We start from the raw sequence: 57,671 nt of genomic DNA, 5'->3' as shown, positions 1-57,671 counted from the left end.
CGTACGACACGATGCCCTGAAACGCACGCGTGTCGAGTATTTCGCCGTCCAGCGCCTGGCCGTACCAGTCCTTGGTGCCGCCGCCGCGAATCCGCAGCGGCCGGCCGTCGGCACTGGCCGCCCGGATGCGCTCGGCCCATCCGGCGACGATGTCGTCCTCTTCCATGTTCTGTTGCTGCCTCGTTGTTGTCCGGTCGATTGTACCGGGGTGGCGCGAATGCACATCGCGACTATCCCTAAGCTCGGTATAACGAAGGCATGCAGCCGCCGCTGCGCGCACGGCCGGCGCGGGCAGGGCGGTACGTCGCGGCCCGCGCACCGCGCGGCGCTCTCAGGAAAACACCGGGCCGCCCTCAAAGCTTTCGGCCCCGAAGGAAGTCCCCTCGGGCGCCCGGCGCGAAGCGACGGGTTCGGGGGCGCTCAGAAGCGCGGCAGGTCCGGATGCGGCAGCAGTCCGCCGCGCACGTGCTGCCGGCCATATTCGGCGCAGCGCGCGCGAGTCGGGATCCCCTTGTCGGGATTGAGCAGCCCGGCCGGATCGAAGGCGCGCTTGACCGCGAAGAACGCGTCGCGCTCCTGCGGCGAGAACTGTACGCACATCGAATTGAGCTTTTCGATGCCGACGCCGTGCTCGCCCGTCACGCTGCCGCCGAATTCCACGCAGCATTCGAGGATTTCGGCGCCGAACTGCTCGGCGCGGTGCAGCTCGTCCGGGTCGTTCGCGTTGTAGAGGATCAGCGGATGCATGTTGCCGTCGCCCGCGTGGAACACGTTGATGCAGCGCAGCCCGTAGCGCGTTTCGAGCTGTTCGATGCGCGCGAGCAGCGGGCCGATCGCGCGACGCGGCACGGTGCCGTCCATGCAGTAATAGTCGGCGGAAATGCGCCCGGCGGCTGGGAACGCGTTCTTGCGGCCCGACCAGTAGCGCAGCCGCTCGCTTTCGTTGCGCGACACCTGGATGCGCGTCGCGCCGTGCTCGCGCAGCACGGCCGTCATGCGGACGATCTCTTCGGCGACTTCTTCCGGCGTGCCGTCCGATTCGCATAGCAGGATCGCCTTCGCGTCGAGGTCGTAGCCCGCGTGCGTGAACGCCTCGACCGCCTGGGTGGCCGGCTTGTCCATCATTTCGAGCCCGGCCGGGATGATGCCCGACGCGATGATCGCGGCGACCGCCTCGCCGCCCTTGACGACGTCGTCGAAGCTCGCCATCACGAGTTGCGCGGTCTGCGGCTTCGGGATCAGCTTCACCGTCACTTCGGTGACGATCGCGAACATCCCTTCGCTGCCGATCATCACCGCGAGCAGGTCGAGGCCCGGCATGTCGAGCCCGAGCGAGCCGAATTCGACGATCTCGCCGTCGATCGTGACCGCGCGCACGCGCATCACGTTGTGCACGGTCAGCCCGTATTTCAGGCAGTGCACGCCGCCGGAATTTTCCGCGACGTTGCCGCCGATCGTGCAGGCGATCTGCGACGACGGATCGGGCGCGTAGTACAGCCCGTAAGGTGCGGAGGCTTCCGAAATCGCGAGGTTGCGCACGCCGGGCTGCACGGTCGCCGTGCGTGCGTACGGGTCGACTTCGACGATGCGCGTGAAGCGCGCAAGCGACAGCACGACGCCGTTCGCGATCGGTAGCGCGCCGCCCGACAGGCTCGTGCCCGCGCCGCGCGGCACGATCGGCACTTCCATTCGGCGGCAGATCTGCACGATCCGCTGCACCTGCGATTCGGTTTCCGGCAGCGCGACCGCGAGCGGTAGCCGGCGGTAGGCGGACAGGCCGTCGCATTCGTACGGCGCGGTGTCTTCGTCGCGATACAGCAGGCAATGCGTCGGCAGCACGGCCATCAGCGCCTGCACGACTTCGCGCTGGCGCTGCGCGCGCGTCGCGCTCGACAGTTCGACGGAAGCGTTCATGGGGTCTCCTGCGGGAAGCGCAGCGTCACGCTGCGCTGCCATCTCAACACGTGAAGATCTTGCCGGGATTCATCAGATTGCGCGGATCGAGCGCGAGCTTGATCGCGCGCATGACGTCGATCGCGTTGTCGCCGTGCTCCTTCGGCAGGAAGCGCATCTTGTGCAGCCCGACGCCGTGTTCGCCCGTACAGGTGCCGCCCAGACGCAGCGCGCGCTCGACGATCCGGTCGTTGATGCGTTCGGCTTCGTCGATTTCCTCGGGTTTGTCGGGATCGATCAGGATCGCGACGTGGAAATTGCCGTCGCCGACGTGGCCGACGATCGGGCAGGGCAGCGACGATGCGCGCAGGTCGGCTTCGGTCTCCTCGACGCACGCGGCGAGCTGCGAAATCGGCACGCACACGTCGGTCGTCACCGCGCGGCAGCCGGGTTTGAGCTGCAGCATCGCGAAATACGCGTTGTGACGCGCGGCCCAGAGCCGCGTGCGATCTTCGGGGCGGGTCGCCCATTCGAAGCCCTGGCCGTTGTTCTGGCCCGCGAGCGCCTGTACGAGCTCGGCCTGTTCCTTCACGCCGGCTTCGGTGCCGTGGAATTCGAAGAACAGCGTCGGCGCTTCGGTGAGCGTGAGGTTCGAGTGGCGGTTGATCGAGCGCACGGCGAGCGAGTCGACGAATTCGACGCGCGCGATCGGCACCCCGATCTGGATCGTCTCGATCACGGTGCGCACCGCGTCGCCCATCGTCGGGAACGTGCAGATCGCGGCCGATACGGCTTCGGGCAGCGGATGCAGGCGCAGCGTGATCTCGGCGATCACGCCGAGCGTGCCCTCGGAGCCGACGAACAGGCGCGTGAGGTCGTAGCCGGCCGACGACTTGCGCGCGCGCGAACCCGTCTTCACGACGCGGCCGTCGGCGAGCACGGCGGTCAGCCCGAGCACGTTCTCGCGCATCGTCCCGTAGCGCACGGCGTTGGTGCCCGATGCTCGGGTCGCGGTCATCCCGCCGATGCTGGCGTCGGCGCCCGGATCGATCGGAAAGAACAGGCCGGTGTCGCGCAGCGCCTCGTTGAGCGCCTTGCGCGTGATGCCCGGTTCGACCGTCACGGTCAGGTCTTCGGCGTTGATCGACAGCACGCGGTTCATCTCCGACAGGTCGAGCGACACGCCGCCGCGCACGGCGAGCAGGTGGCCTTCGAGCGACGAGCCGGCGCCGTACGGGATCAGCGGCACGCCGTAGAGCGCGCACAGCGACACGACCTGCTGGATTTCATCGGCGCTGTGCGCGAACACGACGGCGTCGGGCAGTTGCGGATCGAACGGCGATTCGTCGCGGCCGTGATGGGCGCGCACGGCGTCGGCGGTCGACACGCGCTCGCCGAAGGCGGCGCGCAGCGCATCGAGCATCGCGGGCGGGAGGGGGCGGCGCGTGGCGGCCGGCGTGGCGGGATGATTCACGTATGTCTCCTTGGCGGGGCGCGGTTGGCGCTGTTGCGCCGGCCACGCGCCCATGCTTCGCGATCGACCGGACCCGGCACGTCGCGCCTGCCCGATCCCGCACATCGATCGCTTGTATGACGGATGCCGCAGCGACGCGGCGTCGGCTCATTCTACGCTGCAACGTCCGCTGCGGCCCCCGCCGCGGGCTGCGATAATCGCGTTCCAACGCAACCGGGCCGCATCGCGGCCGCGCACGAGAGGACATTCGCATGGGCAACCGCTTGAGCAAGATCGCCACGCGCACGGGCGACGATGGCACCACCGGCCTCGGCGACGGGCGCCGCATCGGCAAGGACAACGCGCGGATCGCCGCGATCGGCGACGTCGACGAACTGAACTCGAACCTCGGCGTGCTGCTCGCCGAGCCGCTGCCGGACGACGTGCGCACGGCGCTCGTCACGATCCAGCACGACCTGTTCGATCTGGGCGGCGAGCTGTGCATTCCCGGCCATACGGTGCTGGACGACACGCACCTCGCACGCCTCGACCGGTGGCTGGCCGACTACAACGCGACGCTGCCGCCGCTGAAGGAATTCATCCTGCCGGCCGGCTCGCGCGCGGCGTCGCTCGCGCACGTGTGCCGGACGGTGTGCCGCCGCGCGGAGCGCTCGATCGTCGCGCTCGGTCGCACCGACACGCTCAATGATGCGCCGCGGCGTTACGTGAACCGGCTGTCGGATCTGCTGTTCGTGCTGGCGCGCGTGCTGAACCGCGCGGGTGGCGGCTCGGACGTGCTGTGGGAGCGCGGACGCGTGCGCTGACGCGCGGTGTCGCTTTTCCGCACTGCGACAATTTGCCCGAGGAGCGTCGATCGTTAAACATGTATCGTATGTGCATGTTTAACGGAGAACGAACATGACCCATATCACCGCTGACCAGATGGCCCGTGTGAAGGCCACCGCCCCCGTCCTCGCCGAGCACGGTGCGACGATCACGAAGCATTTCTACCAGCGCATGTTCGCGCGTCATCCGGAACTGAAGAACCTGTTCAACCAGACGCACCAGAAGACCGGCAGCCAGCCCGAAACGCTCGCGAAGGCCGTCTACGCCTATGCAGCGAACATCGACAACCTCGGCGTGCTGGGCGGCGCGGTGTCGCGCATCTCGCACAAGCACGCGAGCCTCAACATCCGCCCGGAGCATTACCCGATCGTCGGCGAGAACCTGCTCGCGTCGATCGTCGAGGTGCTCGGCGACGCGGTCGACGCGGAAACGCTCGAAGCATGGCGCGTCGCATACGGCCAGCTCGCGCAGATCATGATCGGCGCCGAAGCCGACCTGTACGCGAACGCGGCATGGAGCGGCTTTCGTCCGTTCAAGGTCGCGCGCAAGGCGCGTGAAAGCGACGAGATCACGTCGTTCTACCTGACGCCCGCCGACGGCGGCGACGCGCCGAAGTTCGAACCTGGTCAGTACGTCTCGGTGAAGCGCTTCGTCGGCGACCTGGGTGTCGACCAGCCGCGCCAGTACAGCCTGTCCGACGCGCCGCACGGCGAGTGGCTGCGCATCTCGGTGAAGCGCGAATCGGGCAACGCCGAAGCGGTGCCGGCCGGCAAGGTGTCGACGCTGATGCATGACGGCGTCGAAGAGGGCGCGATCGTCGAAGTGACGGCGCCGATGGGCGACTTCTCGCTGAAGCGCGATGCCGATACGCCGGTGGTATTGATCTCGGGCGGCGTGGGCATCACGCCGATGATGTCGATGGCGTCGACGCTGGTTGTGGAAGGCAGCAAGCGTGAAGTGAGGTTCGTCCACGCATGCCGTTCGGGCGCGGTGCATGCGTTCCGCGACTGGCTGAACGACACGGCGCGCGAGCATGCGAACGTCAAGCGCACGGTGCTGTACGAACTGGTCGGCCCGAACGACCGCGTCGGCATCGACCACGATCTGGAAGGGCGCCTGACGCCGGAACGCGTGCAGGAATACGCGCTGGTGCCGGACGCCGACTACTACATCTGCGGCCCGATCGCGTTCATGAAGGCGCAACGTGACGCGCTGGCCGCGCTCGGCGTTGCGCCGGAGCGCATCAATACCGAGATCTTCGGCTCGGGCGCGCTCGAGTGATGGCCTGACGATTGTTTTCCGGCCTGCGAGCAAAGCCCGGCGCGAACCGGGCTTTGCTTGATGCCGGGGGCAGGGCATCAGGCGCGCAGCATCAGCGTGGCGTGATAGCGCCACACTTTGGGATCGGCGCTGACGAGCGGCATGCCTTCATGGAGTGCCTGCGCGACCATCACGCGGTCGAACGGATCGGCATGATCCGGAAAATCGGGTAGTGCGGCGACACCTTCGACGTGATCGCTGCTGATCGGCAATTCCGCAAAACCTGCGAGGCGGAATGCCGAACGCGCATCGCGTGGATGGACGGGCAGATTGCCGTTGCGGTATTTGATCGCGATTTCCCAGATGGACGCAGCGCTGACGTACAGCGTGTTTTCGGGATGTTCGATCAATGCTGCCGCAGTCGCCGAAAGTTGAGGCGCACCCTCAGCCGCCCATAGCGCGATGTGCGTATCGAGCAGCAGCTTCACGGTGCGAGCCCCTGTTCCGAGCTGGCATCGAAGTCGGTGGCAATCGATTCATCGCCGGTATTGAATGCCTCGACGGTGGTCGGGATATTCAGCCCTGCAAGCAACTGACGGGCTGCACCGATGCGCTTGGGTGCGGCATAAGGAACGATCCGGGCAACCGGATGACCATTGCGGGCGATCACGACTTCGGATTCTCGCCCCAATTCAAGCGCTTCGACGAGGCTCGAGAGCCGTGACTTGGCGTCGTGCATGTTGACGATCGGCATGATCGACTCTTGGTTAGCTAAATGATGTTAGCTAGTCTAGCAGGCCGAAACGACGACCGCAGGCTGGCCGCATGGCCAATCCGCCGCGAGGCGGCCAACCTGTTTGCGTCCGTCAGTTCCCGCTGCCGCGCGCGACGCGGCGCGCCTTCACCGATTCCGCGAGGCCTTCGAGCACCTTCACGCTGTCGTCCCACGCGATGCACGCGTCGGTGATGCTCTGGCCGTAGGTCAGCGGGCAGCCTTCCTTCAGGTCCTGACGCCCCTCGACCAGGTGCGACTCGATCATCACGCCGACGATGCGCGCGTCGCCGGCCGCGACCTGGCGGCCGATGTCCGCGCACACGGGGATCTGGTTCTCGTGCTTCTTCGAGCTGTTCGCGTGGCTCGCGTCGATCATCAGGCGCGCGGCGAGGCCGGCCTTGCCGATGTCCGCGCATGCGGCGTTCACGCTTTCCGCGTCGTAGTTCGGCGCCTTGCCGCCGCGCAGGATCACGTGGCAGTCCTCGTTGCCGGCCGTCGACACGATCGCCGAGTGACCGCCCTTGGTTACCGACAGGAAATGGTGCGGCTGCGATGCGGCCTTGATCGCGTCGACCGCGATCTTCACGTTGCCGTCGGTGCCGTTCTTGAAGCCGACCGGGCACGACAGCCCCGATGCCAGTTCGCGGTGCACCTGCGACTCGGTCGTGCGCGCGCCGATCGCACCCCACGAGATCAGGTCGGCGATGTACTGCGGGCTGATCATGTCGAGGTATTCGGTCGCGGCCGGCAGCCCCATCTCGTTGATCTGCAGCAGCAGTTCGCGCGCGGTGCGCAGCCCTTCGTTGATCTTGAAGCTGTTGTCCAGGTGCGGATCGTTGATGAGCCCCTTCCAGCCGACCGTCGTGCGCGGCTTCTCGAAGTACACGCGCATCACGATTTCCAGCTCGCCCTTGAAGCGTTCGCGCTCCTTCACGAGCCGCCCCGCGTACTCGATCGCCGCCTTCGTATCGTGGATCGAGCAGGGCCCGATCACGACGATCAGCCGGTCGTCCATCCCGTGCAGGATGCGGTGCATCGACTGGCGCGAGTTGTAGATCAGCTCGGACGCGGCTTCGGAGCACGCGAATTCGCGGATCAGGTGGGCGGGCGGCGTCAGTTCCTTGAGTTCGCGAATGCGGACGTCGTCGGTATTGTGCGGGGGCATGCTGTTTCTCCTAATTTTCCGGGGCGCCGTTCGGTCAATGTGCGTGCGGCAGATTCATCAATTCAGGCAATTCAGTGGTTTCGGTCGGGGCCGTGGAATCCGCTGCGGCGGCGACCGGCTGGCGAAGGGCGAAAAAAAACCGCCGGGTTCGCCGGCGGTTTTTTCGGGAATTTCGGTTGCGCTTTACGCGCCATCAACCCTCTCGATCCGCCAGCGGTCTGAGATGCCAAAAAAAGTAAAAATAAAACTTGGCGGACATGACGGAGATTCGGTTCGTCAAAAAAGTTGATTCAGAATTTATACCCTGTCGCCGCGCGGCTGGCAACTAGGTTTGCTCGAAAATGCGGACAATCCGCGCGTTTTATTCAAAATGCGCGGATTGTCTGCGTCGCGATGCGGTTATGCCGTACCGCCGACCGTCATCTTGTCGATCCGCAGGGTCGGCTGGCCGACGCCGACGGGCACGCTCTGGCCTTCCTTGCCGCACACGCCGACGCCCGAGTCGAGCGACATGTCGTTGCCGATCATGCTCACGTACTTCAGCGATTCCGGGCCGCTGCCGATCAGCGTCGCGCCCTTCACCGGGTAGGTGATCTTGCCGTTTTCGATCATGTACGCCTCGGAGGCCGAGAACACGAACTTGCCGTTCGTGATGTCGACCTGGCCGCCGCCGAAGTTCACCGCGTACAGGCCGTTCTTCACCGACCCGATGATTTCCTGCGGATCCTTGTCGCCGTTCAGCATGTACGTGTTAGTCATGCGCGGCATCGGCAGCGCCGCGTACGACTCGCGCCGCGCGTTGCCAGTGACGGGCATCTTCATCAGGCGCGCGTTCAGCGTGTCCTGGATGTAGCCCTTCAGGATGCCGTCCTCGATCAGCGTCGTGCACTGCGTCGGGTTGCCTTCGTCGTCGATGTTCAGCGAGCCGCGGCGGTTCGGCAGCGTGCCGTCGTCGACCACCGTCACGCCCTTCGCTGCGACCTGCTCGCCGATCCGGCCGGCGAACGCCGACGAACCCTTGCGGTTGAAGTCGCCCTCGAGACCGTGGCCGATCGCCTCGTGCAGCAGCACGCCCGGCCAGCCCGGCCCGAGCACCACAGTCATCGCACCGGCCGGCGCGGGGCGGGCGTCGAGGTTGACGAGCGCTGCGTGCACGGCGTCGTCGACGTAGCGCGACAGCACTTCGTCGGTGAAATAGCCGTAGTCGAAGCGGCCGCCGCCGCCGCCGGAGCCGATTTCGCGGCGGCCGTTCTGTTCTGCGATCACCGTGACCGACACGCGCACGAGCGGGCGGATGTCGGCGGCCAGCGCGCCGTCGCTGCGCGCGACCAGCACGACGTCGTATTCGCCGGCGAGGCCCGCCATCACCTGCGTGACGCGCGGGTCGCGGCCGCGCGCCATCTTCTCGATGCGCTCGAGCAGCTTGACCTTGGCCGTCGCGTCGAGCGACGCGAGCGGATCGGACGGCAGGTACAGGTCGCGGCCCGAGATGCCCTTGAGCGACGTTGCCGCCTTGATCTTCTGGCGGCCGCCGCCGGCCGCCGCGATCGCCTTGGTGGCCGCGGCCGCCTGGGCGATGGCTTCCGGCGACAGGTCGTCCGAGTAAGCGAACGCGGTGCGGTCGCCTGCGACCGCGCGCACGCCGACGCCCTGGTCGATGCTGAAGCTGCCCGACTTCACGATGCCTTCCTCGAGGCTCCACGCTTCGCTGCGGGTCGCCTGGAAGTACAGGTCCGCGTAGTCGACGCGATGCGTGAAGATGTCGGCGATCGTGCGCGTGAGCAGGCTCTCGTCGAGGCCGTACGGCGTGAGGAGGATGTCCTTCGCCAGCGCAAGGTTGCGGATGCCGGGTTCGATGATGTTCATGCGGGTATCGAGGGTTCTCAAAAAGTTGTCGGGTGCGTTCTGGGCAGATGGGTTTGGCCGGGCGTCGTTTCAAGCGCCGCGGCGCTCCGGCGGTTCAGGCCAGCACGCGATGCCGCCACGCGGGCAGGCTCTGGCGCACGTCGGCGATGCGCTGCGGATCGATGACGCCGGTCACGACGCTCGCGCCCTCGTCGCGAACCGCGACGATCTCGCCCCACGGGTCGATCAGCATGCTGTGGCCCCAGGTGCGCCGGCCGTTCTCGTGCTTGCCGCCCTGTGCGGCAGCCAGCACGTAGCATTGATTCTCGACGGCCCGCGCGCGCAGCAGCATTTCCCAGTGCGCGCGGCCCGTCGTATACGTAAACGCCGACGGCACGACGATCAGCGCGCAGTCGCCCATCCTGCGGTACAGCTCCGGAAAGCGCAGATCGTAACAGACCGACAGGCCGACCCGCCCGAACGGCGCGTCGAACGCGACGACCGTATTGCCCGCGCGGATCGTGCGCGCTTCGTCGAACGATTCGTCGCCTTTCTCGAAGTTGAACAGGTGGATCTTGTCGTAGCGGGCCGCTTCGTGGCCGCTCGGGTCGAACACGAGCGTGGTGTTCAGCACGCGATCGGGCTCCGGCGCCTTCAGCGGCAATGTGCCGCCGATCACCCAGATGCCGTGTTGCTGCGCGGCCTCTGCGAGAAAGCGCTGGATCGGACCGTCGCGGTAGGCTTCGGCGAGCGCGAGCTTGTCGGTGTCGCGGTGGCCCATGAAGCAGAAATACTCGGGCAGCAGCACGAGCTGCGCACCTTCGCCGGCGGCTTCCGCGATCAGGCGGCGTGCCTCTGCGAGATTGCTCGCGACGTCCGGCGTGCTCACCATCTGCAGCGCGGCGACCCGCAAGGGCGTGGCGGAACGGGTGTGATCGGTCATCGCAGGATCGATTGCGTAATAAATGGGGTGCGGCCCGGCACCGTGCGCGGATCAGTGGCTCGCCGCATTGGCCGGCCCGTGGTTCATCTTACCCTGATCGCCCTGCACCCGCTCGATGTGCGGATGCGCCCACGAGCCGGTGATCGAGTAGTCGAGCGCGAACGCGTGCGACAGCGTTTCCGACAGCGCGTAGTTCGCGGCCAGCACGCCGACTCCGAGCAGCGGGTTGATGATCGCGGCCGCGATCGCCGCCGTGCCGGCGCCGATCTTCGGCGCGACATGCGCGTGCAGGTCCTGCGTCTCGGTGCCGAGGTCGACCGCGCCGCGCACCGTCACGTTCGCCGGCGCCGTCGTCATCGAGAAGTCGTCGGTGCGCGCGATGCCGTTCGAAATCCGGCTTGTGCCCGTAATCTTGTCGAACGGCAGCCCCTTGCCGACCACGTCGCGGAAATTCAGCGTCAGGAACCGTGCGAGGCTTTGCAGGCTCAGCACGCCGAGCAGTTTCGCTGCGCCCGGATCGACCTTCAGGATCTGGCCGTGCTCGAGGTCGAGCGCGACCTGGCCGCCGAACGACGGGAAGTCGACCGCGGTCGGGCCGCCGCGCCAGCCGACCTTGCCCGTTATCGTGCCGTGGCCGTCCGCCAGCGTGCGGGGCAGGCCGACGCGGTCGAGCAGCGCGCCTGCATTGCCGATGTCGAGCTTGAAGTCGAACACGCTGCGTCGCGGCGCGTCGGCTTCGTCGACGCCGCGGGCGAGTGCGCGGCGCGACGTGCGCCAGTTGCCGGTTGCCGTCAGCTTCGCGGCGGGGTTCGCCAGTTCGAGCTTGTCGAGCTGCCACACCGGCGCGCCGTCCTCGTCGATGTTGCGTGCGTTGACGACGAGCCGGCCGATGTCGTGATCGCGCGCGACGACCTGGTCGACGATCAGGTCGACCGACGGCATCGGTCGGTCGGTCGGCGTCGGCAGGTTCATCGCGCGGCCGACGAGGTCGTGCTGCGCGCTTTGCGGAATCACGAGCTTCGCGAGCCGCGCGTTCAGCACGCCCGCGCCGTTGTGGCCGCCGCCCGGCGCCCACGACAGATAGCCCGATACCTGGTTCGACGCGACGTTCGCCTGCCACAGCTCGTCGACGTGCGACGCGCCGACGATCACGTTCTCCCAGTTGCGCTTGAGCAGCTTCAGCGTGCCGAAGTGGAGCGCGAAGCGCTTGGGCGTGAAGCTCGCGAAGTCGACGCGCGGGGTGTCCTGCGGCTGCGGCGTGCGCGTCGAAGCCGGCTGCAGCGTGCGGGCCAGCGCGATCCACGCGTCGGCATCGAGCTCGTTGACGTCGACGGCCGCGCTCACGCCATCCTGCGGCATGTCGGGCATCCGGTGGATGCCCATCGCGCCGCGCACCGCGCGCAACGGCTCGCCGGGCGTCGCGTCGAGCAGGTAGCTCGCGGACACCGGGCCGAACGTCAGGTCGGCGTGTTCGAGGCGCTTGCCGTCCGTCCGGGCCGCCGGCTGCAGCGTGAAGTGGAACGGCATCGGCGTGCCGGCCGGTTTCTCGAACGGCGCCGGGAAGTTCAGTGCGACGCCCGTCAGGTCGGAATGGGCGGTGACTTCGGGCAGCCGGCCCGGCGCGCCGCGCACGGCGAGCCGGTACGGCGCATCGCCGACCACATGCTCGAGCAGCGCCGCGGCCGTGCCGCGCAGGTTCAGGCCGCGCGCGGCGTCGAGCGCGAGCTTGCCGTCGACGTCCACTGCATACGGGCCATGCGACCGGAAGTTGCCGCTCGCCCGCACCGGCCCGCCGAGGAAGCGCCCCGACAGGTCGTGCAGCGATGCGCCGGCCTCGGTGAAGCGCACGCTGCCGCGCAGCGCGGACAGCGGCGGCACGCCGTCGGTCGACAGCGTGTTGCCGCCGAACGCGAGCGCGCCTTCGACGTGCGTATGCGGATGCGGTACGTGCTGCGGAATCGTGATCTTCAGCGCGAGCGACGCCGGGCCCTGCGCATCGATCCGCTGGCCGATGTGCCCGCTCATCGTGCCGAGCGAGCTGTTGTCCGCGTAGTCGATCAGGTCGGCGAGCGGGCCTTGCGCGTGGCCGTCGATCACGAGCGGTGACTTCGGCGGATTGCCGAGATCGTCGATGCGGCCCATGACTTTCGTCAGCATGACGCGCTTGTAGTGCGCACGCGCGATGTCGAAGTGCAGCTTGTTCTGCGCGAGCTCGAACACGCCGTCGATTCCGTCGAGCGCCGGCCAGACGCTCGGCGTACCGTTCGCGAGCTTGCGCGGCGGGTAGGGCGTCGGCTCGAAGCGCCCGCCGGTGAACGGCGCGACGATGTGGAACACGCCTGCATCCGGCTCGTGTTCGAACGGGAATTTGTCGAGCGGGCCGCGGGCGACGATCGACGCGCCCTTGGTCACCTGGCCGTCCTGCAACGCATGGCCGAGATAGTCGCGCAGGTGATCGGACATCCCGGTCGGCAGATAGCGCGGAATGCGCGCGACCGACGCGCGTGCGAAATCCGCGCGCAGGTCGAGCGAGCCGCGCCCGTGCCCGGGATTCGTGTACGTGCCCGACACCGTGATCTCGGCATCGGGGTTCGAGACGAGCAGGTCGGGCAGCGTCACGTCGACGCGCGCGTGCTTGTCGCCCGGTGCCGGCGTGACGACCCATTTCGCGTTGCCGCGCAGCCGGTCGAAAGTCAGGCGCGGCTCGTCGAATTCGCCGGGCACCGTAACAGCCGCATTGACCGTGTCGAAGTGCGCGGTGCCGCCCGTCTCGTTCGCATCGATGCGGCCCCACAGGTTCTCGACGCCCGGCCAGCCGGCGCGCGGGTGGCCGCGCGGGGACAGCCCCGGCGGCGGTTCCTGCGCGGCGACGCTGATGCCCTGCAGGTCGCCGAGAAAGCGGTAGCGCACGATCGGCGCCGCGCCGGTGCGCCGCTCCTCGTCGGCGAGGTCGGCCCGCGCCGGCTTCGCGCGTTCCACCTCGATTTGATAGTTCGACACCATCCCGCGCGGGTCGAGCTTGATCAGCTCGTTGCGCAGGCGCGCCGGCAGCGGCAGCCCGCGAATGAACTCGCTGAGGATGCCGAGATCGACGCGGTCGCCCACGACGCTCAGCAACTGCCCCTGGTCGGCGGTCGGCACGCGATAGCGGGCGGTCAGCGTCGACAGCGCGAGCGAGCGGGCGAGCGGTGTGCCGTCCGGAAGCGGCGGCTGGCCGAGCTCCGCGTTGAAGCGCGTCAGGTGCAGCGTGTAGTCGCGGCCGGCGTCGAGTGCCATGTCCCAGCCGAAACCGACCGTCGGCACGTCGAGGCGCGGCTGGGTCGGCCGCACCTGCAGCACGACGTCGGCGCCTTGCAGGTCGCCGCCTGCCGAGCGCAGGTGGCCGTCCTGAAAGGTCGCCCAGATCGCGTTGTCGATGCGGCCCGCATGGGCCGTCAGCGGCAGGTCGAGATAGCGGCCGAGCGTTTGCAGGTCGACGGGGCCCGTCGACAGATACGCGTCGCCCGTCCAGTTCGACGGCTTGCCGATCGGCGCGAGCCGCATGTGCTTGAAGCGCGCGCGGAAATCGAGCGGGCCGAGCAGCAGCGTGCCGTTCGCGGGCGCCTGCAGCGCGGCCTTGTGGACGAGGCCGTCGTTGAGCACCGCGAGCCGGATGCCCGATAGCGCGAGCTCCGGCGCGTCGTGCTGCGCGTCGCGCCAGCGCAGGGTGCCGTTGCGCAGCACGATCGCTTCCTGTTTCAGCAGCCACGTGCCGAAGGTGTCGTTGCCGCCGTGGGTGGTCGCGACGCCGACGCCCGCGACGCTCAGCGAGCCGTCGGCCGCGCGTGCGATCACCAGATCGGGGTGGTCGACGATCAGGCTCGACAGCGCGGGCGACAGCCGCAACAGCGACATCCACGACAGTGCGGCGGTCGCATGCGGGACCGACAACGCGATCTGGCCATCACGGCCACGGATGGTGAGGTTGGCGACCTCGACGCCCGGCTGCATGCCGGACCAGTGCGGAGACAGTTTGCCGATCGAAAGCTGCGCGTGAAGCTTGTCGGACACCGCGCGCTCGATGCGCGGGCGGAATTCGTCGATGCGCGGCAGCAGCACGTAGCGCAGCCCGAGGAACGCGCCGGACGCGACGAAGTAAGCGCCGACCCCGACCGCCAGCGTCACCCTGAACACGCGACGCAGGACCGGATGATCGTGCTTCGGAGGTCCCGCTTCGGGCGCAGCTACGGCGGATTCCTGACGGTCGGACATGCGGCGGACGGGCGGCGATATGGTAGTTTTGCAGACTGACGTTGAAATGTATCACACGGGTTCGTGCCGGCGGCCGTTGCGGCAGCTCGGCACGGGCTTTCCGGCGCGCGGTTTCGCGGCGGCGCACGTGCGTCGCGCGACACCGCGCCGAGTCCATGGGGCCTGTCGGCAGCGGGGCGCGCACGCGTTTCCCGGCGCGGCGGGCCTTACCGCCAGGCCCGCTTCTCGATGACCGACGCTTCCGCCCTGATCAGCCCGTCCTATTCCCGCTACATCGCCCGCGCGGTGGCTGCGCGTCCCGCGCTGTCCGACCAGATCGCCGCATGGGCCGCCGCGCCGCTCGGCCGCGCGCAACTCGACGCGCGCCTGACCGAGCTGCTCGTGCCGCCGGCCGGCTTGGCCGCGCCGAGCGACGAGCAACTCAAGCGCGCGCTGCGGCAGTTGCGCGCCGAGGTGTTCGGCGCGGTCGCGGAGCGCGACCTGCGTGGCGTCGCTGACGTCGCCGAGGTGACGTCAGCGATGACCGATCTCGCCGAAGCGGCCGTGCAGCGCTCGCTCGCGCTGCTGTCGGACGAACTCGAGGCAATGTACGGCGAGCCGCGCGGCGCCGACGGCCAGCGCGTGGTGCTCGGCGTGGTCGGGATGGGCAAGCTCGGCGGGCGCGAGCTGAACGTGTCGTCGGACATCGACCTGATCTTCGTCTACGAGGACGACGGCGAGACGACCGGCGGCACGCGCGCGCCGTTGTCCACGCAGGAATACTTCACGCGGCTCGGCCGGCGCCTGATCGGCGTACTGTCCGAGGTCACGGCCGACGGCTACGTGTTTCGCGTCGACATGCGGCTGCGCCCGAACGGCGATTCGGGGCCGCTCGTCTGCAGCCTCGGCATGCTCGAGGAATATTTCTACGTGCAGGGGCGCGAATGGGAGCGCTACGCGTGGATCAAGGGGCGGCTCGTGTCGGAAGGCCGCAGCGATGCCGCGCAGCGGCTCGCGTCGCAGCTCGAGGCGATCGTCAAGCCGTTCGTGTACCGCCGCTACCTCGATTTCGGCGTGATCGGCGCGATCCGTTCGCTGCATCTGCAGATTCGCCAGGAAGCCGCGCGCCGTGCGTCGATGCGGCCGGACAAGGCCGACGACGTCAAGCTCGGGCGCGGCGGGATCCGCGAGATCGAATTCAGCGCGCAGGTGTTCCAACTGATCCGCGGCGGTCAGGATGCGGAGTTCCGCGTGCGGCCGACGCTCGCCGTGCTGCGCCATGCGCAGGCGCGCGGGCTGATCGGCGAGGACGTGTGCGAGCGCCTGACCGACGCGTACAACTTCCTGCGCACGCTCGAGCACCGGCTGCAATACCGCGATGACGCGCAGACGCATGCGATGCCGGTCGACCCGGACGAGCGCGCGGCGCTGGCCGCGTCGCTCGGCTTTGGCGACTACGCGGCGCTGATGACGGTGCTGGATGGCCATCGCACGTTCGTCGAGGCGCAGTTCGATCAGATATTCGCCGACAAGGTGAACGGCGGTGGCCCGTGCGCGGCGGGCGAAGACACGGCGGCCGCGTGGATCTGGAGCAGCGCGCTCGCCGACGACGGCGAGGACGACACGCTGCTCGCCCGCCTCGGCGGGCTGGGCTTCGCCGATCCGGCCACGGTGCTCGCGCGGTTGCGCGCGATCTGGCAGTCGTCGCGCTACGCCGGCCTGCCGGAAAAGAGCCGGCAGCGCTTCGACAGCGTCGCGCAGCGCGCGCTCGAAGCCGCGCCGCGGATCGACGCCGCGCGCCGCGACGACACCGTCGTCCGGTTGTTCGACCTGCTCGAGACGGTCAGCCGGCGCGGCGTCTATCTGGCGCTGCTGACCGAATATCCGGCCGCGCTCGACCGCGTGCTGTCCGTGCTCGGTGCGACGCGCTGGGGTGGTGGCTACCTGATCCGCCACCCGCAGCTGCTCGACGAACTGCTCGACGACGAAGCGATCGCGAGCCCGTTCGACTGGCCCGCGTTCAAGGATGCGTTGCGTGCGCGCCTCGCGGCAGCCGACGGCCCCGAGCAGCAGATGGACCTGCTGCGGCACGCGCAGCACGCGGAGGTGTTCCGCATCCTGCTGATCGACCTGGCGGGGCAGTTGTCGGTCGAGCATGTCAGCGACCGCCTGTCCGAGCTGGCCGATGCGGTGCTCGACGTGACGATCGAAGTGGTCTGGTCGCAGCTCGCGAAGCGCCATCGCGACGTGCCGAAATTCGCGGTGATCGCGTACGGCAAGCTCGGCGGCAAGGAGCTCGGCTACGCGTCGGATCTCGACCTGATCTTCCTGTACGACGACCCCGACGAGCGCTCGGCGGACGTCTACACGACGTTCACGCGCCGGCTGATCACGTGGCTCACGACGGCGACCGGCGCGGGCGCGCTGTTCGACATCGACCTGCGGCTGCGGCCGAACGGCGAGGCCGGGCTGCTCGTCACCGATCTCGACGCGTTCCGCCGCTACCAGTTGCGCGAGGGCGACGCGGCGAACACCGCGTGGGTGTGGGAGCACCAGGCGCTGACGCGTGCGCGCTACAGCGCGGGCGACGCGCAGATCGGCACGGACTTCGAGGCGATCCGCCACCAGGTGCTGACGACGCCGCGCGACGGGGGCGTGCTCGCGAAGGAAATCGTCGACATGCGCGGCAAGGTGTTTGCCGGTCACCCGAACCAGACCGAGCTGTTCGATTTGAAGCACGATCGCGGCGGGATGGTCGACATCGAGTTCATCGTCCAGTACTGGGTGCTGCTGCATGCGTCGAGCGATGCCGAGCTGATCCGCAACACCGGCAACATCGCGCTGCTGCGCGAGGTCGCGCGCTTCGGGCTGATGGGCGAGGACGAGGCCGAGCGCGTCGGCGCGGCGTACCGCAAGTACCGGAAGCTGCAGCACAAGCTGCGACTCGACGGGATGGAGAAGGCGCGGGTCGATCCGGCCGTGGTGGCCGCCGAGCGGGCGGCCGTGACGGCGCTGTGGGCGCGCGTGTTCGGGGCCGTTGAAACGAATGTTTGAGTCGGGTGTTTGAGGCGGTCGTTCGAATCGGCGGGGCAGGGCGGACGCGATCGCGTGCCGCTTTCCGCAAAAAAAGACCGGCGCATGCGCCGGTCTTTTTGCATTCAGCCGACGGGTGCCGGTGTCAGGCCGCCAGCATTTCCTTCGCGTGCTTGCGCGTCGTCGCGGTGATTTCGAGGCCGCCGAGCATCCGCGCGACTTCCTCGACGCGGCTGGCCTTGTCGAGCGGGATGACCGACGACACGGTGCCGCCGCGGTCGTCGGCACCCTTCGCGACCTGGAAGTGATGGTCGCCGCGCGCGGCGACCTGCGGCAGGTGCGTCACGCACAGCACCTGGCGGTCGCGCCCGAGCTGGTGCAGCAGGCGCCCGACCACTTCGGCGACGCCGCCGCCGATCCCCGTGTCGACTTCGTCGAAAATCAGCGTCGGCGTCGGGCTGGCCGCGCTGGCGATCACCGCGAGCGCGAGGCTGATCCGTGCGAGTTCGCCGCCGGACGCGACTTTCGCGAGCGGCCGCAGCGGCACGCCGGGGTGCCCGGCGACGCGGAATTCGACCTGCTCGAGCCCGTGCGGGCCGCCGTCGGCGAGCGGGACGAGCGCGACTTCGAAGCTGCCGCCCGCCATCGACAGTTCCTGCATGCCGGCCGTGACGGCCGTGCCGAGCGCCTTGGCTGCGTGCGTGCGTGCCTTCGACAGGCGTTTCGCGTCGTCGAGATAGGCTTCCCGCGCCTTTGCCTGCGCGGCTTCGAGCGCGCCGAGGTCGGCGGCTGCGTCGAGCGCGGCGAGCTGCGCGCGGCGTGCCGCGTGTTCCTCGTGCAGCGTGTCGGGCGGCAACCGGAACTTGCGGGCGGTCGAGTGCAGCGCATCGAGGCGGGCCTCGACCTGTGCGAGCCGGGCCGGGTCGAGATCGAGACGCTGCGCGTAGTGGGACAGCGAATAGACGGCTTCCTGCAACTGGATCTCGGCCGGTTCGAGCGACGCGAGCGCATCGCCGAGCCCCGTATCGTAGTCGGCGAGGCTGCGCAGCTTCGACACGATCGCGCCGAGCTGCGGCAGCATCGCGTCGTCGGCCTCGGACAGCGCATTGAGTGCGCCCTGCACGCCGGCGATCAGGTTCGCCGAATGCGACAGGCGCTTGTGCTCGCTGCCGACTTCGTCCCATTCGCCGGGTTGCGGCGCGAGCTTGTCGAGTTCGGCGAGCTGCCACGCGAGCTTTTCGCGTTCGAGCTGCAGTTCGCGTTCGTGCGCCTTCGCGGCGTCGATCGCCTGTGTCGCGTCGCGCCATACGCGCCACGCGCGGGCGACGTTCGCGGCATCGGCGACGAGCCCCGCATGGGTGTCGAACAGTTCGCGCTGCGCATCGGGACGCATCAGCAACTGGTGCGCATGCTGGCCGTGGATGTCGACCAGCATCTCGCCGAGTTCGCGCAACTGCGCGAGTGTCGCGCTGGTGCCGTTGATGAACGCGCGCGAGCGGCCGTTCGCGTCAATCACGCGGCGCAGCATCACGGTGTCCTCGGCGTCGAACGCGTGTTCGTCGAGCCAGCGCGCGACACGGTCGTGCGGCGTGAATTCGGCGGTGATGTCGGCGCGGCCGCAGCCGGCGCGCACGACGCTTGCGTCGGCGCGTTCGCCGAGTGCGAGCGCAAGGGCGTCGATCAGGATCGATTTGCCGGCGCCGGTTTCGCCGGAAAAGACGGTGAAGCCGCTGTCGAATTCGAGATCGAGCGCGGCGACGATGACGAAGTCGCGAATCGAGAGGTGGCGGAGCATGGTGTCGGGCGTGGGTGCGTCAGGACGCCTTGTCGTCTTCGTTCGATGCGTGTTCGTTCCAGTGCAGCTTCTTGCGCAGCGTCGCGTAATAGCTGTAGCCGATCGGGTGCAGGAACGGCACCGTGTGCTTCGAGCGGCGCACCTCGATCGTGTCGTTCAGTTCGAGCGCGGTAAACGACTGCATGTCGAAGTTCACGTTGACGTCGCGGCCGCCGACGATCTGGATCGCTATTTTCGAGTCGTCGGGCAGCACGATCGGCCGGTTCGACAGCGCGTGCGGCGCGATCGGCACGAGCACGATGCCCTGGAGTTGCGGATGCAGGATCGGGCCGGCCGACGACAGCGCGTAGGCGGTCGAGCCGGTCGGCGTCGCGACGATCAGGCCGTCCGAGCGCTGGTTGTACATGTACCGGCCGTCGACTGACGCGCGCAGCTCGACCATCCCGGAGAAGCCGCTGCGGTTCACGACGACGTCGTTGAACGCGATCGCATGGTAGATCGGTTCGCCGTCGCGCATGATCCGTGCCTCGAGCAGCGAGCGCTCCTCGCGCTCGAACTTGCCCGACAGGATCACCGGGACGAGTGCCTGCATGTCGGCAGCCGCGATGTCCGTGATGAAGCCGAGCCGCCCGTGGTTGATCCCGATCAACGGCGTCTTGTATGGCGCGAGCTGGCGGCCGATGCCGAGCATCGTGCCGTCGCCGCCCAGCACGACCGCCACGTCGGCGCGCGCCCCGATTTCGGCCGGGGTGAGCGCCGGATAGCCGGAGATGCCGATTTCGCGCGCGGTTTCGCCTTCGAAGACGACCTCGAAGCCCAGCTTCGCGATGCAGCCAGCCAGCGTGGCGAGCGGCTCGGCGATGCCGGGCGTGTTGCTCCGGCCGACGAGCGCGACAGTGTTGAACTGATTACCGGTTTTCATGCCGGCATTACACCATAGCTCGTTGACGAAAAGAACCGGCTGTGCGCCGGCGGGGCCGGATCGGGCCAGCCCGCTCGACGCAGGCCGCGGCCACTCGCCGTGGTCGCGCGGTTGCGCTAAAATTTTCCACCATGCTAGATCCTCGCGCACGAACCCTCCTCAAAACCCTGATCGAACGGTATATCGCCGACGGTCAGCCGGTCGGCTCGCGCACGTTGTCCCGTTACTCCGGGCTCGAGCTGAGCCCGGCGACGATCCGCAACGTGATGTCCGACCTGGAGGAGCTCGGACTCGTGTCGAGCCCGCACACGTCGGCCGGCCGCGTGCCGACGCCACGCGGCTATCGGCTGTTCGTCGACACCATGCTGACGGTCGAGGCGCCGATCGACGCCGAGGCCGTTGCCCGGCAGGTGCAGAACACGCTGCAGGCCGGCGAACCGCAACAGCGGGTGGTGGCGGCCGCGGCGAGCGTGCTGTCGAACCTGTCGCAGTTCGCGGGTGTCGTGCTGACGCCGCGCCGCAGCCACGTGTTCAAGCAGATCGAGTTCATGCGCCTGTCGGACAAGCGCATCCTGCTGATCATCGTCACCCCCGAGGGCGACGTGCAGAACCGGATGCTCGCGACGCCGCGCGATTATTCGCCGTCGCAGCTCACCGAGGCGTCGAATTACATCAACGCGCACTTTGCCGGCCTGTCGTTCGACGAGGTGCGCCGCCGCCTGCGCGACGAGATCGACCAGTTGCGCGGCGACATGACCACGCTGATGCATGCGGCCGTGACGGCCAGCACCGAGGTGCCCGATACCGAGGACACCGTGCTCATTTCCGGCGAGCGCAACCTGCTCGAAGTGGCAGACCTGTCGTCCGACATGGCACGGCTGCGCAAGCTGTTTGACGTTTTCGACCAAAAGACGGGCTTCCTGCAACTGCTCGACGTGTCGAGCCACGCCCAGGGCGTGCAGATTTTCATCGGCGGCGAATCGACGCTCGTGCCGATCGAGGAAATGAGCGTCGTCACCGCGCCTTACGAGGTGAATGGCCAGATCGTCGGCACGCTCGGCGTGATCGGGCCGACCCGCATGGCCTACAACCGCGTCATCCCGATCGTCGACATCACCGCGCGCCTGCTGTCGCTCACGCTGAGCCAGCAATAACCGGCGCCGATACCGTCCCGCAATCGTGCCGCAGCGCCGTGCGCGCTGCCATTCGGCCGAACGGCCAGCCGACCGGAGCGGGGCGGCCCGCTATAATTGAGGGCCGTCCGACTGCGTGCCCCGAGCACATTCCTGCCCATGCGTTTCGATCTTGAGCCGCCTTCGAGCACCGCGGCCGCCCATCGCATCGGCGTGCTGCTGATCAACCTTGGCACGCCCGACGCCCCGACACCGCGCGCGGTGCGGCGCTACCTGGCCGAATTCCTGTCGGACCCGCGTGTCGTCGAAATCCCGCAGGCCGTCTGGCAGGTGCTGCTGCGCACGCTGATCCTGCCGCTGCGCGGGCGCGCGTCCGCGAAGAAATACGCGGCCGTCTGGATGCCGGAAGGCTCGCCGCTGCGCGTGTATACCGAGCGCCAGACCGAAGGCGTGCGGCACCTGCTCGCATCGAACGGCTATCAGGTGAAGGTCGACTACGCGATGCGCTACGGCAGCCCGAACATTGCGCACGCGCTCGCACAGTTCAAGCGGGCGGGCGTCGAGCGCGTGCTGCTGATGCCGATGTATCCGCAATACTCCGCGTCCACCACTGCGACGGCGTTCGATGCCGCGTTCGCGGCGCTCGCGCGGATGCGCAACCAGCCGGAAGTGCGCACGGTGCGGCATTACGCCGACCATCCGGCCTATATCCACGCGCTTGCCGAGCAGGTGCGCCAGTATTGGGCGCAGCATGGCCGGCCCGACTTTGCGGCCGGCGACAAGCTCGTGCTGAGCTTTCACGGCGTGCCGAAGCGCACGCTCGACCTCGGCGACCCGTATCACGACCAGTGTCAGCAGACGGGCGCGCTGCTGATGGCCGCGCTCGGACTGTCGACGCTCGAATGCCGCGTCACCTTCCAGTCGCGCTTCGGCAAGGCCGAGTGGCTGCAGCCGTACACGGCGCCGACGCTGCGCGAGCTTGGCGAGGCCGGCGTGCGGCGGGTCGATGTGTTCTGTCCCGGTTTCACGGCCGATTGCCTGGAGACGATCGAGGAGATCGGAATGGAAGTGCGCGACGAGTTCATCGCGGGCGGCGGCCAGGCGTTTCACCGGATTCCGTGCCTGAACGGTGCGCCCGCATGGATCGGCGCGATCGGCGAAATCGTCGCCGAGAATCTGCAGGGCTGGCCCGTGAAGGCGGCGCAACCCGAGGCGGTGAACTGAAATGATGGCTCGGCCGCGGCTTGCACGGCGTTCGCTACGCCGCGCGCGGGCGGCCCGGCGGAGGGTGACATGAATTACAGGATTTCGACGGAACCCGGCGCGAAGCTGCGCATCGACAAATGGCTATGGTCGGCCCGCTTCTTCAAGACCCGTTCGCTCGCGTCCGACGCGGTCGACAAGGGACACGTGAAGATCGGCGGGGCGTCCGTGAAGCCGGCGAAGGAAGTGCGGGTGGGCGACGAGGTCGAGATTGCGATCGACGGCATCGTCTGGCACATTGCCGTGCTCGGCATCTGCGACGTGCGCGGGCCCGCCAGCGTCGCGCAGACGCTTTACGAGGAAACGGAAGCGGGGCGCGCGGCGCGGCTCGCCGAACTCGAGCGGCGCCGCACGTATCGGGAGCCGGCGGCGGAGCTGCACGGCCGCCCGACCAAGCGCGACCGGCGCATCATCGACAGATTTTCTGGTGAGCGCTGAACATGTGATCGAAGGTCGCCAGCGCACTTCCGTACTCGGTCGTGCGGTCGGTGACGGCTCCGGACAGGCAAATGGTGGTGGTGCCGGCAATCAGTACCAGCGCGACCACCGATATGGCAAAGGTCAGTTTCACGGTACTCGCCTCGAGAAGACAGTGACTGTGGCGCCAGATGGATGTCAGGCGGCGGTCAGCTAGGGTAAACACGCTTTTTCCGACGCGTGAGTGCAGTGTAGTGCAGCCCCCTGTACCCAGCTAGTACTTGCCAGGTAAGGGTTGTTACAGGCCGTTTCGTCCGATTTGGCGGCAAATGCGTGCAATCTGGCGACTTGTCGCGTGGTTGTTTCGCGGCGATGGCGAATGCCCGCGAATAACCTTCTTGAAATCGCAGTTTTCGCCCCTATCTGCACCAGCAATGTGCGGTGCCGTCGGCATACGAGCCGGCGGTTGCCGATTTGGCTTCAACCTCTAATCGACTTTCAGCGACATGGAAAACACGCAAGAGAACCCGGCTACCCAATCGGCCGAAGACATCGGCAGCGAGAAGCAGGCGGCGCAAGGCGCTGCACCCGCCGCCGAAGCCGCCGACGCGGCGCTCGCGGAGGCTCAAGCCAAGGTCGCCGAGCTGCAGGAGAGCTTCCTCCGGGCGAAGGCCGAGACCGAGAACGTCCGCCGCCGCGCGCAGGACGACGTCTCGAAAGCGCACAAGTTTGCGATCGAGAACTTCGCCGAGCACCTGCTGCCCGTGCTGGACAGCCTCGAGGCAGCGGTCAACGACACGTCCGGCGACATCGCGAAGGTGCGCGAAGGCGTTGAACTGACGTTGCGTCAGCTGACGAGCGCGCTCGAGAAGGGCCGTGTCGTCGCGATCAACCCGGTCGGCGAGAAGTTCGATCCGCACCAGCACCAGGCCATTTCGATGGTGCCGGCCGAGCAGGAGCCGAACACCGTCGTCGCCGTGCTGCAAAAGGGCTACACGATCGCGGACCGCGTGCTGCGCCCGGCGCTCGTCACGGTCGCACAGCCGAAGTAAGGCCGCCGCGATGGTTCCCGCCGGCGTCGATCCGGCCGCGTTCGAAACGTTCGACATACAGGCGCTGGCTGCCGGCACGTTCGACGCGGCAATCGCCGGTGCGGGCGACGCGCTCGCCGTGGTGTTCTTCTGGGGCGTCGACTGCTTCAACTGCGAGATCGCGAAGAAGGCGATGCTCGCGCAGTCCGACGCGATCCGCGCGCTGGGCCTGAAGTGGTTCCATTGCAACGTGTACGAACACCCTGAGCTGGGGCGCCGCTTCGGCCTGCACGGCGTGCCGACGTGGCTCTTCTTCCACCGCGGCAAGCGGCTCGGGCGCGCGACCGGCTGGCATGGCCTCGCGCAGTTCCAGGCGGCGGTGTCGGCGGCGCGCGCGAAGGTTGCCGCGGCGGCTGGCGAGTCGCTCGATCCGGCTGCCGGCGGAGATCGAAAAAATTTAATACCTGCTCGCTTGCCGGGTCTTGAAAACGGATCGGCCGGACGCATTTCGGGAACAGAGTTGAATTCTGGCGCGCGAAACTGCCCAGAAAAGTGGCGTTTCGCGCAGCAAACAAGCATTTCTGGAGATTAGGAAAAATGGGAAAGATCATCGGTATTGACCTCGGCACCACGAACTCGTGCGTCGCCATCATGGAAGGCAACCAGGTCAAGGTCATCGAGAACTCGGAAGGCGCGCGCACGACGCCGTCGATCATCGCCTACATGGACGATAACGAAGTGCTCGTCGGCGCGCCGGCCAAGCGTCAGTCCGTGACCAACCCGAAGAACACGCTGTTCGCGGTGAAGCGCCTGATCGGCCGCCGCTTCGAAGAGAAGGAAGTCCAGAAGGACATCGGCCTGATGCCGTACGCGATCATCAAGGCCGACAACGGCGACGCATGGGTCGAAGCGCACGGCGAGAAGCTCGCGCCGCCGCAGGTGTCGGCGGAAGTGCTGCGCAAGATGAAGAAGACGGCCGAAGATTACCTCGGCGAGCCGGTCACGGAAGCCGTGATCACGGTGCCGGCGTACTTCAACGACAGCCAGCGTCAGGCGACCAAGGACGCCGGCCGCATCGCGGGCCTCGAAGTCAAGCGGATCATCAACGAGCCGACCGCAGCCGCGCTCGCGTTCGGCCTCGACAAGGTCGAGAAGGGCGACCGCAAGATCGCCGTGTATGACCTCGGCGGCGGCACGTTCGACGTGTCGATCATCGAGATCGCGGACGTCGACGGCGAAATGCAGTTCGAAGTGCTGTCGACCAACGGCGACACGTTCCTCGGCGGCGAGGATTTCGACCAGCGCATCATCGATTACATCATCGGCGAGTTCAAGAAGGAGCAGGGCGTCGACCTGTCGAAGGACGTGCTCGCGCTGCAGCGCCTGAAGGAAGCGGCCGAAAAGGCGAAGATCGAGCTGTCGTCGAGCCAGCAGACCGAAATCAACCTGCCGTATATCACGGCAGATGCGTCGGGCCCGAAGCACTTGAACCTGAAGATCACCCGCGCGAAGCTGGAAGCGCTGGTCGAGGACCTCGTCGAGCGCACGATCGAACCGTGCCGGATCGCGATCAAGGACGCCGGCGTCAAGGTGTCGGACATCGACGACGTGATCCTGGTCGGCGGCCAGACCCGCATGCCGAAGGTCCTGGAGAAGGTGAAGGAGTTCTTCGGCAAGGATCCGCGCCGTGACGTGAACCCGGACGAAGCCGTCGCAGTCGGCGCGGCGATCCAGGGCCAGGTTCTGTCGGGCGACCGCAAGGACGTGCTGCTGCTCGACGTGACCCCGCTGTCGCTCGGCATCGAGACGCTCGGCGGCGTGATGACGAAGATGATCAACAAGAACACGACGATCCCGACGAAGCACGCACAGGTGTATTCGACGGCGGACGACAACCAGTCGGCCGTGACGATCAAGGTGTTCCAGGGCGAGCGCGAAATGGCGGCGGGCAACAAGCTGCTGGGCGAGTTCAACCTCGAAGGCATCCCGCCGTCGCCGCGCGGCGTGCCGCAGATCGAAGTGACCTTCGACATCGACGCGAACGGCATCCTGCACGTCGGCGCGAAGGACAAGGCGACCGGCAAGGAAAACAAGATCACGATCAAGGCGAACTCGGGCCTGTCCGACGCTGAAATCGATCAGATGATCAAGGACGCGGAAGCGAACGCAGCGGAAGACCACAAGCTGCGCGAGCTGGCCGATTCGCGCAACCAGGGCGACGCGCTGGTCCACAGCACGAAGAAGGCGCTCACCGAGTACGGTGACAAGCTGGACGCGGGCGAGAAGGAAAAGATCGAAGCGGCGCTGAAGTCGCTCGAGGACGTCCTGAAGGACACGTCGGCCGACAAGGCGGCGATCGATGCGAAGGTCGAGGAACTCGGTCAGGCTTCGCAGAAGCTCGGCGAAAAGATGTACGCCGACATGCAGGCCCAGCAGGCAGGTGCAGCCGGCGCGGCGGGTGCAGCGGAAGGCGCGGCCCACGCGGGCGGTGCGCAGCAGGCTGCCGACGACGTCGTCGACGCCGAGTTCAAGGAAGTAAAGAAGGACTAAGCCGGGTTGCGATGGCACCGCACGCCGCGCGCGAGACGCGCGCGGCGCGGCTGAACAGCGGTCTGTCTTTCCTTCCGGATGGCCGGATCGACTCCACGCCTGGCGGGCTTCGCGGCCCTCCGGGCACATTTGTTTTTTGGCGGGTGCTGCGCGAGCCGTCCGCGGACGGCGCAGCGCCAGACGAGTCGAGAGACTTTACTGCGGGCGAAAGGAGCCGCCGCGTGCGTGACGCGTGACGGCACAGTGAATCGATATGGCGAAACGGGATTACTACGAGGTTCTGGGCGTCGCAAAGAATGCGAGCGACGACGAAATCAAGAAGGCATATCGCAAGCTTGCGATGAAGTACCACCCTGACCGCAATCCTGACAGCAAGGATGCGGAGGAGCATTTCAAGGAGGCGAAGGAAGCCTATGAAATGCTGTCGGACGGCCAGAAGCGGGCGGCGTACGATCAGTACGGCCACGCTGGCGTCGATCCGAACATGGGCGGTGCGGGCGGGCAGGGCTTCGGCGGCTTCGCGGATGCGTTCGGCGACATCTTCGGCGACATCTTCGGCCAGGCCGCGGGCGGCGCCGCGCGCGGCGGCCGTGGCGGTCCGCAGGTGTATCGCGGCGCCGACCTGCGCTACAGCATGGAGATTACGCTCGAGCAGGCCGCACACGGCTACGACACGCAGATCCGCGTGCCGAGCTGGGTATCGTGCGAAGTCTGTCACGGGTCGGGTGCGAAGCCGGGCACGAAGCCCGAAACCTGCCCGACCTGTCACGGCCAGGGCACGGTGCGCATGTCGCAGGGCTTCTTCAGCATCCAGCAGACCTGTCCGAAGTGCCACGGCACCGGCACCTACATCCCGGAGCCTTGCGCGCATTGCCACGGCTCGGGCAAGGTGAAGGAAACCAAGACGCTCGAAGTGAAGATCCCCGCTGGCATCGACGACGGGATGCGGATCCGTTCGGCGGGCAACGGCGAGCCGGGCATCAACGGCGGGCCGCCGGGCGACCTGTACGTCGAGATCCACATCAAGCCGCATTCGGTATTCGAGCGCGACGGCGACGATCTGCACTGCCAGATGCCGATCCCGTTTACGACCGCCGCACTCGGCGGCGAGATCGAGGTGCCGACGCTGGCCGGCCGTGCGTCGTTCCCGGTGCCGGAAGGCACGCAGTCGGGCAAGACGTTCCGTCTGCGCGGCAAGGGTATCAAGGGTCTGCGTTCGAGCATCGCGGGCGATCTGTACGTGCATGTGCAGGTCGAGACGCCCGTGAAGCTGACCGACCAGCAGCGCGATCTGCTCAAGCAGTTCGAGAAGTCGCTGGCCGAGGGCGGTGCGCGTCACAGCCCGCAGAGCAAGAGCTGGTTCGACCGCGTGAAGAGCTTCTTCGAGTAATGGCATGACTGAAGGCAACGAGAGCGCGTCGTTCGCGCTCTTGGACGATTGCGACTCGACCGCGTCCGCGCGGTCGAGTCGTTTGTATTCGGGTTTCGTGCGCGAACGCGTGTGCACGGATCCCGCGCGGCTCGACGAACTCGATGCGGCGGTCGCGCAGGACTTGCGCGATGGGCTGCATGCGGTCGTTGTCGGCGATTACGAATTCGGACGCAATCTGGAACGAGCGCAGCCGGGCGATGCCCCGCTGCGCTTTTTGCTGTATGCGCGCTGCGAGCGCCTGTCGCGCGACGAAGTCGACGCGTGGCTCGCGCGGCAGGACGGCGGCGGCGCGCCGTCGATCTCGGGCGTCGCGCATGTTGCGAAAAGCGTGTCGCGCGACGCGTTCGACGCGGCGATCGCGGCTGTGCACGACGCGTTGCGCGCGGGCGACTCATACCAGATCAACTACACGTACCGGCTGAATTTCGACATGTTCGGCCCGCCGCCTGCGCTGTATCGGCGGCTGCGCGCGCGCCAGCCGGTGCGTTACGGCGCGCTGATCGCGCTGCCCGACGGCGCGTGGGTCGTGTCGTGTTCGCCGGAGCTGTTCGTCGAGAAGCGCGGTGACGTGCTGCGCGCCCGGCCGATGAAGGGCACCGCGCCGCGCTCGGCCGACCCGCGCGAGGATGCGGCGGCCGCTGCGTTCCTCGCGAGCGATCCGAAGAACCGCGCGGAAAACGTGATGATCGTCGACCTGCTACGCAACGACGTGTCGCGGATTGCGCGCACGGGCACGGTCAAGGTGCCGGCGCTGTTCTCGGTCGAGCCGTATGCATCGGTGTGGCAGATGACGTCGACGGTCGAGGCCGGCTGGCGCGACGGGACGACGTTCGCGCAGATGCTGCGTGCGCTGTTCCCGTGCGGATCGATCACCGGTGCGCCGAAGCACAAGACGATGGAACTGATCGATGCGATCGAGTCGACACCGCGCGGGCTCTATACGGGCGCGATCGGCTGGCTCGACGCGTCGCACGGCGGCGCGGCCGGCTGCGGCGATTTCTGCCTGTCGGTGGCGATCCGGACGTTGACGCTCGATCCGGCCGGCTACGACACGGGCCGCGCGGCCACTGTCAACGTAGGCCGGCGACGCGGCAGGATGGGCGTCGGCGCGGGCATCGTGCTCGACAGCGTCGCGGCCGACGAATATGCGGAGTGCGAATTGAAGGCGCGCTTCCTGACCGATGCCGATCCCGGCTTCCAGTTGTTCGAAACGACCGCCGCGACGCGCGCGGACGGCATCCGCCATCTCGAACGTCATCTCGCGCGGCTGCAACGCAGCGCGGACGCGTTCGGCTTTCGCGTCGACACCGATGCGCTGCGCCGCGAGATCGACGCACGCTGCGCGGCGCTCGACGGCGACGGCCCGTACCGGATGAAGCTCGCGCTCGCGAAGGACGGCGCGGTCGAGATCATCGCCGTGCCGCTGAAGCCGCTGCCCGCAGGGCCGGTCGGCGTGATGCTCGCGTCGGCTCACGGCTTCGCGCCGACCCGCACCGACGACGCGCTGCTGCTGCACAAGACGACGCGCCGTGCCGAATACGATCGCGCGTGGCAGGCGGCCGAAGCGCTCGGCGGGTTCGACATGCTGTTCGTCAACGAGCGCGGCGAGGTGACGGAAGGCGGGCGCTCGAACCTGTTCGTGAAGCTCGATGGCGTGTGGGTGACGCCGCCGTTGTCGTGCGGTGTGTTGCCGGGCGTGATGCGTGGTGTGCTGCTCGACGATCCGGCAGTAGGCGCACAAGAGCGTGTGCTGACGCTCGACGATGTGCTGAACGCGGATGAGTTGATGATCTGCAATGCGTTGCGCGGGCCGATGGCAGCGCGGCTGATTCACGGCTGCGCACCAACCTGAACGTGGATTACTTCCGCGGCGTACATTGCCAGCTTTGTACGATGGCGTGTCCACGTCTGTAGCGCGCGACGCAAGTCTGTGCCTGTTTGCCCAGTGGCCGTGCGATCACGACGCTCGTATTGCCGTAGTCACACGAGACCCAGTAGTCTTCACGGTTTTCGGCGAGCGACCAGGTATAAATGTCGCTTTTGGATTCGGAGCGCGAGCGGTTCGGCAGCAACGACATCATCCGGTCCGGCGGCCCTGACCAGAAGGTCACGCTGGCAAGCGGATAGGTGCTTTGCGTATCGAAGTTTTTCCAGCCATCGGGCGGTTGACCGTCGAGCTGCTGGGTAACGGCGAGGCGTGCGGGGCAGTCTGCTGTCGCAGCGGACGCGGGTAATGTGACGAGCGAACTGTATGCGAGTGCGGCGATGGCGAGCAGTCGATACGGTGTTTGGCGGGTGAACATCGTCATTTCACGACTGAAAATGCATCGGCGTTATTGCTTGGATCGATGTAACGGCCATTCTTGTCCTTGCCTTTGAACGGGATGCATCTTCTCTGAATTGCCTTGAGTGAGCGCCATTGTTCGACAACATGGATGCCGCGCACATCCCGGCCCAGATAGAACGCCGCATGATTGCCATGCGATCGGCTTGGGTAGCGATCGTTCTCGAAAGTCGCAATGACGGTTCCGACACGGATACTCCGATCGTCGCTTGCTTTTTTTCCCGGGCGCCAGATGGCGGTGGGGCCGACGGAAGTATAAATTTTGACCAGCGCGACGCATTCTCCGTCACCTGCCAGCTTTTGCCCAACGAGTTCAGCCGCCTTTTCATAGACATGAGCCATCTGCGACCACTCCTTCGATTGACGAAGGCTTGATGGTCGCAGCGACGAGGGCGAGCACAAATAGGACGAGTTAGAAAGTATGCGTTGTCCGGCAATGCGGTACGAGAAACGGCGTACCGCATTGCCGGCCGCGTCAGCGAGTGTGCTGCAGCGATCGACGGCAGCGCGCCACGGCGCTGCCGGTCAGCTCAGAACGAGTGTTCCGGGGCTGGGAACGAGCCGTCCTTCACCGCGTGCACGTAAGCTTCGACGGCTGCCTGGATGTTCGGCTGGCCCTGCATGAAATCCTTCACGAAACGCGGACGCTTGCCGGGGAAAATGCCGAGCATGTCGTGCAGCACCAGCACCTGGCCCGAGCAGTCGGCGCCCGCGCCGATGCCGATTGTCGGCACGCGCAGCATGTGCGTGACCTCGGAACCGATGAGGGTCGGCACGGCCTCTAGCAGGACGACCTGCGCGCCGGCTTCCTCGACCGCGCGCGCGTCGCGCAGCAACTGCGCGGCGCTGGCCTCGGTCTTGCCCTGCACCTTGAAGCCGCCGAAAGCGTGCACCGACTGCGGCGTGAGGCCCACGTGCGCACACACGGGCACCGCGCGTTCGACGAGGAAGCGGATCGTTTCGGCGAGCCATTCGCCGCCTTCGAGCTTGATCATCTGCGCACCGGCGCGCATCAGCTTCACGGCGCTTGCAAATGCCTCGGCCGGCGTGCCGTACGTGCCGAACGGCAGGTCGGCCATGATCAGCGCGCGCGGCTGTGCACGCGCGACGCACGCGGTGTGGTAGGCGATGTCGTCGAGCGACACGGGCAGCGTGGTCGTATGACCCTGCAGCACATTGCCGAGCGAGTCGCCGATCAGCAGCACGTCGACGCCGGAGCGATCGAGCAGCGACGCGAAGCTCGCGTCGTAGCAGGTGAGCATCGCGATCTTCTCGCCGGCCTCGCGCATTGCCTGCAGCTTGGGCACCGTCACGGCAGGCCGGCTCGACTCCTGGAGATAGGTCATGGGAAATCCGGTTCGATAGGTGAAAAACGACAGGCGAGGACGCGTCAGCGCGTCGTCTCGCCCTTGACGAAGAATTCCTTGCGGCCGCGCATCGTGTCGATGCGCTCGATCAGCAGGGCGAGGTCTTCGGGGGAATCCAGCGGGTTCAGGTGTTCGGCCGCGACCGTCAGCACCGGCGTGCGGTCGTAGTGATAGAAGAATTCGTTGTACGCGTCGACGAGCGAGCGCAGGTACGCATCGCTGATCTGCAGTTCCATCGGCAGCCCGCGCTTCTGGATACGCGAGAACAGCACCTCGGGGCTTGCCTGCAAGTAGACGACGAGATCGGGCGCGCTTGCCTGCGGCACGTCGACGTGCGTCGCGATCGATCGGTACAACTGCCATTCGTCTTCCGGCAGGTTCAGACGCGCGAAGATGTCGTTCTTCTGCGGCATGAAGTCGGCGATGACGGGGCGGCCGGTTTCGAGCGCACCGATCAGCTCGCGCGCCTGCTGCGCGCGCTGCAGCGCGAACGACAGTTGCACGGGCAGCGCGTAGCGCGCGGTGTCGCGATAGAAGCGCTCGAGAAACGGGTTGTCCTGCGGGCGTTCGAGCAGCGTCTGCATCGACCAGCGCTCGGCGAGCAGGCGCGCGAGCGTCGTCTTGCCGACGCCGATCGGGCCTTCGATCACGAGGTAGCGATGCGGGGCGCGCAGGTCGGGCGCGGTGACGGTCAGCGGAGTCGGGTTCATCGGCAGGGGTTCTTGTCGGCGTCCGCGCCGGCGGCAAGGGCCTTCTGCATCAGGCATTGACAGGTCTGCACCTTCTCGACGCGCTGGTCCGCGACGGCGGCGAGATACGCGTCGGCGCGGCCACGCGCGGGGATGTCGAGCGCCGGCTCGATCTCGACGAGCGGCACGAGTGCAAATGCGCGATCGGTGAGGCGCGGGTGCGGGACGATCAGGTCGGGTTCGTCGATCGAATCGGCGCCGAACAGCAGGATGTCGAGGTCCAGCGTGCGCGGCGCGTTGCGATACGGGCGCTCGCGCCCGAAGTGATGCTCGATCTTCTGGCAGAGCGCGAGCAGCTCCCGAGCCGACAGCGTCGTGTCGAGCTTGACGACGCAGTTGTAGTAATCGTCGCCGCCCGCTTCGAAGGGCGCCGTGCGATACAGGCTCGATTTGCCGAGGATCGAGATGGTGCGCTGCTGCGCAAGGCACACCACCGCGTCCTTCAGGGTCTGGCGCGCATCGCCGAGATTCGCCCCCAGTCCGATATATGCAACCGTCATGGCATCACTTCCTACGTCGTTCGCCGGCGAGCGCGTCAGTCGTCGGAACCGCCTGCGGTGTCCGGCGCCTGCTCGGCTGCGCCTTCGTCCTGCTGGCGGTTTCGCGCGCCGCCGCGGCGGCGCCGCTTGCGGGGCGATTTTTCCTTCGAGCCGCCCTGCGTGAGGAGTGCCTCGCGCGCGGCTGCGTCGCCTTCGATGAAATCCGTCCACCACTGTCCGACTTCGGTTTCGAGCTCGCCGGATTCGCAGCGTAACAGGAGGAAATCATACCCCGCTCTAAACCTTTGGTGTTCCAGCAGCCGCATCGCGCTGCGGCCCGAGCGTTTTTCGAGGCGCAACTGCAGGCCCCAGATCTCGCGCATGTCGGCCGAGTAGCGCTTGTGGATCGCGAGTTTCTCGGTCTGCATGTCGAGCACGTCGTCCATCGCGCGATGGAGCGCCGGCACGGGGATTTCGCCTTCGGCCGTGTATTGCTCGAAGCGCTGGCGCATGTCGTGCCACAGCAGCGTCGCGAACAGGAAGCCCGGCGACACTGGCTTGCCGGCACGCACGCGCGCGTCGGTGTTGTTCAGCGCGAGCGTGATGAATTTCTCGCCCTGCGGCTGTTCGAGTACGACGTCGAGGAGCGGCAGCAGCCCGTGGTGCAGCCCTTCCTTGCGCAGTCGCTGCAGGCACGCGAGCGCGTGGCCCGACAGCAGCAGCTTCAGCATTTCGTCGAACAGGCGCGCGGCCGGCACGTTGTTGATCAGGTCGGCGAGCGCGTTGATCGGCTCGCGCGTGTGCGGCTCGATCTCGAAGCCGAGCTTCGCAGCGAAACGCACGACGCGCAGCATGCGCACCGGATCCTCGCGAAAGCGCGTGGCCGGATCGCCGATCATCCGCAGCAGACGGGCGCGCATGTCGGCCATCCCGTCGTGATAGTCGAGCACCGTCTGCGTCGACGGGTCGTAGTACATCGCGTTGATCGTGAAGTCGCGGCGTGCGGCGTCTTCGTGCTGTTCACCCCATACGTTGTCGCGCAGCACGCGGCCGCTCGCGTCCACCGCATGCGTGCGGCGGTCGAGCTCGTCGCGCTTGAGCCGCTTCGGCGGCTCGCTCGCGGCCGCCTCGGGCGGCGCGTCGACCAGCGCGCGGAATGTCGACACCTCGATCAGTTCCTGGCCGAACTGCACGTGGACGATCTGGAAGCGGCGGCCGATCAGGCGCGCGCGGCGGAACAGGCGCTGCACCTCGGTCGGCGTCGCGTCGGTCGCGACGTCGAAATCCTTCGGTGCGATGCCGAGCAGCAGGTCGCGGACGGCGCCACCGACGATGAATGCGCGAAAGCCCGCCTGTTGCAGCGTGTCGGTCACGCGCACGGCGTTCTTCGAGATCAGCGACGGGTCGATGCCATGCACGCTGGCCGGCACGACGGTCGGTTCGTGATTGCTGCGCGGCTTCTTCGCGGCGCTGCCGCGATGACCCTTCGCGGGGCGTGCAGCAGGAGCCGTTTCGTCGGCGGGGGCCACGGCGGGCGACGTTTGTTCGGTGCCGTCCTGGCCGAGCAGCTTGCGGATGAATTTTTTGATCACGACGTTCAGAAGAGATCGAGGATGCGCCAGCCGCGGTCGCTTGCATGCGCGCGCAGCGTGTCGTCGGGGTTGGTCGCGATCGGGTCGGTGACTTTCTCGAGCAACGGGATGTCGTTGTGCGAGTCGCTGTAGAAGTAGCTGTGTTCGAAGTCGCCCCAGTGCTTGCCGAGCGACGCGAGCCACGCTTCGGTGCGCACGATCTTGCCTTCGCGGTAGCTCGGCGTGCCCGTGGGCCGGCCAGTGTACGGCGAATCGGGATGTCCGTCGGTCGTTTCTACCTCGCATGCGATCAGCGTGTCGACGCCGAATGCGGCGGCGATCGGACGCGTGATGAATTCGTTGGTCGCGGTCACGACGCAGCAGAGGTCGCCAGCGTCGATGTGCTTGCGCACGAGCTCGAGCGCGGCGGGCGTCATTGCGGGCCGGATCACTTCATGCATGTACTGCTCGTGCCATTCGGCGAGCTGCGCGCGCGAATACTTCGCGAGCGGCGTGAGCATCGCGCACAGGTACGCATGGATGTCGAGCTGGCCGGCCTTGTAGTCGGCGAAGAACTGATCGTTCTGACGCGAGAAGCTTTCCGCGTCGACGATGCCGAGCTTCACCATGAAGCGGCCCCATTCGTGGTCGCTATCGGTCGGGATCAGCGTGTGATCGAGGTCAAAGAGTGCCAGATTAGTCATGGAAGCGCATTTTACTCGAAGCGGTTCGGGCCTGTGCCCGGCGGTGCGATGTCGTCGCCGGGACGGGCCAGCATCCGGCGCAGCAGCGGCAGCGTGACGGCGCGTTTCTGCTCGAGCGAGAAGCGGTCGAGCGCGTCGAGCAGCGCCATCAGGCTCGGCATGTCGCGGCGGAAATGGGTGAGCAGATAGGCGGCGATGTCGTCGGTGAGCGCGATGCCGCGCTCCTTCGCCGCGAGCTTGAGCACGGCGATCTTGCCGGCGTCCGACGGCGGCGACAGGTGGAACACGAGCCCCCAGCCCAGGCGCGTGCGCAGGTCCTCGCGCACGTCGAGCGCGAGCGGCGCCGCGGGGCCTGCCGCGACGAACGCGCTCGACGGGTGTGCGCGGACCTCGTTGAACAGGTTGAACAGCGCGACCTGCTGCGCGTCGCTCATCCGGTCGCAGTCGTCGATCGCGTAGATGCCGATGCGCGGGTCGAACGTGAACGCGCCGAGCGGGCTTTGCGGCGTCAGATAGCGCGCGTAGCCGTACGACGCGTCGCTCACGAGCGCCTGCAACAGGTGGGTGCGGCCGCTGCCGGGCTCGCCCCAGATGTAGAACGATCGATCCGGCACGGGCCCCGCCGCGAGCGCGAGGTCGAGCTTCTGAAGCCGCGAGACGAGCTCGTCGTTCTCCTCATTCATGATGAAGTTGTCGAACGTGGCGGGCGGCGGCGTGCCGAGATCGAGCGTCAGTTGACGGGACACAACAGTCACAATGCGGGTCGGTTGAAAAAACGCGTGCCGTACGCCGGGCACGCGCGCGGGGATGCCGTTCCGGGGTTTGCACGCGCGGCCGCACGCACGGCGGCACGCGGGTTTCGGCGCGGCTCGCGTAGCGTTGAAAACGGGGACGTGTCGACCAAGATGCAATCCCTGACGATTCGGTGCTGGGAATTCCGGCCAACGGGCCGGCTTCGGGTAAAATCGCATTTTACCGACCTTCTCGCATTCCCCCATGAATCCTCCGAAATCCGCTCCCGACGCTCAGGGTCTGTCCTACCGTGACGCAGGCGTCGACATCGACGCAGGCGACGCGCTCATCGACAAGATCAAGCCTTTTGCGAAGAAAACCCTGCGCGACGGCGTGCTCGGCGGCATCGGCGGGTTCGGCGCGCTGTTCGAAGTGCCGAAGAAGTACAAGGAGCCCGTGCTCGTGTCGGGCACCGACGGCGTCGGCACCAAGCTCAAGCTCGCCTTTCATCTGAACAAACACGACACCGTCGGCCAGGATCTCGTCGCGATGAGCGTGAACGACATCCTCGTGCAGGGCGCCGAGCCGCTGTTCTTCCTCGACTACTTCGCGTGCGGCAAGCTCGACGTCGACACGGCCGCAACGGTCGTCAAGGGCATCGCGCACGGCTGCGAACTGTCGGGCTGCGCGCTGATCGGCGGTGAAACGGCCGAAATGCCGGGCATGTACCCGGACGGCGAATACGACCTGGCCGGTTTCGCGGTCGGCGCGGTCGAGAAGAGCAAGATCATCGACGGCAGCGCGATCGCCGAAGGCGACGTGGTGCTCGGCCTCGCATCGAGCGGCATCCACTCGAACGGCTTCTCGCTCGTGCGCAAGATCATCGAGCGCGCGAACCCGGATCTGTCCGCCGATTTCCACGGCCGCTCGCTGGCCGACACGCTGATGGCGCCCACGCGCATCTACGTGAAGCCGCTGCTCGCGCTGATGCAGAAGCTGCCGGTCAAGGGCATGGCGCACATCACCGGTGGCGGCCTCGTCGAGAACATTCCGCGCGTGCTGCGCGAAGGCCTCACCGCCGAGCTGGACCAGAACGCATGGCCGCTGCCGCCGCTGTTCAAGTGGCTGCAGGAGCACGGCGGCGTCGCCGACGCGGAAATGCACCGCGTGTTCAACTGCGGGATCGGGATGGCCGTGATCGTCGCGGCGGCCGATGCCGACGCAGCGATCGCCGACCTGACGGCCGCCGGCGAACAGGTGTGGAAGATCGGCACCGTGCGTGCGAGCCGCGAAGGCGAGGCGCAGACGGTCGTGGTCTGACGCGCCGCACGCAACGATAGCGCCGCAACGCAAGCCGCCCGGAGTCGATCCGGGCGGTTTTTTTTCGGGCGTCGCTTGCGGGGTAGCGATCCGCGCGTGTGTCAGGTTGTTGCGCGGCCGTCCAGCACGCGTTCGAGCGCATCCAGCGCGTGTGCCGTCGCGTCCGGCGCGACGCAGTCGACCACGACCCGCTCGGGCATCGCACGCAGCCACGTGATCTGCCGTTTGCACAGCTGGCGTGTCGCGAAAATGCCCTTGTCGCGCATGGTTCGATAGTCGGTGTCGCCATCGAGGAATTCCCACGCCTGCCGGTAGCCGACGCAGCGCATCGACGGCAGGCCCAGATGGAGATCCTCGCGGCGGCGCAGCCGTTCGACTTCGTCGATGAAGCCCGCTTCGAGCATCGCGTCGAAGCGTTGTGCGATGCGTGCGTGCAGCACGGCGCGGTCCGACGGTTCGAGCGCGACCGGCACGAAGCGGTAAGCCGCGGCCGCATCGTCCACGGGGCGGGGCGCGGCGAGCAGCGCCGACATCGGCTGCCCGCTCAGCATGAACACTTCGAGTGCGCGCTGGATCCGCTGTGAATCGTTCGGTGCGAGGCGCGCGGCCGTCGCGGGGTCGACCTGCGCGAGCCGCGCATGAAGCGCCGGCCAGCCATCGCGCGCGGCCTCGGCATCGAGTTCCGCGCGCACCGCTGCATCGGCGGTCGGCAGGTCGTTGAGTCCCTGCGTCAGCGCCTTGTAGTACAGCATCGTGCCGCCCGCGAGCAGCGGCGTGCGGCCGCGCGCGGCGATCTCGCCGAGCAGGCGCAGCGTGTCCGCTCGGAAGCTGGCCGCCGAATACGCGTCGGCCGGGTCGATGATGTCGATCAGATGGTGCGGCACGCTCGCGCGCTCGTCGCGCGTCGGTTTCGCGGTGCCGATATCCATGTCGCGGTAGACGAGCGCCGAATCGACGCTGACGATCTCGATCGGGCGACGCGCGGCGAGCGCCAGCGCCGCGGCCGTCTTGCCCGATGCGGTGGGGCCGAGCAGGCAGGCGATCGTCGTCGGTTGGGTCCGTGGCGAAGCGTTCATTGCCCGCGCATGAAGAGGCGGTCGAGATCGTTCAGCGTGAGCTGATACCACGTTGGCCGGCCGTGATTGCACTGGTCCGCGCGTTCGGTCGCTTCCATCTGGCGCAGCAGCGCGTTCATCTCGTCGAGCGTCAGGCGCCGGTTCGCGCGCACCGCGTGGTGGCAGGCGAGCGTGCCGAGCAGTTCGTGCTGGCGCTCGGTGAGTACGCGCGAGCCGCCGAATGCGTGTAGATCGGCGAGCACCGCGCGCGCGAGCGACTGCAGGTCCGCATCCTTCAGCAGCGCGGGCACCGCACGGATCGCGAGCGTCGTCGGCGACAGCACCGCGAGGTCGAAACCGAGCGATTCGAGCGTGTCGCGCTCTTCCTCGACCGTGCCGATCTCGACCGGCGTCGCCGTCATCGATATCGGCAGCAGCAGCGACTGCACGGCCACCGAACGGTCGGCGAGCGCATTCTTGAACTGTTCGTACAGGATTCGCTCGTGGGCCGCGTGCATGTCGACGATCACGAGGCCGTGCGCATTCTGTGCGAGCACGTAGATGCCGTGGATCTGGCCGAGTGCGAAGCCGAGCGGCTGCTCGTCATGCGGGCTGGCGGCGATCGGCGATGCGGCGAAGCCCGGCAGCGGCGCGGCCGGCGCGCCTGTCGAATCGTGCGCGACGCCGGTCGTGCCGTCCGGCGTGCCCGCGCCGGTATCCTTGCGGCCGAACAGTGCATCGTAGAGCGCGAGCGGCTGCGCGACGGGCAGCGTGCCCTGTGTCATGCGAGCCTGGCGCATCCACGTGTTGCCCGCCGACGATGACGACGACGAGAAGCCGCTGCCGCCCGTGCCGGTGGCTGCGCCCTGGCCGAGCGGCGTATTCAGGAACGACGCGGGGCCGGCGGGGGCCGGTTCGAGATGCGCGGCATGGCCGCCCGCGGTGGTTTCCGGCGACGCGCCCGCATGGCGGGCCAGTGCGCGCTGCACCGCGTGGAATACGTATTGGTGAATCGAGCGCGAATCGCGGAACCGCACTTCGATCTTCGACGGGTGCACGTTCACGTCGACGGCTTCGGGCGGCAGGTCGAGGAACAGCACGTACGACGGGTAGCGGTCGCCATGCAGGACGTCCTCGTAGGCTGCGCGCACCGCGTGCGTGAGCAGCTTGTCGCGCACGAAGCGGCCGTTGACGAAGAAATACTGCTGGTCGGCGCGGCCGCGGCTCGCGGTCGGCAGGCCCGCGCAGCCGTAGACGGCGAGCGGCCCGGCCTGCTCGTCGAGCGGCAGGTGCGCGGTGGCGAAGCTGTCGCCGAGGATCTTCGCGACCCGCTGTGCGGGCTCGGTCGCGTTCCAGTGCTCGACGGCCTTGCCGTTGTGCAGCACCGAGATTGCGACGTCCGGCCGCGCGAGCGCCGCGCGGCGGATCATTTCGAGGCAGTGGCCGAACTCGGTCTGCTCGCTTTTCAGGAATTTGCGGCGCGCGGGCGTGTTGAAGTACAGCTCGCGCACCTCGATCGTCGTGCCGACCGCGCCGGCCGCCGGCGACAGCGCGCCGGTGGTCGCATCGATCTTCATCGCGTGCGCGACGTCGGCCGTGCGGCTCGTGATCGACATCTCGGCGACGGATGCGATCGACGCGAGCGCTTCCCCGCGAAAACCCAGCGTGGCGACCGCTTCGAGCTCTTCGAGCGAGCGGATCTTGCTGGTCGCGTGGCGCATCAATGCGAGCGGCAGCTCGTCGGGCGGAATCCCGCAGCCGTCGTCGGTGATCGAGATGCGCTTGACGCCGCCTTCTTCGAGGACGATGCGCAGTGTCGTCGCGCCGGCGTCCATCGCGTTCTCGAGCAGCTCCTTGACGACCGATGCCGGGCGTTCGACGACCTCGCCCGCGGCGATCTGGCTGATCAGCTGGTCGGGCAGGGGCTGGATCGCGCGCAGCGGGCGCGGAGCAGGGGCGGGCGCGGCGCCCGCTGCCGTTTCGGTGATTTCGGACATGGCCGAATTATAGCGAGGCGGCGGATGCGTGCCGGCGTGGCCGACGGTTACGTTTTTTCACGGAGCCTTAAGGTAGTTTCGGTATGATGACTCCGTTTTGCGCGCCGCCTTGCGCGGCGGGCACTTTCCGCTTTTTCCGGCCGTTCCGGCCCTTTCGCCTTCGAGGAATCGCATTTGGATACGCTGCTTCATTTCGTCAATCTGGTCCTGCACATCGACGCGTTCCTCGGCGATTTCATCCGGCAGTACGGCGCATGGGTGTATCTGGTGTTGTTCCTGATCGTGTTCTGCGAGACCGGGCTCGTCGTGTTGCCTTTCCTGCCCGGCGATTCGCTGCTGTTCATCGGCGGCGCGTTCGCGGCGACGGGCGACATGAACGTTGGCGCGCTGATCGTGCTGCTGCTGGTCGCGGCGATTTCCGGCAATACCGTGAACTACCTGATCGGCCGCTGGATCGGGCCGAAGGTGTTCAATACCCATATCCCGGTGCTCGAGCGCTTCCTCGATCGCGCCGCGTTGCAGAAAACCCACTCGTTCTACGACAGGCACGGCGGCAAGACCATCGTGCTCGCGCGCTTCATTCCTGTCGTGCGCACGTTCGCGCCGTTCGTCGCGGGGGCGTCGTCGATGAGCGCCGCGCGCTTCCAGCTGTTCAACGTGCTCGGCGCGGTGTTCTGGGTGCTGCTGCTGGTGCTGCTCGGCTACTTCTTCGGCAATATCCCGTTCATCCGTCAGTACCTGAACGTGATCGTGCTGGCGGGGATCGGCGCGGCGATCGTGCCGGTCGTGCTCGGCGGGCTGTGGAAGATGGTGCGCGGGCGCCAATCGGGCGGTACGCAGAAGACGGGCGGCCGCTGAGGCGGCGTATTTCCCGTCGGTCTTCGGCGCAATAAAAAAGCGTGGCGGTTGCCACGCTTTTTTTTCGTCCTCGCGATTCCGGCAATTGCCGGCGGGCGGTGCCGTCACGCGTTGCGGTGCGAGATCGGCGTTTCGGGCGTCGGGTATTGCGCGTCGCGGAACGTCTCGAGTATCACGCGGTTGGTATCGCAGTACACCTGCCAGTAGTTCTCCGGCTGCGTCGACGGGCGAACGAACAGCAGCGGGCCCTCCGGCGTGAATTGCAGCACGCCGACGTCCGGGGCCGGCACTTTCATCACGTTCGGGATCGACTGGATCTGCGTCTTCAGGCGGTCGATCGCATCGGCCGCATCGACGCCGTTCGCGATCTTCGCGGTCAGGTCGACCCGGCGGTGCGGCGTCGCGCTGTAGTTCGCGATGTTGTCCGAGAAGATCTTGTTGTTGCCGACGATCGTCACGACATTGTCGGCGGTGATGATCGTCGTGCCGAACAGGCCGAGTTCCTTCACCGTGCCGGTGACGCCGCCCGCGCTGATCACGTCGCCGATCTTGAACGGGCGCAGCACCTGCATGAACACGCCGGCCGCGAAGTGGGCGAGCAGGCCGCCCCAGGCGGTGCCGATCGCTAGACCGAGACCGGCGAGCAGCGCGGCGAACGACGTGGTCTGCACGCCGAAGATCTGCAGGATCGCGAGGATCAGCAGGATCGTCAGCAGCACGCCGACGACCGAGGTCAGGTAGTCGGTGAGCGTCGGGTCGACCTTGCCGCTGCGGCGCACGACCTTGCCGAGCAGACGGGTGCCGATGCGGATCGCCCACCGGCCGACGAACCACAATACGATCGCGGCGAGGAGGTTCAGGCCGAAGTCGAGGCCGCGGGTCATCAGGAATTGCTGGGCGGTTTCCAGGTTCAGCATGGGAGCTCCTAAATGGAAAGGGGCCGGCTGGCGGCTTTTCGACGGATGGTTATAACCGAAGAGAAGGCGCTCGATGATGAAAGAGTGTTAAAGGCCGGGCGCGAAAAAGCCCGGATTTCGCGATTGTCGAGTGGGCGTTTGGGCAAAATATTCTATGAACGGTGCGCGCGTTCAGTGGTGCATATCGGATAATGCTGCCGAAATTATCACTATCCCAAGCCCTATTTCTCGATCATGGCGACACAAAAAAACGGGGTTCCGCGCTGCGTGCTGATTACGGGCGCCACGGGCGGCATCGGTTCAGCGCTGGCGCAGGAATATGCGCGAGCCGGCACGGCGGTGCTGATTCTGCACGGCCGCAAGACCGCGCTGCTGCAGCAAGTGAGCGATGCGTGCACGGCGCTCGGCGCGCGCGTCATCACGGCCGCATTCGACGTGCGCGACCACGATACGTTGCGCAACTGGGTCAGCGAAATGAGCGAGACCGAGGCGCCCGATCTCGTGATCGCCAATGCCGGGGTCAATATCAACACCGGGCCCGGGCATCAAGGCGAAGAGTGGGACGACATGCACCGTCTGCTGGACGTGAACGTCAAGGCCAGCATGGCAACCGCTCATGCAGCGATGCCCGCGATGCGCGCGCGCCGCGGCGGCCAGATCGCGCTGATCAGTTCCCTCGCCGCATGGCGCGGATTGCCCGAGACGCCGAGCTACAGCGCGAGCAAGGCTGCGGTGAAGGCGTACGGAGAGGCGATGCGCGACGGGCTGGCGGCCGAAGGCGTGAAGGTCAACGTGATCATGCCCGGCTATGTGGAGTCGCAGATGTGCTTCGATATGCCGGGCCCGAAGCCGTTTCTGTGGAAAGCGCCGAAGGCGGCGCGCGTGATCCGGCTCGGCCTGAGTACCAATCGTGCGCGAATCAGCTTTCCATTCCCGCTGAATCTCGGGTGTTTCCTGCTGGCAGGACTACATCCGGCCGTGTCCGGCTGGTTCCTGAGCCGGCTGGGTTACGAGTAAGCGTGATTTGCTCGGGCGCGGTGTGGATGATCCCGATCGGCTGAGCGGTCGGCCGCTGCAGCAGTGCCTGTGCGGCCACGCGCAGCGCATGGAGGCGGGCCGGGTCGCCGGCCAGCGCGCATAGCGCTTCCACCCAGCTTTGCGGATCGTTGTCGAGCAGCAGGCCGTTCTCGTCGTGCCGGATCACCTCGTGATACGGGCCGACGGCGGCATACAGCCCCACGGCCCGGCAGCGGGCGATGTCGTAGGCCTTCACATGCGCGCGGGCGGCGTTGAATTCCGACGGCAGCAGCGGGGCGAGGCCGATATGGCCGTCCAGCAGGCGGCAATGGCCGCGGTAGTTGGCCCAGTCCATCGGATGCACGACCCGTGTGCGCGGCAGGCCGCGATACAGCACGTTCACCGCGTGCGAGCCGATCAGCTCGAAATGGACGTTCGAACAGCGCGCGAGCACTTGCGCCATGATCGGCTGCAGCCACGAAATTTCGGCTTCGTGCGCGGCGCTCCCGTGATAGAACACGAGGATCGGCGACTCCGCCGATGCGTTGCGCACCCGCTGCGTGCGCGCATCCTCAGGCAGCGCGCGCGGCGTCACGAGGGTGGCGGCGCGTTCCGGATAGCGATCGCGCAGCGCCTGCGTGGAAAACCAGTATTCCGTCGCAAGGTAGCGGATGTCCGCGGTATGCGCATGGCAGTACTTGCGGAGTTTTTTCACGTACGGCCGCGGCAAGCCGTTCCATGACCGCGGATGCAGCAAGTCGTCGTCCATGAAATAGACGATGCGTGCCAGTTGCACGCGATGAATGCGCAGCGCCCGCGCCCATCGCGCATTCAGATAGCGGATGATGATGACCGCCGTCCCCGGCGCGAGATCGCCCGGCTCCGGAACTGCGCTGTCCAGGTTCTTGTAGACGACCGGCAACCCGAGCTCCTGCAGGCGCGGGAGCACGTAATAATCCGTGGACGGATTTTCGCCTTGATGCAAAACCAGCCAGCGCTGCACCGCCGTGTTGTGACGGAGGTGAGACGGGCCGTGCGCCGATTTTCGGTATAGGAGCCTGCGCAACATCAGGATATTAAATACGTGTGGTTGGTCGGTGCGCGTCGTCGCAGCTCATGCGGAATCGGTCTCGACATGAGCGGCGACTTTGATCTCTCGGTGATTCGGGGATTCTAAAGACATTTGATTGTGTGTGCGTTACCGACGACGTCAAATTTATATGGGGTCATCGTCGTAACGATTTAAATCCGTAAAGCCGCGGCGTTGATGCGCGACGCGTGACGCGGCTGCCGTGCGTGTCTCCACGGGCCGGCCAGCGGCGCGAAGGCAGCTTCCGAGCGAATAAACCGGATTTTCCGCGGCTTCGAGCGGCAGCCCGTTAAAATACCGGCCACGAGCCGGCCGGGTAGAGGCGAACCGTGGACAAGTACAATGCGATTGCGTCAGCGGCGTGAGGAAATGCGCGACGATCGCGTGAATTGCGTTCACGATGAGCGTCGCTGCCGCCGCCGTCGGGTTGAGTGAACCGACGCGCGACTGCCGCTCGACATGAAGAACCCCATGAGCACACCGATATTCCATTATTCCGGCTTCGCGGCAAAACCCTCCGCTTTCGGCAATTGCCGGATCGCGCGGGTGCTTGCGGCCATATTTGTCGAGGCTCGTGTCTTTGACTGATTTTTCCGTCGCCCGGGGCGAAGTCACCGGACAGGCGCGGCCCGATGCGTTGGCGGGTTCGCTGCCGACTATCTATACGCAGGCGCCGGGCGTGCACCGCATCCCGACGCTCGCCGCGCTGCTCGACGATTTTCAACTGCACTACCGGTCGGTCGGCCAACCGGTCGCCGGCGCGGGCGTGCTCGCCTGGGGGCGCCGTCCGAGCGCGCTGGCTGCGCAGCGCTATGCGCAGAAGCACGGTCTCGCCGTCTATCACATCGAGGACGGCTTTTTGCGCTCCGTCGGACTCGGCAAGGACGATCCGCCGCTCGCGATCATTTTCGACGATGTCGGGCTTTATCTCGATGCGAGCCAGCCGTCGCGGCTCGAGTCGCTGATTGCGCAGCCGCTGCGCGACGACCAGATCGTGCGGGCTCGCGCACTGGCCGCGGCATGGCGGGATGGCCGCGTGTCCAAATACAACCATAGTCGCGATCTGGGAAGGGCATTGCCCGATGGTTGTGTATTGGTCGTGGACCAGACGCGCGGCGATGCATCGATTTCCTGCGGTCTCGCCGATGCCGCCAGCTTCCACCGGATGCTGACGGCCGCACTGCACGAGCATCCCGATCGCACGATCCTGCTCAAGGTCCATCCTGACGTCGTGTCCGGCCGCAAGCACGGCCACTTCGATCTCGACGCGGTGCGCGCGATGCCGCGCGTGCAGGTGCTGGACGACAACGTGCATCCGGCCAGCCTGCTGCCGCTGGTGCACGAGGTGTATACCGTCACGTCGCAACTCGGCTTCGAGGCGCTGATGTGGGGATTGCCGGTGCGTGTCTTCGGCATGCCGTTCTATGCGGGCTGGGGGCTGACGCGGGACGCGCTGCCGGCGCCCGCGCGACGCGGTGCGGCCACGCTGGAACAACTCGTTCACGCGGCGCTGATCGATTACTGCCGCTATGTCGATCCGGAAACCGGCAAGCGTTGCGAGGTCGAAACCGTGCTGGCATGGCTGGCGCTGCAGCGCCGGATGCGACAGCGATTCCCCGTCGACATCGATGCGCTCGGCTTTTCCGGCTGGAAGAAGGACTACGTGCGTCAATTCTTCGGCGGCAGTGCCGTTCGCTTTCGCTGGCGTGTGCCGAGGGCGATCGACCGCGCCGTTGCCACATGGGGGCGCAAGCTCGACGACCGGCTCGCGCCCGCGCTACCCGCAACGCAAAAGGTCATCCGCGTCGAGGATGGCTTCGTGCGCTCCGTCGGCCTCGGGGCCGATCTGACTCGTCCGCTGTCGTGGGTGCAGGACGACGTCGGCATCTATTACGACGCCACACGGCCTTCGCAGCTGGAAACGCTGCTCGCGCAAACCGTGTTCGCGCCCGAACTGCTCCAGCGCGCGGCGGTCCTGCGTCAGGCCATTTGCGACGCGGGCATTACCAAATACAACCTCGGCGGACACGCGAACTGGGTTCGTCCGGAGGGCAGGCGCGTGATTCTTGTGCCTGGACAGGTGGAGACCGATGCGTCGATCCGCTTCGGTGCGTCCGGCATTCGCGGCAATATGGATCTGTTGCAGGCTGTGCGTGCCGCCAATCCCGATGCGTATCTGCTGTACAAGCCGCACCCGGACGTGATGGCCGGCCTGCGCAAGGTGGGGCGAGGGGAGGACGACGCGGCGCAGTGGTGCGACGAGACGATTGGCTCGGTGTCGTTTCACCAGTTGCTCGGCAGCGTGGACGAAGTCCATGTGCTGACGTCGCTGGCCGGATTCGAAGCGCTGTTGCGCGGCGTGAAGGTGGTGACCTATGGGCAGCCGTTCTATGCGGGCTGGGGAGTGTCGCACGATGCGGGATTGACCGAGCCGGTGCGTCAGCGGCGCAACCGTGCGCTGACGCTGGACGAACTCGTTGCCGCCGCGCTGATTCTGTATCCCACGTATGTCAGCCGAACGACAAGACGCTTCACCACGCCGGAGCGTGCGCTGCAGGAACTCGTCGAATGGCGTGCTACGCCGCGGGTGCCACGTTGGCGACACTGGGTTGCACGGCTGTTTCGGGAGGCTTAGCGACCGGGCGCGTACCGGCCGGCTCGATGCCGCTGCCTTTCAACGAATCGAAGATCGGAACGTTTGACCGCAGCGCGCGATCGAGGCGCGGCGGCGGATCGACAAAGGCGCCGTGGCCGTTCACCTCGTCTTTCATCACGCGGCGCACGATTTCGACGCACGCTGCATCGCGGCCCGCACGGTTGTAGAACGAGCCGTGAATCTGGACGGTGGCGGCAATCGCCGCCACGAAGTCGTTGAGCAACGGCTTGTTGACGCGCTCGGGCGTGGTCCAGAACGTTTCCAGCGAACCCTGGTGTGTGAGCCCCGCAATGTCGTACATCGCCATGCCGAGCACTTTCACGGGGCAATTGGCGCGCAACGCATGCAGGCCCACGGTGGAATTCACCGCAATGACACCCTTGCTGTGCTTGATCGTGCGCTTGAGATCGCAGTCCGTCACGGCAATGACGCGCGACGCCACGTCGTAGCGTTTTGCCGTGCGCGCGACGAATTTTTCCCAGCGCTCCATGCCATTGTCGAGCGGATGCAGCTTGATGATCAGTGAGCCGTCCTGCGGAGCATGCTGCGCGAACGACGCAATGACTTCCTCGATCACTTGCCGCTGATCGCTATAAGCGGAATTGGCGCGCAGCTGGTAATCGGCCTGCATCTGGAGCGCGAGCATCCAGTAACGAGCGCCCGAGTGGCGCAATACGTCGGCGGCGGCGACCCGCGCGGGCTCGTTCAGGCGCTGGCCGACCATGCGCGGCAGCCAGCGCAGATAGTCCAGTAATGGCAGGTAATACTTGTCGGTGCGATAGAGCGGGAAAAAATATGGCACGAGCGAGGTCAGGAGGTTATAAAGCACCTCGTTGAACGCTTCCTGCCCGAAACTGTGCGAATAATGCTTGGTGTCCGGCTTGAATGGTCCGACACGGCGGGCAATTGCGCGGATCGCCTTCGGGTCGGTGGGGAAGTGTGACAGCGTGCCCATGCCGCCACGCTCGAGGGTGAGCCAGTCGGGGCGCAAGTAGCCGAATTCGATCGAGTACGTGCGAATGCCGAGCGACTCGGCGACTTCGCGCGCGACCGCGTGGTAGGGCAGGCGGTCGGCAAAGTACATGATGTCGGTGATCTCGTGGCGTACCAGATAGTCGCGCAGGAAATCCGCCCAGCGGCTAAAACGGCCTCGATAGTTGACCGCACCCGGTTTGCGCCAGTACGCCCAGTCCCCCAGGGAAAGGTTGATCCGATGCGTGCGCACGAGCGCGGCATCGAAGTGGTCGCTTAACTGACGCCAGAAAAGCGAGGGAGGCCCCTGGAGAAATAGTATGGATCGGCGCATGTTTGATACTTCTAGGTTTTTCTAGTCTTCCTCTGGCCGTGAATTATAATCGCGGATCCCAAGTTGCGTCATGATTAAGACAGGTAGTGAAGAAGTGGCGGCTAAAATCGTTCATAAGGAGAATTGGCGTGCTGCCACGGCCTGGCTTGTAGAGGGCCAGGTGGTAGGTAATGTCAAGGCTTGCGTAGCGACTGTCGTGCTGACGATGCATGATGATCGCACGCACGCGTTAAAAGTCTTAATTAGCAGTAAGGGCCATATCCAGGAATTGGTCAAGACTGCCGCAGCCGTGCGGACTGTCCATTTGGTCATGGACAGCGATGCAAGCCCTGTTCACGTTCGATTCCTTCGGCATCGCCGCCTGAGTGCCGCAGAGTACCGCTTGCGGCAGTTCTGGCGGGCGGCGAACACGCTGTACAAGCAACCGCTGCAGCGTTGCGTCCGCGCAGGACTTACACCAGTCACTCTTTTCCGCGATCTTGATCACGCATACGACGTGGCGTGTCGTTTTCGCGCGAACGTGTATCGCGAAGGTTACGCAGGGTGGTATCAGGAGTTCTATGCTATTACCCCTGCGGACCGGGCGTTGATGGCTCGTCGAGTGAAGCGTTGGCAATATTCACCAATATTTAATATTTCGCTGTGGGTGAGCCGGCAAACTACGCAGGCTGATATCGATGCGACGCAGGCCAGTTTGCAGGCGCAAACATATCGGCACTTTGCAGTCGAGGTGCGAGACGACTTCTCGGATGATTTAACCAGGTTGATTTCGACGCCGGTCGCCGAGAATTCCTGGCACCTCGTTATCCGCGCTGGAGCGACGCTCTCGGAGCAGGCGCTGTTTTGCCTCGCGGATGCTGTCATCAAGACACCCGATGCCGCTGTGGCTTATGCCGATCACGACGTCGTCGGTGTTGACGGCCAACTGTGTGATCCCGTTTTCAAGCCGGATTGGTCTCCCGAACTGTTGCGTTCCACTAACTATATTGGCGACGCCTTTGTCTGGAACGGCCGGTATGCAGATCGCTTGCAAGCACTTGGCGAGGGTGTGACAGATGCCAACGTGATGCACGCCTTGCTGTTGGCTCTGAGTGAACTCGGCTCGCCGATGGTTCACGTGCCCGCGCCGCTCTGGCATATGACCCCTCGGGATGAGCAGGATGATGGCGTAGGGACGGTTCGTGCGGTGGCCGCGCACCTGCGGCGCATGGGCGTGCCTGCGGAAGTCGAGAGCACGGGGCCGGGCCGTTGTCGGGTGCGTTATTCGGTAGCGGAGCCGGCACCGTTGGTCAGCATCGTCATTCCTACGCGCGATCAGTTGGGGCACCTGCACCGTTGTATCTCCAGCGTGCTGGAAAAGACGCGCTATGGGCCGTATGAAATCCTCGTTGTTGATAATCAGAGCATCGAACCCGACACACTGGCTTATCTGCAGAGCTTGAAGCAGGTAGCCAATGTTCGGGTGTTGCCGTTTGATGAGCCGTTCAATTACTCGCGCATCAACAACATGGCGATCGCTGAGGCGAAGGGCGAGTTGGTGTGTCTGCTCAACAACGACACGGAGGTGATTTCGCCGGGGTGGCTCGCCGAGATGGTTGGTATGTTGCTGAATGGCAATGTCGGAGCCATCGGGGCCAAGCTGCTTTACGGAAACGATACCGTGCAGCACGCCGGTGATACGGTGGGACCCGGCGGATGTGCGAATCATTTGCATAGTGGGATAGGACGGGACGAGCCGGGCTATACGGGTAGGGCATTGGTTGCGCAGGACTTGTCGGCAGTTACAGCCGCATGTTTACTGACGCGGAAATCTTTGTACCAACGTATAGGCGGATTGAATGAACGTGACTTAAAGGTCGCGTTCAATGACGTGGATTACTGCCTTCGTGTGCGGGATGAGGGGTTCCGTGTAGTGTGGACCCCGCATGCGATGTTGTATCACCACGAATCGGTTTCTCGTGGAAAAGATGAAGTGCCTGCGCAGCAGCGTCGGTTTAGATCTGAAGTTCAATACATGCGCAAGCGCTGGCAACACGTCATGCACCATGATCCTTTTTACAACCCAAATTTAAATTATTTGCAGGCGGATTTTATGCCGGCGGCTATGCCGAACGTGTTTCGTCCTTGGGTTGCTGGGGGAGCGGAGAATGTGCTCGTTTGCGTTGGTCGAAAAGAAATTTTAGACTCGATTTGAAATATATAGAACTGTAAAGATGATAATCAGTAACATTAAAAAGTATCGGCTATTTTGGGGTATGGTGGTTGCACCGATGATTGTGGCAACTATTTATTACGGCTTCCTCGCGCGAGACCGTTATTTGAGTTCGTCACAGGTGGTGGTTCACAAAGTTGGATCCGAGAGTGCTGCTGAGGCTTCGCCAATACCGGGTTTGGCTGCATTAATGGGAGGTGGCGGGCTGTCCGGCGGTAATTCGTCGGAGACGCTTTATGTCAGAGAATACGTCGTGTCTCAAGACATGCTCAATATCTTGCAGAAAAAAATGCATTGGAGTCAGCACTATTCTGGAAGATTAAGTGATCCTCTATATTATTTGTCGCCTAATGCTACAAGCGAAGAGCTACTCAAGTATTATCAAAGAATGGTTACGGCTCAGTTTGATGCTACAACTGGCTTGTTGACTATATCCGTGCAAGCCTTTGATAGGAAATTTGCAGACGATGTTGTATCTGTAATTATTTCAGAAAGTGATCATTTCGTAAATGAAATATCCCATCGACTGGCGCGGGAGCAGGTTAGCTTTGCGGAAGATGAGTTAGAGCGTTCACGACTGAATTATGAGGCTCGGCGTAAGGCAATGCTGAACTTCCAGAGCGCGAATAACGTGCTGGACGCGCAGCGGGCTGCAGTAGCACGCAATGATGTGATAGCAGGGTTGCAGTCGGATTTGACCAAGGCGGAAGCCACTTTGCGCGCTTTACGGGCGAGTCTGAGGGAGGATACTCCACAAATTCGCCAACAAAAATTCCAGATTCAGGCGATTCAAGAGCAAATCTCTGCGGAAAATAGAAAGTTGATTGCGAAAAATTCCGACGATCAACTAAACGTCATTGCTTCGAACTATCAAAGTCTTGAGCTGAACGCGGGTATAGCACAAGATGCCTATAAGGCATCGGTATCTGCATTGGAGAGTGCGCGGATCGAAGCGACAAAAAAATTAAGAAGTTTGGTTGTTGTTGTGAGTCCTAATATGCCGGACGAGGCACTCTTTCCTCGTCGAGCATACAGTTTGCTGACGGCTTTGATTTTATTGCTTCTGATTTATGGCATCACTCAATTTGTCATTGCGACGGTCAATGATCACCGAGATTAAGAATATAGAGTGTCAAGTATGTTTATGAAAAGTGTATTAATTTCACGTAATTTAAAATCGACACATTATGGTCGCAGTACTATATTTCTCTGTAGTATTCTGCTCTTGAGCGGCTGTGGCGCGCTATCCGGAGCAGGGCCTCGGATGTCCGACGTTGCTTCTCCGACCAATGTCCAAAATCCAGATTATCCGTATCAACTTGTCGAGCTTTCGCCTGTCAACATAGAGCACTATATGCGTCCTCCCGAGGCGCCTCTATTGGATCGCGTTGCTCGCCCGGACGAACCCGAGGTGCGCCTTATGCCAGGTGACGTCCTGAAGGTCATGATTTCAGACGATAGCGGAGTAGACAAAACACTATTTGCACCATTGGCACAAGGCGGCACAGTGTTTGGTCAAGTCCGAGTAGATGCGAACGGCAAAATTACCCTTCCGTATCTAGGAACGGAAAGCGTACGTGGTGCCACTCTGGCCCAGACCGAAAGTATCATCCGACGGGGTCTGAAGGGGCGGGCTATTGAGCCACAGGTGCATGTTGAATTACAGGGCGATTTATCTCGTTCGGTTTTGGTCGCTGGCGCTGTCAAAAATCCTGGTCGCTTCTCTGCGTCGCAGGGGCCTTTAACCATTTTGGACGCAATTAATCTCGCCGGTGGACCGGTACTGGAGCCCTATCTAACCACTGTGACGCTTCGTACCGGAAAATCGGCATTCAGCTATAACTATCAGGACTTGTTGTCAGGCGGCAACATCTCGGTACCACCGAATTCCGAAATCGTGCTGGCACGCGCACGCAAGCGCTTTGTCGCCATGGGGGCGGTCACTCAGCCGGGACTTCATGATTTTCCTTCTGCTACCCCGAGTCTGCTAGAGGTACTGGGATCCGTGGGGGGATTGAACGAACGCACTGCCAATCCGAGTGGAGTATTTGTATTCCGTCTGGTTGATAATGTGAACAATGGTAGTCCCGAGGCCGAGGTATTTCGGCTGGATATGCGGGAACCTGTCTCCATGTTCTTAGCAAAGAAGTTTTTGATACAGCCGGACGACACTGTCTATGTGACTAATGCTCCAGTATACGAGATGCAAAAAATTATCACGCCGATCGTACAAGTGCTGCTTCTGGGGCGCGATGTTAGCCAGTATTGATGGGGAACTTAATGTCTGATTTTGAATCTCCATTCAAAGCCAATCGATCATCATGGAAGATTTTTCGTTCCGTGTTGTTTGCATTGTTTTTGCGAGAAATGCAAACTCGATTTGGTGCGAGGCGAATGGGTTTCGTGTGGGTCGTCTTGGAGCCGTTGGCGATTCTCGTGCTAATTCTAGTGTTCCATGCATTTGTCCATGCATCTCCCATGCAAAACATGGACTTCATAATGTTCATGGTAAGCGGAATCGTTCCGTTTCATATGATGCGTAGCATAGCGTGGCGATTAACCGATGCGTTGCAGGCTAATCAGGGGTTATTTGCATATCGCCAATTAATGCCATTCGATACATTCGTGGCGAGACTTATGGTCGAACTGTGTGCATATGCTTGCGCGTATTTTTTAATTTGCTTCGCATTAGCATTTTGGCTTCAACGAGATGTTTCGGTAAGTGATCCTTTGATGTGTGTCTGGGCCTTAGCGGTTGGCACACTCGTGTCTTTCTCGCTTGGTGTTGCTTTCGGCATGATAGCGCGAGTAATTCCGAATTCAGCGCGAGTTTGTAAATTAACATTTATACCGCTTTATTTGACGGCTGGCGTTTTTTTTCCTGTTTGGAATTTGCCGCCGGATAAGATATTCATGATTGCCTGGAATCCGTACGTGGCTGTTATTGAAAACATCCGTGTCGCAATTTTTGATAATTATCCAGTTACTAAGGGGTTGAGTTCTAACTATCCACTAGTCTTTTCTCTGGTGCTTACTTTTTTTGTCATGGTGGCGTATAGACGTATGCGTCAAATCATGCGAACGCCCAATCCGTAAAATGATAGAACTGTCAAAGCTGACTAAGTCATACGTGACAAAGCAAGGGAGAAAATATATCTTCCGTGATTTTTCTTTTGTTATTCCTCCGGATAGAAATATCGCGCTAATTGGAAAAAATGGTGCAGGGAAAAGTACGTTGATGCGCTTGTTGTGCGGAACGGATATTCCGGATAGTGGGCGAATCATTACGGACAAGAAAATATCATGGCCGGTTGGTTTGGGGGGTGGGTTTCAGGGCTCGCTGACCGGAAGGCAAAACGTGAAATTCATCTGTCGATCTCTTGGGGCCGAGGGAGAAGAGATGAAAAAAGTGATTCGTTATGTCGAGGATTTTGCGGAGCTCGGTGACTACTTTAATCAGCCGGTGAAGACTTACTCTTCCGGTATGAGTTCAAGATTGCGATTCGGTATGAGTCTGGCTTTCGATTTTGATTATTATATGATCGATGAGGCGATGTCAGTTGGTGATGCGCACTTTCGGGAAAAGGCAGAGGCAGAATTCAAAAAAAGAGTTGGTCGTGCCAATATGATTTTAGTAACGCATGGCATGGCTCAGGTAAGGAAACTGTGCGATTTGGTGATGCTTCTGAATGGTGGGGGGATAACGGTATTCGATGATGTAGAAGAAGGGATTGCCGCCTACCAGAAGGTGTGAAGTAACTCCGCGCTGTTCTCGCTATTTTGCATTCAATATAAATAATATTTGAGGGTCGTTATGCCAAAAATTTGTCATCGAACGGTGAGCAACGCTTATCGAGCTCGCTTGGAGCTTCCATTTTCTGGGGTCTATTGTAATTTATTGCAAATTCGGACGAGATATATTGACGAATGATGTCGGTTCATCGTTGATACGATTGGCTCCTTCGGCGACGGGGCTGGACTCTCTGAAAAATTGACTGCATCGATAGGCGTTGACAAATTTGGCATTGCGGGTGCGGAGACTTGCGAGCATGCGATTAATTCCGTTTTTGGCGCCTTTTCTAGTTATTATCGGAATTTTACGGAAAATATATGAGAAACGGATTGAGGGGTGCGAGAGCTTTTTATTGGAGTCGAGGGACGGAGGCGCTGAGGCGAAATGACTATGCTAGCGCGATATTACTCTATCAAGCTGCAAAAACTGCGGCCCCGGAGTTGGCTAAATTAATCGATCTAAATATTAAGTTGGTCGAGTCGCGTCTGAAGGCGCGGCAAACACCTCATCATGTTGATACGACCAAAGAAAAATTGCCGCTATTGAATGGCGATAAAGCGAAGCCAAGTTCCGATGTAAGTGCAGAGCTGATACGACATCTGCTCAAAAAAATTGTGTCGGTAGAGGATATTGCGCTTGTCAAATCATCAAACTTCTTTGATGAGGCGTGGTACATCGATCGATACGTCGACGCTAAAGCTCTTGATATTGATCCCGTCGAGCATTATTTGCGGGTGGGGCAGTTTCTCGGATATAGTCCATCTCCGAAATTTTGTTCGCCGAGCTATTTGAAATCACATCGCGATATTAAAGCGGCTGGTATCGAGCCACTTTTGCATTATTTGAAAAGTGGGAAGAGCGAGGGTCGAACGATATATCCTGTGCGCGATGGCAATCAGGTTGAGGAACGAAAGAAATGCAGGCGGATTCTGACGCGCCGGAATAAGGAATGGGATTGGGGGCAGCATGCAAAAACTGTGCAATTCCTCGAGGCGCTGCCGTATACGCGTTCCGAAGATAAAGTCTCGATTATTATGCCAACATATAATCGGGCGCATATGATTTCGGCTGCAATAAAATCGGTACTTGAGCAGACCCACGCGAATTTTGAATTGATCATCGTGGATGATCACAGCACTGACGACACTCAAAACATCGTTTGCGGAATTTCTGATTCTCGCATCAATTACACGAAAAATTCACGCGGCAAGGGTGTTTCGAGTGCAAGAAATGCAGGTCTGGATTTGGCAAAGGGGAAATGGGTTTTTTTCCTGGATTCCGATAATACGTGGAAGCGTAATATGATCGAATTTGCGCTGAAGCATGCTGATTTTTCGCAATCGTCGGCCGGGTACTGTGCTGCCAATATTCACGGAGATGATCACGAAACGAAGTTTATTCTCTATTCAGAATTTGATTTTGAATCGTGTGTTCATGAAAACTTTATCGACTTGAATTGCTTCTTCATGCGCTGGAGTGGTCAATTCAAAGAGTATCGCTTTGATGAAAACTTAAGGCGACTGGTTGATTGGGATTTAATACTGCGTGTTGCTACACGTACGCGTATTTCTGGTCTGCCGTTTGTCGGCGTCGATTACTATGACGGGACCTCGGATCGAATCACCAACAAGGAGCACGTCGCTCGAGAAGCAATTCAAGATTTGCTGAACCGTGTCAGAAATAGTGCTCGCCCTCAGAGTGTAAGAAATAGTACGATTATTGATTCGTCTTCGTATCGTATCGCAGTACAATTACATATTTACCATTCCGACCGAGTGCCGGAATGCATTGAGTATCTGAGAAATATTCGATTCGATTTTGATTTGTTCGTGTCCACCTCGCTCGATAAGGAAAGCGAAGTGCTTAAGGCCGTGCGCGATGCTTATCCAAATGCTCGTATTTTTCAATACCCTAATACAGGTGCGGATATTGCACCTTTCCTTGAGCTTATCTCGACCTTCAAAAATTACCGACTTCTCTTAAAGATTCACACAAAACGAGATGTGGGGGCCTGGGGCGATGCATGGAGGCGTGGCCTTCTCACTCCTATTCTTGGTTCGCCAGAATTGATTGATGAGATTGTCGAACGTTTCCGAGCAAACGAGCATCTTGCAATGGCTTGTAGTGCTGACTTCTATAAGCATGGCGTGCGCAATTCGATCCCTGCGAGCTTGGAGCGATTGGAGTTCCTAGCGAAGGAACTCGGTTTAAGCGAATATCAGGACAAGAATTGGGCATTTGTTGCTGGAACGATGTTCTGGGTGCGCCCGCAGATATATTTGGAGCTTGCACGATATATGTGTGATTCGGCTGGCTACAGCGCCGAATTTTCACGAGATGGTGCCATTGAGCACGGGCTTGAGCGGGCCTTGGGGCTCGCTCTTTGGCAGAACCACGACAATCAGGTCGCGCTGGTCTCAATGGCCGGAGATATAACCGAAGTCGGTCTCGGCGAAGGGTGCTCTATGGAAGGGGTGGCTCAGACTATGAAGAGGTTACACAGCCAATGACTCGCATCACAACCATGATTCCGACATATAACCAGGAAGGTTATATAGATGCCACAATTGCCAGCGCTGTTGAGCAGACGGGAAACTTTACACATGAAATCCTCATCTCATCCGATGGGTCGACAGACGAAACTCGTGCCAAGATTCAATCTTGGCAAAAAAAGTTTCCGATGCTTATTCGTGATTTGAGCTCGGATGCGAATGTTGGAATATCGGAAAATTTTCGTCGCCTCTTTGCCAGGGCGTCGGGAGATTATATTGCAATTCTCGAAGGAGACGATCTCTGGACGGATCCTGAAAAGCTCGAGAAGCAGAAAAATTTTCTGAATAAAAACAACGATTGTTCGATGGTTTTCTCGATGATTCGTGTGAAACAATTATCTTCGGGTAAGGAGTTTCTGTTGGATCGGCAAGTCGGTATCGCCAAAGATAAACTTGGTGGAGAGGATTTTCTGGCTGATCCATTGATGAATCTAATCGCCAATTTCTCGTCTTGTATGTTGAGGACGGCTGTTGTCCGAGAATTGCCTGATCGTCTTTTTGTCGAGCGTTTCAACGAAATAGCAATGGCTTTCTTTTTCGAGAGATTTGGACAAATTGGGTTCCTAAAGCAGGAGATGAGTATCTACCATCAACACGAGGGCGGAGTGTGGAGTGGTATGTCACGTGAGGCCCAGTTGCGTTCGGGGCTTGAAGCTCGGAAAATGGTGTTTGAGGTTGCACATGACCGACATAAGGCCAAGATTCGACAAATCATGGAGGATAGATATATCAAACCATTGGCGAAATTGCAGGTAGGAGCGTAAGCTCACTTCATAGAATCAACTGAAAATATTGGAATTTATAGAATAATCAGGGAATTCGGGGCGGCAGGGATTTTGCGAAGAACCAATCCTTGCCGCAGTGCACGCCATCAGATGTTCGATGACGTGTAAGCGACCAGCCAACCCGTCTTGACGAGCGAGTTTAGGCGGCAGTCGAGAGAGGTTGCCAACGATGCGGCAGTAG

General features: G+C 63.9%; 49 protein-coding genes and 1 pseudogene (1 of these 50 running past the window's edge). 23 read left to right on the top strand and 27 right to left on the bottom strand.

Annotated elements, in window-relative coordinates:
* The 3 genes from glcE to DIE13_RS10525 all read right to left on the bottom strand — a co-directional run.
* Positions 1–166 carry the start of a glycolate oxidase subunit GlcE gene (gene glcE, locus DIE13_RS10535; RefSeq protein ID WP_124827089.1) on the bottom strand. 923 nt of this gene lie to the left of the window's left edge, so 166 of the gene's 1,089 nt are visible here — the first part of the coding sequence; the start codon lies at positions 164–166; the stop codon falls past the left edge of the window.
* Positions 167–420: 254 nt separating this feature from the next.
* A complete protein-coding gene (locus DIE13_RS10530) occupies positions 421–1,914 on the bottom strand; it encodes an FAD-linked oxidase C-terminal domain-containing protein (RefSeq protein ID WP_124827088.1) in 1,494 nt (497 codons plus the stop codon).
* Between the two features lie 43 nt (positions 1,915–1,957).
* Positions 1,958–3,367, bottom strand: coding sequence for an FAD-binding oxidoreductase (locus tag DIE13_RS10525; RefSeq protein ID WP_124827087.1), 1,410 nt, complete (start codon positions 3,365–3,367; stop codon positions 1,958–1,960).
* 251 nt (positions 3,368–3,618) lie between these two features.
* On the opposite strand from DIE13_RS10525, the gene DIE13_RS10520 reads away from it, so the two are divergent.
* Both DIE13_RS10520 and hmpA read left to right on the top strand, forming a co-directional pair.
* Complete coding sequence (locus DIE13_RS10520; RefSeq protein ID WP_124827086.1) at positions 3,619–4,170, top strand: cob(I)yrinic acid a,c-diamide adenosyltransferase; 552 nt, start codon at positions 3,619–3,621, stop codon at positions 4,168–4,170.
* Positions 4,171–4,264: 94 nt separating this feature from the next.
* Positions 4,265–5,473: an NO-inducible flavohemoprotein gene (gene hmpA, locus DIE13_RS10515; RefSeq protein WP_124827085.1), complete on the top strand. Its 1,209-nt coding sequence runs from the start codon at positions 4,265–4,267 to the stop codon at positions 5,471–5,473.
* Between the two features lie 77 nt (positions 5,474–5,550).
* Here hmpA and DIE13_RS10510 read toward each other — a convergent pair whose 3' ends face one another.
* From DIE13_RS10510 to aroG, 3 genes are all read right to left on the bottom strand, one after another.
* Positions 5,551–5,940: a type II toxin-antitoxin system VapC family toxin gene (locus DIE13_RS10510; RefSeq protein WP_124827084.1), complete on the bottom strand. Its 390-nt coding sequence runs from the start codon at positions 5,938–5,940 to the stop codon at positions 5,551–5,553.
* The gene (locus DIE13_RS10505; RefSeq protein ID WP_124827083.1) at positions 5,937–6,206 is read right to left on the bottom strand and encodes a type II toxin-antitoxin system Phd/YefM family antitoxin; all 270 of its coding nucleotides are present in this window, start codon (positions 6,204–6,206) and stop codon (positions 5,937–5,939) included. Before DIE13_RS10505 ends, DIE13_RS10510 begins: the two co-directional genes overlap by 4 nt.
* A gap of 112 nt (positions 6,207–6,318) precedes the next feature.
* Complete coding sequence (gene aroG / locus DIE13_RS10500) at positions 6,319–7,392, bottom strand: 3-deoxy-7-phosphoheptulonate synthase AroG (RefSeq protein ID WP_124827082.1); 1,074 nt, start codon at positions 7,390–7,392, stop codon at positions 6,319–6,321.
* Positions 7,393–7,435: 43 nt separating this feature from the next.
* Between aroG and DIE13_RS10495 the strand changes: the two genes are divergently transcribed.
* The gene (locus DIE13_RS10495) at positions 7,436–7,681 is read left to right on the top strand and encodes a hypothetical protein (RefSeq protein ID WP_175750738.1); all 246 of its coding nucleotides are present in this window, start codon (positions 7,436–7,438) and stop codon (positions 7,679–7,681) included.
* Between the two features lie 110 nt (positions 7,682–7,791).
* Here the strand turns inward: DIE13_RS10495 and tldD are convergent, their stop codons facing one another.
* From tldD to DIE13_RS10480, 3 genes are all read right to left on the bottom strand, one after another.
* Positions 7,792–9,258, bottom strand: coding sequence for a metalloprotease TldD (tldD, locus tag DIE13_RS10490; protein WP_124827081.1), 1,467 nt, complete (start codon positions 9,256–9,258; stop codon positions 7,792–7,794).
* Between the two features lie 94 nt (positions 9,259–9,352).
* A complete protein-coding gene (locus DIE13_RS10485) occupies positions 9,353–10,180 on the bottom strand; it encodes a carbon-nitrogen hydrolase family protein (RefSeq protein ID WP_124827080.1) in 828 nt (275 codons plus the stop codon).
* A 51-nt stretch (positions 10,181–10,231) separates the two neighbouring features.
* Positions 10,232–14,431, bottom strand: coding sequence for a YhdP family protein (locus DIE13_RS10480; protein ID WP_124827079.1), 4,200 nt, complete (start codon positions 14,429–14,431; stop codon positions 10,232–10,234).
* A gap of 228 nt (positions 14,432–14,659) precedes the next feature.
* Here DIE13_RS10480 and glnE point away from each other — a divergent pair, with 228 nt between their 5' ends.
* On the top strand, positions 14,660–17,464 hold the full coding sequence (glnE, locus tag DIE13_RS10475; RefSeq protein ID WP_124827078.1) for a bifunctional [glutamate--ammonia ligase]-adenylyl-L-tyrosine phosphorylase/[glutamate--ammonia-ligase] adenylyltransferase: 2,805 nt from the start codon (positions 14,660–14,662) through the stop codon (positions 17,462–17,464).
* Positions 17,465–17,588: 124 nt separating this feature from the next.
* Here glnE and recN read toward each other — a convergent pair whose 3' ends face one another.
* Positions 17,589–19,238, bottom strand: a complete 1,650-nt coding sequence (recN, locus tag DIE13_RS10470) for a DNA repair protein RecN (protein ID WP_124827077.1) — start codon at positions 19,236–19,238, stop codon at positions 17,589–17,591.
* A 19-nt stretch (positions 19,239–19,257) separates the two neighbouring features.
* Entirely contained in the window at positions 19,258–20,160 is a 903-nt protein-coding gene (locus tag DIE13_RS10465) for an NAD kinase (protein WP_124827076.1), read from the bottom strand.
* 131 nt (positions 20,161–20,291) lie between these two features.
* Here DIE13_RS10465 and hrcA point away from each other — a divergent pair, with 131 nt between their 5' ends.
* The 3 genes from hrcA (at position 20,292) to DIE13_RS10450 (ending at position 22,994) form a co-directional block, all read left to right on the top strand.
* The gene (hrcA, locus tag DIE13_RS10460; RefSeq protein WP_124827075.1) at positions 20,292–21,314 is read left to right on the top strand and encodes a heat-inducible transcriptional repressor HrcA; all 1,023 of its coding nucleotides are present in this window, start codon (positions 20,292–20,294) and stop codon (positions 21,312–21,314) included.
* Between the two features lie 138 nt (positions 21,315–21,452).
* Positions 21,453–22,517, top strand: a complete 1,065-nt coding sequence (gene hemH, locus DIE13_RS10455) for a ferrochelatase (RefSeq protein WP_124827074.1) — start codon at positions 21,453–21,455, stop codon at positions 22,515–22,517.
* Between the two features lie 69 nt (positions 22,518–22,586).
* Positions 22,587–22,994, top strand: a complete 408-nt coding sequence (locus DIE13_RS10450; protein WP_124827073.1) for an RNA-binding S4 domain-containing protein — start codon at positions 22,587–22,589, stop codon at positions 22,992–22,994.
* Here the strand turns inward: DIE13_RS10450 and DIE13_RS32845 are convergent.
* On the bottom strand, positions 22,966–23,127 hold the full coding sequence (locus tag DIE13_RS32845) for a hypothetical protein (RefSeq protein WP_172441904.1): 162 nt from the start codon (positions 23,125–23,127) through the stop codon (positions 22,966–22,968). The two genes, DIE13_RS10450 and DIE13_RS32845, sit on opposite strands and share 29 nt — an antisense overlap.
* Before the next feature lie 352 nt (positions 23,128–23,479).
* Between DIE13_RS32845 and grpE the strand changes: the two genes are divergently transcribed.
* The 5 genes and pseudogenes from grpE to DIE13_RS10420 all read left to right on the top strand — a co-directional run bounded on the left by grpE (position 23,480) and on the right by DIE13_RS10420 (position 29,838).
* Positions 23,480–24,025 (top strand): nucleotide exchange factor GrpE, encoded by a 546-nt coding sequence (gene grpE, locus DIE13_RS10440; protein ID WP_124827072.1) that lies wholly within the window; start codon positions 23,480–23,482, stop codon positions 24,023–24,025.
* 10 nt (positions 24,026–24,035) lie between these two features.
* Positions 24,036–24,452: pseudogene (locus DIE13_RS10435) on the top strand (thioredoxin family protein); the annotation flags it as partial.
* Positions 24,453–24,601: 149 nt separating this feature from the next.
* Complete coding sequence (dnaK, locus tag DIE13_RS10430; protein ID WP_124827071.1) at positions 24,602–26,554, top strand: molecular chaperone DnaK; 1,953 nt, start codon at positions 24,602–24,604, stop codon at positions 26,552–26,554.
* 253 nt (positions 26,555–26,807) lie between these two features.
* Positions 26,808–27,944 carry a molecular chaperone DnaJ gene (gene dnaJ / locus DIE13_RS10425; protein ID WP_124827070.1) on the top strand — a complete coding sequence of 379 codons (1,137 nt, stop codon included), beginning with the start codon at positions 26,808–26,810 and terminating at the stop codon, positions 27,942–27,944.
* A gap of 4 nt (positions 27,945–27,948) precedes the next feature.
* Positions 27,949–29,838 (top strand): chorismate-binding protein, encoded by a 1,890-nt coding sequence (locus DIE13_RS10420; RefSeq protein ID WP_124827069.1) that lies wholly within the window; start codon positions 27,949–27,951, stop codon positions 29,836–29,838.
* Between the two features lie 7 nt (positions 29,839–29,845).
* Here DIE13_RS10420 and DIE13_RS10415 read toward each other — a convergent pair whose 3' ends face one another.
* The 8 genes from DIE13_RS10415 to hda form a co-directional block, all read right to left on the bottom strand.
* On the bottom strand, positions 29,846–30,295 hold the full coding sequence (locus DIE13_RS10415; RefSeq protein ID WP_124827068.1) for an STY0301 family protein: 450 nt from the start codon (positions 30,293–30,295) through the stop codon (positions 29,846–29,848).
* Positions 30,292–30,672 (bottom strand): BPSL0067 family protein, encoded by a 381-nt coding sequence (locus tag DIE13_RS10410; RefSeq protein WP_124827067.1) that lies wholly within the window; start codon positions 30,670–30,672, stop codon positions 30,292–30,294. The genes DIE13_RS10415 and DIE13_RS10410 overlap by 4 nt, the downstream gene beginning before the upstream one ends.
* A 188-nt stretch (positions 30,673–30,860) precedes the next feature.
* Entirely contained in the window at positions 30,861–31,676 is an 816-nt protein-coding gene (gene panB, locus DIE13_RS10405) for a 3-methyl-2-oxobutanoate hydroxymethyltransferase (protein ID WP_124827066.1), read from the bottom strand.
* Positions 31,677–31,720: 44 nt separating this feature from the next.
* Positions 31,721–32,407, bottom strand: a complete 687-nt coding sequence (locus DIE13_RS10400) for a deoxynucleoside kinase (RefSeq protein ID WP_124827065.1) — start codon at positions 32,405–32,407, stop codon at positions 31,721–31,723.
* The gene (gene folK / locus DIE13_RS10395; RefSeq protein ID WP_098549683.1) at positions 32,404–32,946 is read right to left on the bottom strand and encodes a 2-amino-4-hydroxy-6-hydroxymethyldihydropteridine diphosphokinase; all 543 of its coding nucleotides are present in this window, start codon (positions 32,944–32,946) and stop codon (positions 32,404–32,406) included. The genes DIE13_RS10400 and folK overlap by 4 nt, the downstream gene beginning before the upstream one ends.
* 35 nt (positions 32,947–32,981) lie before the next feature.
* Entirely contained in the window at positions 32,982–34,517 is a 1,536-nt protein-coding gene (pcnB, locus tag DIE13_RS10390) for a polynucleotide adenylyltransferase PcnB (RefSeq protein WP_124827064.1), read from the bottom strand.
* A gap of 5 nt (positions 34,518–34,522) precedes the next feature.
* Entirely contained in the window at positions 34,523–35,200 is a 678-nt protein-coding gene (locus tag DIE13_RS10385; RefSeq protein WP_124827063.1) for an HAD family phosphatase, read from the bottom strand.
* Positions 35,201–35,211: 11 nt separating this feature from the next.
* Complete coding sequence (gene hda / locus DIE13_RS10380) at positions 35,212–35,946, bottom strand: DnaA regulatory inactivator Hda (RefSeq protein ID WP_216360933.1); 735 nt, start codon at positions 35,944–35,946, stop codon at positions 35,212–35,214.
* A gap of 250 nt (positions 35,947–36,196) precedes the next feature.
* Here hda and purM point away from each other — a divergent pair, with 250 nt between their 5' ends.
* Positions 36,197–37,252 (top strand): phosphoribosylformylglycinamidine cyclo-ligase, encoded by a 1,056-nt coding sequence (purM, locus tag DIE13_RS10375; protein ID WP_124827062.1) that lies wholly within the window; start codon positions 36,197–36,199, stop codon positions 37,250–37,252.
* A 101-nt stretch (positions 37,253–37,353) separates the two neighbouring features.
* On the opposite strand, the gene miaA is transcribed toward purM, so the two are convergent.
* Together miaA and mutL are read right to left on the bottom strand one after the other, a co-directional pair.
* Positions 37,354–38,328: a tRNA (adenosine(37)-N6)-dimethylallyltransferase MiaA gene (miaA, locus tag DIE13_RS10370; protein ID WP_124827061.1), complete on the bottom strand. Its 975-nt coding sequence runs from the start codon at positions 38,326–38,328 to the stop codon at positions 37,354–37,356.
* Entirely contained in the window at positions 38,325–40,304 is a 1,980-nt protein-coding gene (gene mutL / locus DIE13_RS10365; RefSeq protein ID WP_124827060.1) for a DNA mismatch repair endonuclease MutL, read from the bottom strand. Before mutL ends, miaA begins: the two co-directional genes overlap by 4 nt.
* Positions 40,305–40,478: 174 nt before the next feature.
* On the opposite strand from mutL, the gene DIE13_RS10360 reads away from it, so the two are divergent.
* Positions 40,479–41,162: a DedA family protein gene (locus DIE13_RS10360; protein WP_124827059.1), complete on the top strand. Its 684-nt coding sequence runs from the start codon at positions 40,479–40,481 to the stop codon at positions 41,160–41,162.
* Between the two features lie 104 nt (positions 41,163–41,266).
* On the opposite strand, the gene DIE13_RS10355 is transcribed toward DIE13_RS10360, so the two are convergent.
* The gene (locus DIE13_RS10355) at positions 41,267–42,079 is read right to left on the bottom strand and encodes a mechanosensitive ion channel family protein (RefSeq protein WP_124827058.1); all 813 of its coding nucleotides are present in this window, start codon (positions 42,077–42,079) and stop codon (positions 41,267–41,269) included.
* A gap of 234 nt (positions 42,080–42,313) precedes the next feature.
* On the opposite strand from DIE13_RS10355, the gene DIE13_RS10350 reads away from it, so the two are divergent.
* Positions 42,314–43,096: an SDR family NAD(P)-dependent oxidoreductase gene (locus tag DIE13_RS10350; RefSeq protein ID WP_124827057.1), complete on the top strand. Its 783-nt coding sequence runs from the start codon at positions 42,314–42,316 to the stop codon at positions 43,094–43,096.
* Here the strand turns inward: DIE13_RS10350 and DIE13_RS10345 are convergent.
* Positions 42,999–44,099, bottom strand: coding sequence for a hypothetical protein (locus tag DIE13_RS10345; protein ID WP_233409942.1), 1,101 nt, complete (start codon positions 44,097–44,099; stop codon positions 42,999–43,001). The genes DIE13_RS10350 and DIE13_RS10345 overlap by 98 nt on opposite strands.
* Positions 44,100–44,312: 213 nt before the next feature.
* On the bottom strand, positions 44,313–44,801 hold the full coding sequence (locus DIE13_RS10340; RefSeq protein WP_124827055.1) for a hypothetical protein: 489 nt from the start codon (positions 44,799–44,801) through the stop codon (positions 44,313–44,315).
* Between DIE13_RS10340 and DIE13_RS10335 the strand changes: the two genes are divergently transcribed.
* A complete protein-coding gene (locus DIE13_RS10335; RefSeq protein ID WP_233409943.1) occupies positions 44,767–46,821 on the top strand; it encodes a capsular polysaccharide biosynthesis protein in 2,055 nt (684 codons plus the stop codon). The genes DIE13_RS10340 and DIE13_RS10335 overlap by 35 nt on opposite strands.
* Here DIE13_RS10335 and DIE13_RS10330 read toward each other — a convergent pair.
* A complete protein-coding gene (locus tag DIE13_RS10330; protein ID WP_124827054.1) occupies positions 46,763–48,148 on the bottom strand; it encodes a capsule biosynthesis protein in 1,386 nt (461 codons plus the stop codon). The genes DIE13_RS10335 and DIE13_RS10330 overlap by 59 nt on opposite strands.
* 70 nt (positions 48,149–48,218) lie before the next feature.
* Here DIE13_RS10330 and DIE13_RS10325 point away from each other — a divergent pair, with 70 nt between their 5' ends.
* From DIE13_RS10325 to DIE13_RS10295, 7 genes are all read left to right on the top strand, one after another.
* Positions 48,219–50,342, top strand: coding sequence for a glycosyltransferase family 2 protein (locus tag DIE13_RS10325; protein WP_260435049.1), 2,124 nt, complete (start codon positions 48,219–48,221; stop codon positions 50,340–50,342).
* Between the two features lie 19 nt (positions 50,343–50,361).
* Entirely contained in the window at positions 50,362–51,480 is a 1,119-nt protein-coding gene (locus DIE13_RS10320; protein ID WP_124827053.1) for an ABC transporter permease, read from the top strand.
* Positions 51,481–51,624: 144 nt separating this feature from the next.
* Positions 51,625–52,629, top strand: coding sequence for a polysaccharide biosynthesis/export family protein (locus DIE13_RS10315; RefSeq protein ID WP_244107588.1), 1,005 nt, complete (start codon positions 51,625–51,627; stop codon positions 52,627–52,629).
* An 11-nt stretch (positions 52,630–52,640) separates the two neighbouring features.
* Entirely contained in the window at positions 52,641–53,456 is an 816-nt protein-coding gene (locus DIE13_RS10310) for an ABC transporter permease (RefSeq protein WP_124827051.1), read from the top strand.
* Between the two features lie 34 nt (positions 53,457–53,490).
* Positions 53,491–54,114: an ABC transporter ATP-binding protein gene (locus tag DIE13_RS10305; protein WP_311768321.1), complete on the top strand. Its 624-nt coding sequence runs from the start codon at positions 53,491–53,493 to the stop codon at positions 54,112–54,114.
* A 356-nt stretch (positions 54,115–54,470) separates the two neighbouring features.
* Positions 54,471–56,663, top strand: a complete 2,193-nt coding sequence (locus DIE13_RS10300) for a glycosyltransferase (RefSeq protein ID WP_124827049.1) — start codon at positions 54,471–54,473, stop codon at positions 56,661–56,663.
* Complete coding sequence (locus DIE13_RS10295; protein WP_124827048.1) at positions 56,660–57,469, top strand: glycosyltransferase; 810 nt, start codon at positions 56,660–56,662, stop codon at positions 57,467–57,469. The genes DIE13_RS10300 and DIE13_RS10295 overlap by 4 nt, the downstream gene beginning before the upstream one ends.
* A 15-nt stretch (positions 57,470–57,484) precedes the next feature.
* Here the strand turns inward: DIE13_RS10295 and DIE13_RS33140 are convergent.
* On the bottom strand, positions 57,485–57,671 hold a 187-nt coding region (locus DIE13_RS33140), incomplete at its 5' end, for a hypothetical protein (RefSeq protein WP_221622211.1).

Origin of the sequence: Burkholderia sp. Bp9016, from assembly GCF_003857765.1 — a bacterium.
GTDB lineage: Bacteria > Pseudomonadota > Gammaproteobacteria > Burkholderiales > Burkholderiaceae > Burkholderia.
Note: the sequence above shows the minus strand (reverse complement) of the source record. Positions and strands in the feature narration are given on the sequence as shown.

Excerpts from the sequence above, each read along its gene's own strand:
- DIE13_RS10530 (WP_124827088.1), bottom strand. The coding sequence starts at position 1,914 with ATGAACGCTTCCGTCGAACTGTCGAGCGCGACGCGCGCGCAGCGCCAG.
- DIE13_RS10520 (WP_124827086.1), top strand. The coding sequence starts at position 3,619 with ATGGGCAACCGCTTGAGCAAGATCGCCACGCGCACGGGCGACGATGGC.
- hmpA (WP_124827085.1), top strand. The coding sequence starts at position 4,265 with ATGACCCATATCACCGCTGACCAGATGGCCCGTGTGAAGGCCACCGCC.
- DIE13_RS10505 (WP_124827083.1), bottom strand. The coding sequence starts at position 6,206 with ATGCCGATCGTCAACATGCACGACGCCAAGTCACGGCTCTCGAGCCTC.
- aroG (WP_124827082.1), bottom strand. The coding sequence starts at position 7,392 with ATGCCCCCGCACAATACCGACGACGTCCGCATTCGCGAACTCAAGGAA.
- tldD (WP_124827081.1), bottom strand. The coding sequence starts at position 9,258 with ATGAACATCATCGAACCCGGCATCCGCAACCTTGCGCTGGCGAAGGAC.
- DIE13_RS10485 (WP_124827080.1), bottom strand. The coding sequence starts at position 10,180 with ATGACCGATCACACCCGTTCCGCCACGCCCTTGCGGGTCGCCGCGCTG.
- DIE13_RS10480 (WP_124827079.1), bottom strand. The coding sequence starts at position 14,431 with ATGTCCGACCGTCAGGAATCCGCCGTAGCTGCGCCCGAAGCGGGACCT.
- glnE (WP_124827078.1), top strand. The coding sequence starts at position 14,660 with ATGACCGACGCTTCCGCCCTGATCAGCCCGTCCTATTCCCGCTACATC.
- recN (WP_124827077.1), bottom strand. The coding sequence starts at position 19,238 with ATGCTCCGCCACCTCTCGATTCGCGACTTCGTCATCGTCGCCGCGCTC.
- DIE13_RS10465 (WP_124827076.1), bottom strand. The coding sequence starts at position 20,160 with ATGAAAACCGGTAATCAGTTCAACACTGTCGCGCTCGTCGGCCGGAGC.
- hrcA (WP_124827075.1), top strand. The coding sequence starts at position 20,292 with ATGCTAGATCCTCGCGCACGAACCCTCCTCAAAACCCTGATCGAACGG.
- hemH (WP_124827074.1), top strand. The coding sequence starts at position 21,453 with ATGCGTTTCGATCTTGAGCCGCCTTCGAGCACCGCGGCCGCCCATCGC.
- DIE13_RS10450 (WP_124827073.1), top strand. The coding sequence starts at position 22,587 with ATGAATTACAGGATTTCGACGGAACCCGGCGCGAAGCTGCGCATCGAC.
- grpE (WP_124827072.1), top strand. The coding sequence starts at position 23,480 with ATGGAAAACACGCAAGAGAACCCGGCTACCCAATCGGCCGAAGACATC.
- dnaK (WP_124827071.1), top strand. The coding sequence starts at position 24,602 with ATGGGAAAGATCATCGGTATTGACCTCGGCACCACGAACTCGTGCGTC.
- dnaJ (WP_124827070.1), top strand. The coding sequence starts at position 26,808 with ATGGCGAAACGGGATTACTACGAGGTTCTGGGCGTCGCAAAGAATGCG.
- DIE13_RS10420 (WP_124827069.1), top strand. The coding sequence starts at position 27,949 with ATGACTGAAGGCAACGAGAGCGCGTCGTTCGCGCTCTTGGACGATTGC.
- DIE13_RS10415 (WP_124827068.1), bottom strand. The coding sequence starts at position 30,295 with ATGACGATGTTCACCCGCCAAACACCGTATCGACTGCTCGCCATCGCC.
- DIE13_RS10410 (WP_124827067.1), bottom strand. The coding sequence starts at position 30,672 with ATGGCTCATGTCTATGAAAAGGCGGCTGAACTCGTTGGGCAAAAGCTG.
- panB (WP_124827066.1), bottom strand. The coding sequence starts at position 31,676 with ATGACCTATCTCCAGGAGTCGAGCCGGCCTGCCGTGACGGTGCCCAAG.
- DIE13_RS10400 (WP_124827065.1), bottom strand. The coding sequence starts at position 32,407 with ATGAACCCGACTCCGCTGACCGTCACCGCGCCCGACCTGCGCGCCCCG.
- folK (WP_098549683.1), bottom strand. The coding sequence starts at position 32,946 with ATGACGGTTGCATATATCGGACTGGGGGCGAATCTCGGCGATGCGCGC.
- DIE13_RS10385 (WP_124827063.1), bottom strand. The coding sequence starts at position 35,200 with ATGACTAATCTGGCACTCTTTGACCTCGATCACACGCTGATCCCGACC.
- purM (WP_124827062.1), top strand. The coding sequence starts at position 36,197 with ATGAATCCTCCGAAATCCGCTCCCGACGCTCAGGGTCTGTCCTACCGT.
- miaA (WP_124827061.1), bottom strand. The coding sequence starts at position 38,328 with ATGAACGCTTCGCCACGGACCCAACCGACGACGATCGCCTGCCTGCTC.
- mutL (WP_124827060.1), bottom strand. The coding sequence starts at position 40,304 with ATGTCCGAAATCACCGAAACGGCAGCGGGCGCCGCGCCCGCCCCTGCT.
- DIE13_RS10355 (WP_124827058.1), bottom strand. The coding sequence starts at position 42,079 with ATGCTGAACCTGGAAACCGCCCAGCAATTCCTGATGACCCGCGGCCTC.
- DIE13_RS10350 (WP_124827057.1), top strand. The coding sequence starts at position 42,314 with ATGGCGACACAAAAAAACGGGGTTCCGCGCTGCGTGCTGATTACGGGC.
- DIE13_RS10330 (WP_124827054.1), bottom strand. The coding sequence starts at position 48,148 with ATGCGCCGATCCATACTATTTCTCCAGGGGCCTCCCTCGCTTTTCTGG.
- DIE13_RS10325 (WP_260435049.1), top strand. The coding sequence starts at position 48,219 with ATGATTAAGACAGGTAGTGAAGAAGTGGCGGCTAAAATCGTTCATAAG.
- DIE13_RS10320 (WP_124827053.1), top strand. The coding sequence starts at position 50,362 with ATGATAATCAGTAACATTAAAAAGTATCGGCTATTTTGGGGTATGGTG.
- DIE13_RS10315 (WP_244107588.1), top strand. The coding sequence starts at position 51,625 with ATGTCCGACGTTGCTTCTCCGACCAATGTCCAAAATCCAGATTATCCG.
- DIE13_RS10310 (WP_124827051.1), top strand. The coding sequence starts at position 52,641 with ATGTCTGATTTTGAATCTCCATTCAAAGCCAATCGATCATCATGGAAG.
- DIE13_RS10300 (WP_124827049.1), top strand. The coding sequence starts at position 54,471 with ATGAGAAACGGATTGAGGGGTGCGAGAGCTTTTTATTGGAGTCGAGGG.
- DIE13_RS10295 (WP_124827048.1), top strand. The coding sequence starts at position 56,660 with ATGACTCGCATCACAACCATGATTCCGACATATAACCAGGAAGGTTAT.